We start from the raw sequence: 57,671 nt of genomic DNA on the forward strand, positions 1-57,671 counted from the left end.
AGTTCAACGGAAAAACTTTGGGGTTCCCACTTTTCACAACTGATAAAAAAATTCCACCCACATCTGCGGAATGTGGGTTAAAACTTTTCTAGCCCGTTGTTGTAACGCCGCCAGAAAAGTTAAATTTAAATGCAGTACAGCTTATGGTTGTGGCGTAGTTGGAACGATCGGCTCTTTGGCAATTTTGCCCAATGTCACTGACTCTAGCAAGCTTTCCCAATCAGCAGCTAATTCTGCATCGTTAGGATTGGCTTGGCGAGCCGCAGCTAGGGTGCTGAGGGCATCTAGCCAAATCCCATTTTCAGCATAAATAACGGTTTTCTGGCGCGGATCTGCCTGATCTAATTGACGGCGGATATCTGCACTGATTTCAACTCGCCGTACAGTACCGCTTTCGATCTGATCGCTCGATCTGTCTTGAGAGTCGCAAATCACTGTAAAATTCCAAGTGTAACTTTTGCCTACTTCCAAGGGCGGCAGATTTTGGTTAGCGGGGATACTAACCCCGATCACCCCTGATAAATTGCTAATTGTGACATCCTGTTTATAAATCTGGTTGCCGCTTTCATCGTTTAGGGTAAATTCGGCTAATTCTGCCTCTGTTTGAGGCAAGTAGAAAAAGAAAGTTGGATAGTCGGAAACAGTCCGTCCGATCTTATTTTTAGGCACTAAGGCTGTGAGACTTAGCTGACTAATGCTCGCGCAGCCACCGCGTATAGGCCGTCTCGGTTGAGTGGGGGGGCGCTCATCTATATCTTCACGGGGCTGAATGAAGCGCGGCCCTCCCGGTTCAGTGCCTGGCTTGCCATCTGTGCTTGGAGTCGGCGGACCGAAGCGCGGCCCTCCCGATTCAGTGCCTGGCTTGCCCGACTCCCTTGGTATTGGCTGTCCCAGACCTGCCAATGGGCAACCGTTAAATGCTCCTATTAAGAATATGGAACCAAATGCGAGCAAATTTAGCCAAAAATTAGTCATTTTTTTCATAGTAGTTCCCTGAATTTTTAAAGTTATTTTGTCTCTTTTTACTTTCCCGATCTTGCTTCTCCCAAGACGCGGTAGACATTAACTTTTTGTTCCCTGCCTTTTAGTGGTAAAGCTCCCCAAGATTCTACTTCAAATTTGTCTGCCAGATGCAGAAAGGTTTCTTCTGCAATCAATATCCGGCAAGTGTCCTCTTGCCGATCCTTTTCGCAGCTTTCGAGCCGAGAGGCAATATTTACGCTGTCGCCGATCACTCCATATTCTAAACGGGTTGAGCCTCCCAGACTACCCACCATCACAGGCCCTGTAAAGATGCCTACTCGCATTTTTGCGGACGGCAAACCCCGATCGAGCCAATTTTGATTCATTTGTGGCAAGCGGGAACTGATGGCTAGAGCGCAAGATACGGCGCAGCGAGCATCTTCTGCTATTTCTTCGGGAGTTGTGCGGGGAATGGGTACGCCAAATACTGCCAGCATTCCATCTCCGGTAAATTTATTAATCACGCCTTGATGTCCTTGGACTTCTTGGGCCATTGCTGATAAATACTCATTTAACCAACTCATTACTACTTCTGGCGGTAGTTTTTCGCAGATTGTACTAAAACCCTGCAAGTCGGTGAGGACGATAGTAGCAGTAACTTTTTGCCCTGGCAATAACCCTGATTCGAGCAGATGGACGCGCTCTTTCCACAGGGCATTTGCGATCGCGGGTGAAGTTTGTTGTCCTAATAATTTCATCACAATCCCTTCCTGTTGCCTCGACTGCTCGTACTTATAGGTGACTGCGACTCCTGCGGTGATTAAAAGGGCCAGGGCTGGAGTGATTACAGGTATCCACCCCTGTTGCATGAAAAGGAAAAAGGTGAATCCGAATAATGAGCCGCAAGCTGCGATCGCACTTCCCATCAAATTCAGGGATTTTTCTAGCCGCCAAGCTAAACAGCCGCCCACTGCACTCCAAACAGCGATCCAGAGAATTTCTTGCCATTCGTCCCAATACCAAAATAGCCCTTTGCCGTCTAAAGCTGCACTGAGAATTTGGCTGGTGGCAGTGGCGTGAATTAATACCCCAGGCATCAGGCGGTTTCCGCTGGCAGTAGCGCTGTAAGGGCTGGAGAATAAATCTTTGACAGTTCGGGCTGTAACGCCTATTAGCACTATTTTACCCTTCACCAATTTAGGATCAACTTTTTGCTCCAAAACTTGAGTTAGTGTCACGCTCTTTGCTATATTTTCAGCAGAGCGGTAATTGAGTAAGACTTGATAGCCTTGGGCATTAATGTTTTGATAACCTCCTGAGTCCGATTGCAATTTTGCAAATACTGTTTTATTAGCCTGAATCTCTTGTTTTTTTGTCAATTGAGAATCTATTTTTTGGCTATCCAAATATGCAAAAGCTAGCCGCATTGAAAATGAAGTAAGTGTGGTTTTACCATCGCCAGCAAACATCAAATTTCGACGCACTCTACCATCAGGATCGAGGACTAAATCGTTAAATCCTATCCGTTCTTTTTGTATATTGGGAGGTGGGGGAGCTCGATCGTACTCTGAGTTGCCGATAAAGGTAATGGGAAATACTTTGGGGTTTTTAAGTTGAGTTGCTAATTCTGCATTTCCCGGTTCGTAGGGAGTCGTGCGAATTATATCTATGCCAATAGCTATGGGTTCAAGACGAGCTATTTCTGCGATCGCTTTTGCTAAAGTGCGATCGGAAATTGGCCATTTTTCAAAATTATTAATATCCTGCTCTGTGACTTCAACTATCAGCAACCTGGGGTCAGGGTCCTGATCGGGTCGCAACTGCACCATGAGGTCGTAAGCATTTAATTCTAGTGGCTGCAATCCGCCTAAATGCCGCACTCCCAATAAAGTTCCGGTCACGACAATCCAGATAATAGCAAGAGGTTGCAAGTCAGCGAAGGGGAAGGAATGAGTTAAGTTTTTCCAGCTCCACCCTCTCTCCTTCAACTGACGATGAAATTGATGAAATAATTTGGGCATATTAATAATTGTTGGTTTCAACAATCTAACATTGGCGCGCTCGTAAATGCCCCTTACTGATGCCAAAATTTTAGTTTTCTTGTGCGGTTTTGGCGATCGCACTTAATTTCAATCCCTGCGGATAGCTGTTTTCTTCTTTGCTGCGTTTGATGTCGGCTTCGGAAATCTGGGGTTTGAGGTATTTTGCTAAAACTTTAACCACGTCACCCCGATCAATCGTCCCCGCTACTGAACCAATAGGCGAGAGGACGATGATTCGGGGGAGTTGACGGGCTTCCATGCTGTTAATTACTTCTGCGATGGATGCTTTTTCGGAGACTGTGGGGGTTTTTCCCAGGGGTTTCAAAATGTTGTGCAAAGTCTGAACTTGCCATTGACTGCGTTCTGTGAAGCGGATATCGTCGATCGACACTAAGCCCAAATCCCGGCCGTTGGTCGCAGCAATATAAAATGGAAACGGATTGACTTCTAACAAATATCGATCGGCAAATTCTCGCAGAGTCAAATCTGCATCTACAACTCGAAACTCGCGGCTCATCGCATCGCTGGCTTTAATTTTGAGCAGGGCTTCTTGCAGTGAAGTCAATCTGCTATAAGCAGTGGCATTGCGAATGCCAAACCAGCCGATCAGCGCAATCCACAAGCCGCCGTACTCGCGCGCTAACAAGCATAAACTTAGACCCAAAGCAACACCCAGCCAACCTAAAACTTGTCCTGTTTTTGCCGCCCAGCGAACGCCGGCAAATCGAGAGCCGGTGATTTTCCAAATTGCTGCTTTTAAAACTTGTCCTCCATCCAAAGGCAGACCGGGAATTAAGTTAAATAATCCCAAAACGAGATTGATTAGTGCTACCCTTTCGGTGACAATTGCTAGCAAACTTTGAGGGGGAAGAACTTGAGCACCCAAACCGAGGATTAAAAACAGCGCAAAGCTGACTAAAGGGCCGGCAATGGCTACTTGAAAAGCTTGACCGGGAGTTTTTGATTCCGAGTCGATCGAAGCTACTCCGCCAAATAAGAATAAGGTAATAGAATTAACTTTAATGCCTTGCGATATCGCCGCCAAGCTGTGTCCGAGTTCGTGCAAGAGCACGGAAGCAAACAGCAGCAGAGCTATTGCCAACCCCGCACTCCAGGAGAGCGCAGGCCCCCACACGCGGTAACTGGTGGCGTATTCGCGGGTTGCTAAGGCTAAAATTATAAACCACGAATAATCTATAACTAGGGGGATGCCAAATAAAGAGCCGATTCGCCAACCTGTCTGCATGAAGTTTCCTGGGAAAGGAGAGGAAGAAAGAGTTTCTATTATATCTTTTCTACCCCTTGCCTTTGCCTTTCCCCTGATTTTTACAGAACTCCGGCGTTACCCAAGCCCAAGATTACTCCGGCTCCGAGCAAGTGGCCGAAGCTGGCTGTTGCCAGCAATTCTGGTACGCCAAAGCCTTTGAACATTCCAGGGAGTGCAACGGGTAAAGCTGGGCCCTTGCCTCGGTTTCGCTTGTCTATGCCGTAGTAGCCGATCGTGATCGCCAGCAAATTACATAAAATCATTGTCAGTCCTACCAGTGGAGACCACTCCGGTGTTGAGGGAGCGGTAGATTGTACGGCTAACAGCAAAGATGAGTTGATCACGTTCTTATCTCCTGATTTCACAGATCAATTGATTTCCAAGATTATAAAAAGCGTTTTGCATTAAACTAAGATTTGTTTTAATAGTTAACAATTCGTTTATATTTTGATACAAATTCGGAAGCGAGGAGTCGGAGTGCGGGTTAAAATTTGCGGAATCACTAAATTAGACCAAGGAATTGCGATCGCCCGCTTGGGAGCCCAAGCTTTGGGGTTTATCTGTGTGCCTGCTTCCCCGCGCTATGTCAGCCCAGAAACAATTCGCCTGATTGTCGAGCAGTTGCCGGAAAATGTCGATCGCATCGGCGTTTTTGCAAACACCACAATAGAAAATATCTGTCAAGTAGCGGCAGAGTCAAATTTAAGCGGGGTGCAGTTGCATGGAGATGAAACAGCGGAATATTGCGATCGACTGCGGCAGTTTTTGCCGGGAATTGAAATTATCAAAGCCCTGAGAGTTAAGACTCCTGAAACTCTAGAGACGGCGGCTATTTATGCTGTTCGTGTCGATACTTTACTGCTGGATGCTTACCATCCAGAGCAATTGGGCGGTACTGGTAAAACGATCGACTGGATGATGTTATCAGAGTTTAGACCGCAGTGTCCTTGGCTGCTGGCGGGCGGTTTAACACCCGATAATATTTTAAATGCAATTGATAGCGCGATCGGCAATAACTTCAGCGGTGTTGACCTTTCTAGCGGCGTAGAAATAGCGCCGGGAGATAAAGATTTGACCAAAGTTGCTCAGTTGTTTGCTAATTTAAGTCAACTTGCTCATCATTGATAAATTGGCAATACCAAATTGGCGTTTTGTATGCGATTCATTCTTTAGTCAGCGTGAGCGAAGCCTGCCTTATACAAGGCAGACCTCGTTTCTACAGTAGCAATTTCAACCGCAGATTATTCCCTTTATTGTTTTATCGGCGGATCTCAAAAGTACGCGCGGCGGAGCTATCTTGAAGGGAATCACCCTCCGGGTCTTCGTATTCCAAAACCAACTCACTCACCCTAGCACCCGTGGGGCCGCGGCGGCACCAACTAATCATTCCTTCAACAGCTTTTTTAGATCCTTCAAAGACAGCCTCGACGCGCCCATCGGGGAGATTTCTTACCCAGCCGCTGAGGCCGAAATACTTTGCTTGATTCCTCGTTGAATATCGGTATCCTACTCCTTGAACTAATCCCGAAACAAAAACGCGGACTCTGACGGACGGCAATGATTGGTTTTGCATAATAAACGGCTCAGCTTACTGCTAACATCTGTTTGAAAATTTTAAGGATCAGTTTGATTATGTTAAATTTTAGTGCGATTCCCTTCGGGATAGCTCCGCTTCACGCGCTGCCGGGATTCCTGATACGTCGCGTCACCCTGGCTTTTTCAACTATTCCCGATTTCACTGATTGGCTGGTTGCAGCTATGCTCGCGCTGGTTTACACTTTGATCGCTCTTTCCGTGGGTTTCTGGTCGGGATTTCTAAAAGTAGACGTGCAAACCTCTCGGCGTACAATTGTGGGAGTGCTCATTGGCTGTTTGTTAAGTCCGGGCATCACCGAGGAATTATTGTTCCGGGTGTTAATGCTGCCACACCCGTTCGAGAACGCTTCTGGGTTAATCCTGTGGTTTTGGGGATGCGCGAGTTTGGCGATTTTTGTAGTTTACCACCCGCTGAACGCACTGACTTTTTACCCGGTTGGTCGAGCGACCTTTATGAATCCAGTGTTTTTGCTACTGGCGGCAATTTTGGGAGTTGCGTGTTCCCTCGCATACCTGCAAAGCGGTTCTATCTGGCCTGCGGTGGCGGTTCACTGGCTCGCAGTGACAGCCTGGCTGTTGCTACTGGGCGGTTACAGGAGGCTATATGGTTAAATGTAAAAAGTCCAGCATCACTATTTTGTCGGGAGGATCTCAGTTGTGGGTATCATAGGAGCGATCGTAGGTTTTTTGGCAGGGGTAGCAGTTGCTTACTGGTTGTATGAAAAGCGCTTAAACAAGCAAAAACAAGAATACTTACAGCAAACTCGCAGAATTAGTGAGGAAATAGAATTAGCTCAGATGTCTCGGGTGCAACAAGCTGTCGAATCTCAGCAAGGAGAACGGGAAAATCAGCTTAGAAAAGCTACTATCGAACATGAAAATTTACTCAGACAAGTTACTACCCAATACGAAAACCAGCTCAAACAAGTTGCGGCTCAATATGAAAATCAGCTCCAACAACTTCAGGCCGAACGCGACAGTCAGATCCCACAAGTTGCCAGCGTAGACGAGCATGAGCTGCGGCGACAAATCAGCGAGGAATTAGAAGCCGCTAACAATGCTAGGATGCAGCAAAATATCCAATCTTTGCAAGCAGAACACGAACATCATTTACTCAGAGTTGCTGACGAATTGCATCTAAATTATCAAGCTCAGATGGAGCAACATTTGCAAAACTTGCAAAATGAACACGAAATTCGCTTGAGGCAAACTGCTGAAGAATATGAGAACCGCGAGGTTGAGATGCAGTTAAATATGGAGGCTTTGCAAGAGCAATACGAGAGTCAGTTGCAAGCGGCTCACGAGCAGTTGAGAGCTCACGAAGCTCAGATGCAAGCTACTATCAGATCTTTGCAAGAGCAGTACGAGAGTAATGTACAACAACAAGAAGTCCCGGAGCAGCAGTTCAGTCAGTTAAATTCAACAGAATTTGCCGAAGGTTTATCACAAGAAGAAGTTTGGCAGGAACTCTCAAGTGAGTTAAATCAAACAGAAGTTGAAGAAGAGTTAAATTACACAGATTTTTCGGAACCACAACCAATTGATTTACCTCAACCCGAAGTCGAACAACAGCCTCCAATTACCAGACAAGCACCTAGCTATTCCCTACCGCAGTTGATGGGATGTGTTCAAAGTCAGGACAAAGAAACCCGCAAGTTTGCCGCGTCTGCTTTAGGTAAAATGGCTGCTGCTAATGCTCTGAGAGCCGAAGGTCAGCGAGCAATAGAAACCTTGGGAAAATTAGCTCAAGATATTCACCCGGAGGTGCGCGAAGCTGCTGTGGAAGCACTAGCAATGATTAAGTCTGAAAAAGTGATTCCGCTGCTACAAAAAGCTTTGCGAGATATAGATAGCGGTGTGGCTAAATCGGCAAGTGCTGCACTCAATAAGTTTAAGTTTTATCCGCGCACTCCGCCGGCTAAGCCGAAAATTATTGATGTGAAGAAACCAAAGCGTTAAGCATTTACGAGCATAAATAAATATAGCAATTGTCAATTGCCTACAACAAAGTAGGGATACAACATTGTTGTGTCCTTACCGAGGTGCTATATTTCACTCGATTTCGATTACTACCGCAAACTGTGGAGGTTGGGTTTAGGAAAGAAATCAAACTCAATTATTCGATCGACAACTCGCCCAATCAGACGCAGCAATCACCGACACCCCGCCAGCCGAGGCCGATAGGTTTGATGATGCCCTGCTAAAGGCTTTGGCGGCAATTGAGTCGCGCAAAATCTGTTTAAGATTGTGGTTTAACTGATCTGTTGCACTATTCTTAAAATCGCTGCTTTGTACCGAGTACAAATTTGATGTCGCCGGAGTCGCTAACACCCATATCTAAGCGAATTAATCCAAAGGACGATCGCACCCTCACACCCACCCCAACACCCGCCCCAGTCCCCGGTTTATCCCTGACTACCGCCGGTTTTCCGAGTACACTATCTCCCGTTCCCAAATCCGACGCAAAATCAACAAATATCACGCCGCCGACATCCTGACCGACAGGAAACCGATATTCACCCGAAGCCAAAAAATAACTCCGGCCACTGCCAATATCCCCGCTATCGTAAGTCCGCACAGAATTGCGGCCGCCGAGGCGAAAAGCTTCCGTTGGTGGCAAATCCCCGATTACCGTGCCCGCTTGCAAGTTAAAAGCCAGCATTTCGGGTAAAGCTTCGGACTTGCTGATGCCCAACAAAGTTAATGGCACATACTGTATATAATTCGCTAACAGCCTGTTACTCACAATGTTACCTCGCCCCAGAGGTATCGACTGCTCGGTGCTGAGGCTGAGAATCGAGCCGATCGTGGGGTTGAAGGGATTGTCCCGCCGATCGAGGATCGCACCAAAAGAAACAGTGTATAACTCGTCAACGCCGCTGCCGCTGAATGTGAGAGGATTGCCGAGTTCGTCGCGGCGGGCGATATTTAAGTTGCGATCGCGCGTACTGATGTTTGTATAATTCAGTCCCAAAGTCGATTGCCAATCGCCCAAAGGTCTGGTAAACCTCAGATTTCCCCCCATCCGAATTTCCCGAACTCGGTCCCCGTTGGGCAAATCAATATCTTTGTTGAAAATTTCCGATATTCTGCGATCGCCAAAAGCTCTCACACTGTATCCCAAACGGTCTTCGGCGGCAAGGTAAGGGCTGACAAACTGGACATCGTACTGGATACCTCGGAGGCTGGGCTGAAGTTCCACCGCCAGTCGCTGTGGGTTTGTGCCGAAAGTTCGATCGGTATATGAAAGAGGAACAGCAACGCCAATATCATCACTAAGACTGGCACTCACGCTAAAAGAGCGAGCCGATCGCTCTTGAACGTTGTAGATTACATTAACATCCGTGCCAACTTCTTCAATGGAAACCGTCACTTTGTCAAACAATCCCAATTGCTGCAACTGCTGCAAATCCGATCGTACAACTTGCCGGCTGTAGTTATCCCCCGCCTTGAGTTTGAGCTCACCTCGGATAAAATCTTCCGAAATTCTGCCCTCAACCGGATTCCCTTTTTTATCAACAGCTTCACCTCTGGAATTGACAAAGCGAATTTTCACCTCAGCAACGTAAACGCCTTCAGCATTGCTTGCTTGAGTGATTTGTAGAGTACCGTCTAGCTGTCGGGCGTTGAGGTTGACTGCTTCGGGGATTTTGGCTTGTGCCGCGATCGTCGCCGGAGTTTTTAACAGAGATGTAAAATCTTTATTGTGGCTGGACTTAAGTGATATCAATTCCGGTTGCACCGTCAGGTGATTGTTGACTGTTGACTGTTGACTGTTGACTGTTGAAGGAGGGGTGGAAAAACTCAATGGTTGAGTGTTAACTGTTGACTCGATTTTATTATTTTGATGCAACCGGAAACGATATGAGGGCGATTCCCTAGGGGATAGCTGCGTCGCGCGTACTTCTGGAGAAGCTGCGAGCTCATCGGATGTCGGCAAATCCTGCACAGTTGGACTCACCTCATCCGATTGGTAACTATTTAAGACTGGAACCGATAACAAATGTCGCTTGTCATCTAGTCTAGATCCCCCTAAATCCCCCTTAAGAAGACCCAATTTGAGCATATTTTTTGTCCCCCCCTTATTAAGGGGGGTTAGGGGGGATCTAGACTTCGCTACAAACAAGAGAGACGGTGGGTTTAACGTTAAGTTATCACCAATGACCTCATCCTCCCTCTGCGCCCTCTGTGCCTGTGCAGTTCCCTCTCTAAACTCTGCCTCAGTCGGTGCGGCACTCGGATCGATCGCCCGCGCTGCCAATTCGCCGCCAGCCAGCGCAGCCAAAGTCAAAAATGCAATTATCGGAATTCGCATAGAGATTAAATTTAAAGCACACCCAACGCATATTACCCAAAACCGGGCCCCCTGCATAATTAGCCGAAAAGAAACCCGGTATTTTTGAGGCTACCGGGTTTCTGGGATGCTGAAATGTGGGAAAGTTCGATCGCGGGCGATCGTAATGACCCCGAAAAATTTGTTTAAATAGCTTGGCGAGAAACTCGTTTCTCAAAATGAGCCTGAGTCTGCTGCAACAGTTGTTCGCGACTATCCTTAGCGGTGGTAATGGTAGGGAGCAAGTTGCGAGCTTGTAAAGTCATGTGAAGCTGTAGGTGTGCTACGTACTCACTGACATCTTCGCGAAGAGAGCAAGCCGGGTACTGTTTTAAAGTAGAGTTCAAAGTGTTCTCCTGCTTTGGGTTTGTAGTATTTTCTAATAATCATAGAGAATATCATGGTCTATTTCTAACTGTGTACTCCGTAATGAAGTTTAACCTTTGGACTGCTTTTTTGTTACAATTATTTACAAAGATTTCTTACCTATCAGGAGTCGATCCCTATGCAGTCTCAAGCACTTGTAGGACAAAAGCACACATTAAGTACATTTGTCAATAGCACCACCCAAATAGCCGCCTACCTCGACATCGGGTGCGGCAGACCCTTATTGATGCTGCACGGTTTCTTAGGGGAAAAGACTTGCTGGCTGCCATTAATTGAGTTATTGAAATCTCAGTTTCGGTGCATCAGTTTAGATATGTTAGGTTTTGGAGAATCCAGCAAACCAGAAATCCGCTACGACGTAGCTGTAGAAGTTGCTTTTGTCCGGCAAGTTGTAGAACAACTAAATATCGAACCCTGCTGCATCATCGGACATTCTTTTGGCGGTTGGGTAGCATCTGCATATTCCCTCAAATATCCTAATTCTGTTAGCAGTTTAGTGTTAGCAGCACCAGCCGGAATTCGGGACGACAGTTTTTGCGGTCAATACGATGCTTTTCGGCCGCTGCTGTGGGAAACCCCAGCCGTTGATTGGGCCTTGCAGTTGGCAAAACCTTTTGCGAGTTTAGCGGGAAAAAGTGAGAAATTGCAACAAATTTCCGCGTGGCGCAGGGAGTTAATGTCTCAACCAGTAGCAAGGTCATTTTTAATGAGCCGGATGCGGCCAGAAGATGCAGTTGATACAGTAGAAAAAGAAATTCACAAATTGCAAATTCCTACCTTAGTCATCGCAGCAGAGAGTGACGAAACAATTCCTCTATGGCACTGTGAAACCTACGCTAATGAGATACCGGGGGCAGAGTTAGCAATTATTCCCAATGCTGCTCATGGGTTGCCGCAAACTCAAGCTCAAATTATGGCGAAGTTGACTTGTAAATTTTTGAATAGTTAAGAAAAACTGTGCAAGAAGCCGAATCCTAAAAATTGTGATATGCGACCAATTGCAAATAATTGTGTTTTAGTATACTACTTTATTAGGAAATACAGAATATATTGATTAGTGTATTGTACACTTATTTTTATGGCTCTTAAATCTTGTGTCAGCAGGAGCTACAGACATTTAGTTGAGTCGGGAGTATTACCAATGGCAGCACTGAGCAACTACTTTAATCTGGAACAAATTACGACAGCCAGAAAAATTAGTGCTGCGGTAATTAATATCAGCGGCCGCCAGCGAATGCTTTCCCAACGAACGGCTTTTTTTTGCATGAGGTTAGTTTGCTCTCAGAATGGGGTAGAAAGAGGCAAACTGCGGGGAAATTTGTTAGAGGCGATCGAGCTTATGGAAAAATCGCACCGCGACTTAATTAATATTGGCAGCAGCGTCAACTTAGTGAGTCCCCCTTCAGCAACCCTCAAGGCAATGTATTTTGAGCCGCCACTGTACTTAGACAAACAAGTGCGCGCATATATCGATCGCATAAAAGCATTGCTGCAAGTTCCCGATGCGGAACTCATGCTGGAAAATCCCCATTTGCTGTACATTATCGAAGCAGCGGGCGGCGACTTGCTAGAAGCTTTCGATGCCGTGGTGAGTCAATACCAGCAAGAAAGCGAAATAGAACAATTTGAAATCGACCTCAAACAGGTTGAACTTTATCAAGAAAGTTGTGCTGCTACCGCGAAAGCAGAAGCTCAAGCTGCCGAGCTCGATCGCGCACTTTGCGAACTAAAACAAACTCAAGCTCAACTCCTCCACAGCGAAAAAATGTCTTCGCTGGGGGCGCTAATGGCTAGTATCGTCCACGAAATTAATAACCCAGTTAGTTTTATTTACGGCAACTTGAGCCATGCCGCAATTTATACTCAAGATTTGTTGCACCTGTTGTGTCTCTATCAAGAATGCTATCCCAATCCCTGTCCCGAAATCACAGCTAAAATCGAAGAGATAGATCTTGATTTTCTAGTTGAAGACTTGCCTAAAGTTATCTCTTCCATGCAAATGGGTTCCAATCGCATTCGCGAAATCGTCAAATCTATGGGCAACTTTTCGCGAACCGATAACAGTAACATGACCATGTGCGATTTGCATGACAGCATTGACAGCACCGTGTTAATTTTGCGAAACCGTCTCAATTCTCAAATAGACCGTCGCGACATTCAAGTAGTTAAAAATTATGGAAAATTGCCTCCTGTAGAGTGTTATTCAGGACAGCTAAATCAAGTATTTATGAATCTAATTACCAACGCGATCGATGCTTTGGACGAGGTATCACAAAATCAGCCCTATGCTGCGCTAAAAATTTCGATCACCACAGAATTAGCTGGGCCAGATCACGTGAGAGTGCGGATTGCTGACACGGGAACCGGAATGACACCACAGATAAAAGAGCGAATGTTCGAGCAGTTTTTCACCACTAAGGAAATTGGTAAAGGTACCGGTTTAGGATTGTCTATTGTCTACAAAATCTTAGTAGAAAATCACCGAGGATCGCTTCGGTGCGAGTCGGAGCCCTGCAAGGGAACCGAGTTTATCATTGAACTGCCGATCCAGCAAGCTTAAGCAATTTACTAATCATCCAAATTTATCTCTGTTAACTGTGGCATCGGCGTCCCGCCTGTATTAACTGTGTGTGGCACGGGCGTCTCGCCTGTGTTAACTGGAGTTAAAATTTACACATATCCTACGCTAATTCGAGCTTCAAAGTTGGCAACAGCTTTTCTAAATTTCTGAGAGATTTCTGTTGCCAAGGAATATCATTTGAACCCAATACGAAAAGTTGAATCGTTTTCTTTTTCCGGACGCTAATGACAAATTTAGACAGCATACTGATACCAGAACTGTTAACAAATTCCAATTCTTTTAGGTTCAAGGTAATAGTAGGGGGTCCGGGATTGGCGACCTCATCTAACAATTCGACTATTGGTGCATACTCTGCCGGGCCGCTCAGGCTGAGTTCGCCATGGAAAGTGACTGTGACTGATTCTGGATCGTACAGAATGCTGTAATCTTCACCTTTAATTTCTTGAATGCCCATTGTGATTTTGTTTCCTGAATAAAATATTGCGATCGCACAAGAGAGTAAATATTGAAAGGCTAGAAACTAGACCCTAATTTGAACCACAGTCGTAACAATGATGGTATCACTATCTGGTCTGCGATCGAATTTCCAACCTATCTTAGCTGAATAGTCATTAATCATCGTCAGCAATCCCAATCCCGAGGTATCGCTTTCCGATTCCGCATTCTTTTCAAGCTGCTGCAAATAAAGTTCATTGGGATCGGAATCCAGAATTTCTTCAATAAACTCCTTCAACTTCTTCGCCCCTTGTGAATTGACACTATTACTGGCAAAAATTACCGCAGTCACCTCTATTTCCCCAATAAAATGTATGCCAAACCTGACCTTGTAAATGGTATCATCGTTATTAAATTTTATCGCATTTTCTAACAGTTCGTTTGCTACGTAGCTCACAGCTCCCTTGCTTTCTTTTATCCGTTTCTCGCTGCTAGCATCCTCCTCATCCACCGGTAGAAAGCTAGACAAATAATCGGCTACAAAATGAGCTGAAAGCCTGTTGTTGCGCCAGCGCTGTTTGATGGGGCGAGAGCTGGGTGTAAATGTAAGTTCTAGGGAGTCGTGTTCAGGAGGAAATTCTTCAATGAATTCTCCAAAGATTTGTGTCATTGTTTTTAAGCTTCCAGATGTCATGATTTTTCTGCCTCTAATTGATGTATTAATGTCACTTCTGGGTGAATTTCCACACGCCATTCCAGTTAGCAGGAATACTATTTTCTAACAGCGATTGGATGCGTTTTATGTAAAGTTGGCTGGGCTTGTCATCTGGATTTAGCGCTACTATCTGTTCAAAACAAACTATGGCCTTAGCAAAATTTCCCTGACAATATTCTTGGAGTCCCTCCTCAAATATAGGCAAAGTTTGAATTTTGAGCGATCGCACTGGTTCTACTTCAACATCTAACACCTCACAAACTGTAATGGCTTCTTGTCTACCTTTGACAATAGCCCGATCCAAAAAACGGATATGATACTTTTCGGGTTGACTCAAACGTTGTACCACATCTCCAGAAATTAATAAAGATACGCCATAATACTTAGTCAAACCTTCCAGACGAGCGGTGAGATTGACATGATCTGAGAGCGCATCTGCTTGCATCCGATTCGCATCTCCAATAATCCCAACCATCGTATCACCCACATGGATACCAATGCCAATCTTCAGCGGTCTCTCCCCATTTATTTTACGGCTTTGATTGTATTTCTGCAACTGCTGCAACTTCACAATTCCTGCCTGAATAGCATCATCAACGCCATCAGGAAAAACTGCCATCACTCCATCTCCTATATACTTGACAATAAAACCGTTGTGCTTACGAATTTCGGGACTAATTCGCTGTAAATAGTTATTGATGAAGTCAAAGTTTTCTTGAGGAGTCATTTGCTCCGCCATCGTGGTGAACGAACGCATATCGGAAAACATAATTGCCATCTCTTTGCTCACGTGATCTCCAAGCTGGAAATCAACCATGCTCTGCTTGCCGAGAAATTGGAGAAATTCATCGGGAACGAAACGTCCGTAAGCCTGCAAAAGTTTCTCTAATTCTTGTTCGCGCGCTTTCACCGTTTGCACCATATGAGAAAATACCTGTGCCAGTTCTCCCAGTGCATCACTGCGCGCTGCCACATCTGACAATATCTGGGGTTGAAAGCTGTTGTTTTTTACAGCAATAGCTGCATCTATAACCTTTTTTACCTGCTCGATGTAAGTCTGCATCTCTCGGTTTTTATGACGGATCTGGTTTTCCAGATCCGTGGAGTGTTGCGTGATAATTTCTACTAAGGTTTCATAGCTATTTTTTTCATCCTCGACTTCCGCAAGTTTTTCGCTCAACTCCTGTAGCTGGGTATAGAGTTCTTCGGGAGATTTAGATGGTGCTAAATTTATTTGTGGTTTCATAATTTAAACTCCCGAATCGGGAAGCGCAAAATTGTTTTACTCGCTCGCTGTAAAATATTAGAACTTACACACGTGGAACTCGAAATCCTGTTTCTGCTTCGATGCTTGACAATTAAATCCAAGATTCGTCGTAGCAACTGGGTTGACGACCGTCACTCATAAATTATGCACAATATTTCCCTGTTGCTTCAATACTAGCAAAGTAATGTCATCAAATACCTTTTGTTTTCCAATAAATTTTCGCAAATCATCGATGGTGGCTTCCTTGATTTGTTCGGCGCTCAAATGCCAGTTTTGAGAAACCACTTCACAGAGTCTTTCGATACCGTAGAATTTTTTGTGCATATTTCTAGCTTCGGGGATGCCGTCAGTATAAAGCACCACGCCGTCCCCCGGCTCTAAGTCTACTAAAACATGGCTAATCCAATCGGAAATATCCTCATCTAAGCCGATAGGGAATCCTAAATCCATCATATTAATACGCTCAATTTTACCGCCTTTTCTGACTACAAGAGTTTCCTCGTGTTGACCGCTAATACTAACTTTACTGTCTGCGTAATTAAGGAGGGCTAGACTCAGGTTTTTGTCCGAGTTCATCCGCTGGATATTTTTATAAATAGTGCGATTGAGGGTATCTAAAAAGCGAACCGGGTCTATTTCTTGAACTTCTTTCAAAGCGCGAACAGCAGCTTGAGTCATTACCATCAAAATCCCGCTTTCTAGTCCGTGTCCGGTGACATCACCAATGCAGAGCGTAACCACCCCGTCAGTACAAAGTACGTCGTAGTAATCGCCACCAACTTCATCTGCTGGTTCCATAAACCCAGCGATATCTAACTCTGCAATTGCAGCTAATTCCGCAGGTTTGGGCAGAATTAACTGCTGCATTTGTTTGAGGATATCGAGTTCGGCACTCATCCGCAGATTTTCGGTTTTGAGGCGTTGGTTGAGGGCAGAAATTGCCTGATTCGCTTGGGCTAGTTGGGCTGTACGTTCTTCAACTTTATCTTCTAGAGTTTGATATAGCAGAGCATTCTCCAGCGAAATAGCTGCTTGGGAAGAGAGAATTTTTAAGACTTCCAATCTGTCAGGAGTAAATGCACCTGGGGCGAGACTATTTTCTAAGTACAAAATGCCGATCCCTTTACCTTGGTTAACTATGGGAGTACACAATACAGATTTAGGTTGGTGCTGAATAATGTAGGGGTCGGCCGCAAAGATATTTTCAGTAGCAATATCATTAATTACCAAGGTTTCTCTGGTACGCCAGACGTAGTTAATGGCAGTGAGGGGAAGATTTTGACTTTGAGAAAGGGGAATATTGGGCAAATAGCATCGCTCGTCTAAGCATTTAGCAACAATCGATAATTTGCCAGCTCGTTCTAAGATGATAGAACCTTTTGAGGCTCCCGCATTTTGGCTCAAAATTCGGATCAAAGTTGATAACAATTCCTCGACGTTTATTTCTCCAGATATGGCTTGAGAAGCTTTAATAACTGTTGCCAAATCGAGCATCTTGCCCATATTATTGCCAGTAGAGGTGAGGGTCCCGACTATAGTTTGATCGATGGTATCTCCCGCATACAAACTTGTTTTTTGTTCGAGAATCTGGCTGAGTAATTGGGGGTATTTTTGTTCTAAATCATGAATTTTTGCTTGAGTTCCCCAGCGAGCATAAGCGTAGTAAGCGTCGGTTAGATAGACGCGGGCAATTTTATCTTTGCCTAATGCAAGGTAGAATTTAGCTGCCAATTCGCCTGCTAGTGCTTCTTCTTGGAGGTATTGGTTTTCTTTTGCCGTAGCAATGGCGCGATCGTACAAATCCATTGCTTCCAGCCTGTGTCCCAATACTCGTGCTATTTCTGCGGCTACTAAGTCATACTTGTGCTGATAATTCATCGGTGCATGGAATGCCCAAGTTTGCATTTTTTCCTGATTAGCTGCAACTTGGTTCAAGTATTGTTCTTGAGCGATCGAATCAGCATCGGGATACAGTGCCACGAGGGCGAGGGAATGGTAAAAATTGTACTGGGGAACCATCATCAACGAGCCGACACCCGCGACATATTGCTCTGCTAGCTGGGCATTTTCCACAGCCCCATCGCGAGCGCCAAACAAATAATTCACAACCAATTTAGCAAAATAAACCCCAAAGATGGAAGAGACATTATTTGCTGCCAGCAAAACTGGTAACATTTCATCTTCATTAAAACTATCGCCAACTAACCGACAATTGTCCTCAGCTAATCCTTGTAAATTTAATGTAAGTTGTCGCCAGATTTTAGTATAATAAGTTTGATATTCTTGTTTGGAATTCAGCATTAGCTCTAGATACTGCTCGTATTTTTGATCTACAGAGCTTAAGTCTTCACCGCTAAAAAAGCTGTAGATGCAAAGATACATAGCCGAATAGCAAGCATACTCGATATCGCCAGTTTCTAAACCGCTTTGGACTGCTGATACCAAAGACGGTAGGCTCGATCGACTGGGTTCTTTCCAATGTCTCACGCAAGCATTGTACACCATCACAACTTTCGAGTGAAATTCTTGGGATGGGAATTTATCTAATACCTGCAAAGAGAGTTGACCGTATTGATACCCTAATTCAATTTCTCCGATTACTTCACAGATTAAACTGCAACAAGCATAGGCATAACTAGCCGGTGCAGAATTCCCATATTTGCTACAAATATGTGCCATTGTAAACACAACGGCTGGGTAAAGTTCTGGACTAGCTAGATAAGCGGCAGAAGCGATCGCACATAAAATCCTCAAAGCAGCAATTTTATAAGGATCATTGATTTCGGGCAAATTAGCTAAGGCAGAGATCTCTACTGTAGCGGGAAGTTCTGTTTCCAAAGAAACACCCAACATTCCCAAAGCTTGCAATCCAGTATCTACTGCCGATTTCATCTGATTTTGAGCAATATAAGACTGAATTTGCGCTTCGTAAACTCTGAATTGATCGAGGAGATTGTGCGCTCTTGATAGAACTATTTCCGCCAGTTGGTGCGACAAATCGAAATTGGTATTCAAATATTCGGCTTCAACCGCTTCTACATAAAGATCGATCGTCAAGTCGTATAAATTTGTCCAGCTATCCTCTGCTAGCAGGTTTCTGCCGATAGTTAAATAATCCACAGCAGCAGCATAAGCTGTAGAAGTTTTAGCTTTACGTCCCGCAATTAAATTCAAGGAAGCTAGTTTATTTTTTTCTGTGCGATCAACAATTAATTCCACTCCAATATTCAAGTGGTTGACAATATCAAATATCCGATCTTCTTTTTCATCTTCTGGGGTATTACTCAACAACAATCTGCCAATTTTTAGGTGAGTTGACTGTTTTGCCTCATCGGGAATCAAAGAATAAGAAGCTTGTTGAACGCGATCGTGCAAAAATTTGTAACTTGGTAATTGACAATCGGCAACAGCTAAGGGTGCAGACTCCCCATCATCTGCAAAAAATTTGTAAACTTCACTTTGCGGTAAAATTAGACCTTCTTGCAATGCTTTCCATAAATCAGCCGCAGTGTCTATTTGAGATTTTTCACAAACAACTGCTAAGGTTTCTAAATCAAATTGACTGCCAATACAAGCAGCTAGTTTTAAAATGTTTTGAGTAGTTAGCGGCAATTTTTGCAATTGATTCGCCATAAATTCGACGACATCATCGCTGACTGCCAATTCTCTAACTTTAGTAATATCGCACTGCCAACCACCCATTTCTCCCGCATCCAACGGGGTAATATCAAAATAAATTAACTTATCTTCCTGCAGCTTTTTGAGAAATTGATTGCTAAAAAAGGGATTGCCTTTAGTTTTTTGAAAGATCAATTCTGTTAAAGAAAGCGAGCGATACGGCGGACAACTTAAAGCATCAGCAACTAGACGATTTAAATCAATTTTTGAAAGTGGCGCGAGAGTAATTTGATTAATTATAGGGGCTGGGCGATCGATACTGCGATTTGGTAGATTGCGAATCTCTGATAAAGTCAGCATTAATGGATGAACGCTGGAAACTTCATTATCTCGATAAGCGCCAATTAGCAGCAAATGTTGACCTTCTGATTCGCCAAGCAACAATTGCATTAATTTCAGAGATGCGGAATCGGCCCATTGCAAATCATCTAAGAAGATCACTAAGGGGTGATTTTTGGTAGCAAAGACACGAATGAACTTTTGAAATAACAGATTGAAGCGATTTTGTGCAGGACTGGGTTCTAATTCCTCGACAGCAGGTTGCTTGCCAATCAGCAGTTCTAATTCTGGGATAACATCAATAATTACCTGAGCATTATCGCCTAAAGCGGACAAGATTTGGGCTTGCCACTGCTGAACTTGAGTAACACTTTCTGTCAGTAATTGCTGCAGGAAACCTTGCAAAGCTTGCACCCATGCTGAGAAGGGAATATCGCGCCTGAATTGGTCGAATTTCCCTTTGATAAAGTATCCCCGCTGCTGGACAATTGGCTTGTGAACTTCGTTAACCACAGCGGTTTTGCCAATCCCGGAAAAGCCTGCTACCAACATGATTTCGGTAGTAGCTGTACGGGGGACTTTCTGAGGCTCTCGGCTGCTACTAGGGGAAACCTCCAAATCGGCGGCTGCGGAATTTTCTTGGGGACAGGCGACGCGGTGGAAGGCTGCTAATAGGGCCAAAACTTCGGTTTCTCTGCCGTAAAGTTTTTCGGGAATGACAAAGCGTTCGGAAATGTCTCTGCTGCCTAATTCAAACAGTTGAATAGTGCCATGTTCTGAGTATTCTTTTAAGCATTTTTCTAAATCGTGTTTGATGCCACCAACTGTTTGATAGCGTGCTTCGGCTGTTTTTGCCATCAGTTTGAGCACTATGTCATTCAATACTTGGGGGATGGCAGGATTGAGGGCTATGGGGTGAATTGGCTGGCGAGCAATGTGAGAGTGAACCAATTCCATCGGCTCGTTAGATTGGAATGGCAATTGTCCTGTCAACAGTTCGTAAAAAGTTACTCCTAGCGAGTAAAAATCCGTGCGGTAGTCAATCCCACGATTCATTCTTCCAGTTTGTTCGGGAGACATATAAGCTAATGTCCCTTCTAAGATGTTGGGAGTTTTAATTTCTGGATTTTCTCTAGGTAAAAGCGAGGAAATACTAAAGTCTATTATTTTAACTTCTTGAGTTTTAGGGTTAATGATAATGTTCTGGGGTTTGATATCTTTGTGAATAACTTGGCTGTTATATATTGCTTCTAAACAAGAACAAATTTTAATAGCAATCTGTAAAAATTCTTCTAGGTTATTGGTAATTTTGTCCTTGAGGTAGCCAGCATCATTGCTGATGTATTCTGCTAGAGAAATTCCGCCAAAATCCTCCATCACTAAGGCAAAACCGTTCCGGTATACTTCCAGACTTAAGTGTTTGACAATACCGGAATTTTCAATATTTTTGGCAATGGTGTACTGATTGCGAAACTGCACAAGTTCGCTGAAAGTGGGATACTCAGATTTGAGCAGTTTGATGACGACTGGTTGATTGTCTGATTCAGAAAAACCTCGGTAAACGAAGGTTCTAGGGCCTGAGTAGAGTTGTTCGGTCGCCCGGTAGCCGGGAATTGAGATTAGGGTCATAGTTACTATAGTAGATGTTGAAGGAAGAGGGCAAAAATCGATGGCTCGATGCAATTGGGGGAAATGGTTTCAGCGATTCAGAACGTACTTACCACCGCTCAGGTTGCTAAATCCTAGTCAGCTTTTAGTTCAACGAATATAAAAAATTTTTCGGTCATTAGTGATTAGTTTACTACAGCCCGCAAGGTTTAGGGAAGATTTTACCAAAAAACAATGATCGAGCGCTAACCGATCGCGAATCACATCAATTTTGTTAAAAACCTTTGAAGCGCTTGCTTCGTAGGATCGATCGCCTGTTAAAGTCACATTTAGGATATTCCGGTTCCTGTTGATTAAATTCCGTACAAATTTCTTGGTAGATCGCTATTTTTTTATTGTCGGAAATAGAGTTAGGGAAATTTGCATTTGGGTTCTTGACTACTGGTGCGAATTGCGGATATAGTTCGTCTTGCTTGACTCGCGGCTGGTCGTAGAAAGCTTTGATGGCTGGTAGCGATCGCCGGGGTGGCGTACCGTTATCTAAATCTTCGCTAAACGCAATCCACAGTTTGGTATCAACGCTGCTCATGTAGTCGATAAACTTGACAGCATTAGCCTGACAATCTTGATTGTTACATCGAGAATAATTCACAGCTAAAGTATCAGCAAAAACCAATGGTTTAAGTTCCTTACCATAGGGAGCTGGTGTTGCAAAAAGAGGTAGCTTTTGCTTTTGGGTATCGGACAAGCGGATATAAAAAGAATTTTCCGAAAAGCCAATAAAGCTGCTGGCCCCTGCTAAAAAGTCCTGGTATCCCGCGTTGGGATCTTGATTATAGTAGTTGTTGACACAGCCATTTGTACCATTGACTGCACATTCAGCAGATATTTCTACTAAATTCTTCATTACCTGCGGATCGATCGGTTTCTCCAAAGCTTCTGTCACGTGATCAAACCCAAACAAGTCTGTATAGCCATCCAAATAAAAGCTGATCGCATTCCAGTCACTGTTAAAGTTGGCAATTAATCGCGGTTTTACGGGTGGTTTGTGAGATAAATAATTAATCAACTCCGGCAATGATTTAACTTGCAAAATATCGCGGTCTCGCCCGAATAAAAAATATGAGCACAGCCAAGTCGGAAAACCGTAGAGTTTATTCTTGTAAGTTGATGCTTCTAGACCTACTTGCCAAAACTTGGAAATTGATATTGCTTGGGAAGCTGGAAGAATCAAATGGTTATCGACTGCATCACCTAACATTAAGGTATCAAGTTCAACTAAATCAAATCCATTTTTACCCAGAATATACGGCAAATTGCTGTAGGTATAGGTGTCATATTCTAAAGCTTGAGTCATTACTGCATTGAGCAAAATCTGGGGATTTTTTTGTTGAAACTCATTGACAATCCGCTGTACCATCGGCTGAAAATTTGCTTCTGGTGTTGTCGGTAAATAGGGGTACAACAATACCGATAAAGTCTGCTGGGCTTGACCGGTGAAAGATAAATAGCGATCGGGACTATTGGGGGTAACGTTCAGATTGTCAACATTGTATCCCGTACACTCCACGCGAGCGATCGTTTGCGTCGAGAAATCCTGTGGGTTGAGTGCAATAGTTTTGCCGGGTGAGAGCAATATCCTCTGCATATTTTGCTTAACTGTGTTGCGAATACCACCCGAAGCATCACAAGTAATTGGCTGGTTAGTAGAATTGTGAACGGAAATCTGACCTGCATTAGCAACTCCGGGAAACAGAGTTATTACTGCGATAGTTAAGAAGATTGACAGTAGTCGAAAGATGCTGTTTGTCATTAATTTATAGAGCAGAATAGAGGTTTAATCACTAAGGCGGTAGAGCGAGCGTTTTATAAAATTTTATTCATACATCTTTTTAGATCAAACACAGCCGATAATACTAAATATCTTTTTTTAGAATAGCAGTGATGGGTGAATTAAGCAAGAAGGAAAACAGACAGGACTTAATTTTTTTTCTTTATAACCAGCAAAGTAAGGTCATCAAAAACCTTTTGTTCTCCAATAAACTCTCGCAAATTATCAATAGTAACTTCCTTAATTTGTTCAGCGCTCAAATGCCAGTTTTGAGAAACCACTTCACAGAGTCTTTCGATACCGTAAAATTTTTTGTGTATATTTCTAGCTTCGGGGATGCCGTCAGTATAAAGCACCACCCCGTCCCCAGGTTCTAAGTCTACTAAAACATGGCTAACCCAATCGGAAATATCCTCATCTAAGCCGATCGGAAATCCTAAATTCATGGTTTCTATCCGCTGGATTTGACCACCTTTTCTGACCACAATAGTTTCCTCATGCTGACCGCTGATACTAATTGTACAATCCGCATAGTTGAGCAAAGCTAGTGTCATATTTTTGTCGGAGTTCATGCGCTGGACATTTTTATAAATAGTGCGGTTGAGGGTATCTAAAAAACGCACCGGGTTGGATTCTTGCATTTCCTGAAGAGTGCGGACAGCAGCTTGAGTCATCACCATCAAAATGCCGCTTTCTAATCCGTGTCCGGTGACATCACCAATACAAATCGTGACAACCCCGTTAGTACAAAGTACGTCGTAGTAATCACCGCCTACTTCCGAGGCTGGCTCCATAAATCCGGCAATATCTAAATCTTCAAGCGCTGCGAGTTCTGCGGGTTTTGGCAGAATCAACTGCTGCATTTGTTTGAGCATATCGAGCTCGGAGCTCATGCGGAGGTTTTCCGCTTTCAGGCGCTGGTTGAGAGCGGCAATTTGTTTAGTGGCTGTGGCGAGTTCAGAGGTGCGTTCTTTGACTTTATCTTCTAGAGTTTCAAAGGATTCTTGCTGTTGTCTCGCCATGCTGTTAAAAGAATTTCTTAAGGTTTCAATTTCCCAAATCCGACTGGAATCAACATTCTGGTTAAGAGCACCACCTGCTAGATATTCTGAAGCTTGAGCAATTTGGTTCAGGGGACGAGTAATCCAGCTAGCGGTGAAAATACCCACTCCAACAGAGACAATGAGAGCCACAATACACAGCCAAATGGTCTGCCGAGTGTTAGCATAAATTTGCGCCATAAAGTCGGCTTCAGGAACTACTACTACAATCAGCCAATTGAGACCGTACTTGTCAGTTAGCGGAGAAACTTGGATAAATTGCCGCTCACCGTTTAGCTTAAAGTCAAGTTGAACAGTTTGATGGATGTCTTCCAAACGCTTGAAGCGATCGAGCAGATAAACCACACTTTGACGCATCAATAGGTTGCTGCTTTCCTGTGCTTTTATCCGCTTTGTATCTTTGCCTGTTCCCACCGAAAGAGGCTGTTCTTTAAGCGAAGTGGCTATTAACTCACCCTGGGGTTCAATGATAAATACTTGACCGGAATTACCCACGCGTAAGGTTTGCAGGAAGTGGCGAATTTGATCTAGTCCCATCTGGCAAGTCAGCACGCCAATTAGTTTCCCTTCGGCATCGTAATAGGGTAGACTCGCATTAATTTGCAGCGTACCGTAGCCAAAATTAATATAAACTTTACTCCAAGCTGCCTGTTTCTTCTCAACAGCTACTCTGTAAAAAGGGCGCGTGCGAACGTCATAATTGGGCGTGTTTTTTTCGATTGTTGTCGGGTTTCCATTCTCGTCAAGGTTGTAATATATCAAGTCGCCGCCCCCGGGAATCAGTTGCTGGGCAAGCTGAGGTTGTTCCAGTCCAACCATCCGATTTACCCAACCCACACGCAGGTACTGACCTTTTTCGTTGGCAATTCCCGCGTGACCGATCGACTTAAATTGCAGAACTTGTTTCCAAAAATATGGTCTAGCTTGCTCCAAATCGTCAAAGTTCAACACCCCCAAAGGTACAGCATCCTGATTGATCTGATTCACCAGTGGCGGAGCTTCCAAATAGGTTTGGACACGTTCGTAAACTCTCGCACTCACTTCCTGCCGCAACTGACTAACAATATCGTTGACTATCTGCTCTCCGTTTCTGTAAGAGAGATAGCCAACGCAGCCAACAGCAGCCAAAATTTGGAGAACAAAGGGAACTACCAAGACATTGCGGAGACGGAATTTGCCCGATCTGGAGACGATCGCACTTTTTTGAGAAACCATTGTTAAAAACACTCCCAGCGGGCAGTTTTTTGTTACAAGACTTGATAGTGGATATATTAAGAGCGACGGACAATGTTATCATATCAAAAACTCAACCAACATCAAAAAATCTGCCTTCATCAGCACTCATCTGCCTCCACCAGCGCTTAAAATAAAACAATAAATCCCAACTCAAATGCAAATTACTCAATCCCTCCACAGCGCCATACTCATCTCCAGCCTGGAAAAATCCCAACACTTTTACAGCACCGTACTAAAACTGCAAAAAATCGATCGAAACTTAAAATTTCCCGGAATCTGGTATCAAATCGGCGACTTCCAGATCCACCTAATTTTAGGTGCAACAATTATCCCAGATGCCGTAGACCATGCCAAATGGGGACGCAACCGACATCTAGCATTTTCTGTTGCTAACTTAGAGGCAGCCAAACAACAGTTAATAGCTCACAATTGCCCGTTCCAAATGAGCGCGTCAGGTCGATCGGCATTATTTACCCAAGATCCCGACGGCAACATCATCGAACTCAGCGAGTAACAGATGAAAATCATCGCTTATTCTTACACCGAACCGCTACTCGAAGCAGCACCCGCACCGGAAATTTGGGGTCAAGAAGTCGATCGCACCTATCAAGACTTAGGAGGGCGACAACAACTGCAACAACTCCTAAAAGACTGCGAAACAGAACCAGTCAAATACCTGTTAATTCAGCGCTTTGAAGAACTCGGCGACACCGTACAGCAAGTGTGTTCGCACCTCTCCCACCTCGAAAACCTCGGCGTCGAAATCATTGTACAAGCAGAAACAGAACCGCGAAACCGCAAAAACTTGCTGCAAATCCTCGCAGAAATCCAGCGCACCCAACACAGCCGGAGTATTCGCAAAGGACACGCGCGCAACCGCATCAAATCCCGGATGCCACCGGGTAAGGCTCCTTACGGCTACCGGCGTGGCAAAGATTGTTATACGATCGATAAAACCACCGCCCCCACCGTCAAAGACTTTTTTGAACACTTTTTAATTTACGGTTCCTTGCGAGGTTCCGTGCGGTATTTAGCCAGGAAATATAACAAAAAAATCTCTGTAAGTACCGGCCGCCGCTGGCTGACAAATCCCGCCTACCGAGGCGATTTGGAATATCAAAACAGCCAAGTAATTTCTAATACCCACGTCCCGATTATTTCCCGAGAAGAAGCAGCCCAAATAGACAGGTTGCTGCGCCGCAACCGCTGCCTTTCTCCTCGCAGCGCTAGCGCCCCACGTTCCCTCGCAGGTTTAGCAATTTGTGCAGAATGCAAATCGCCCATGACAGTTGCCAAAGTCACCTCCTACCGCAAAGAAAAAGAATACCTTTATTTGCGACCGATTAACTGTCCAAAACAGCCTAAATGTAGCGGCATTTCCTACGATGAAGTATTGCAATTAACCATCGCCGGTATTTGTCGGGATTTACCCGATGCTGTTGCTGGGTTGCAAATGCCGAATATGAGTGGGATTAAAGCAGGAATGGTCAGGGCGATCGAATCGAAACAAGAAATCATAGAGCAACTTTCCGCCCTGATTGACAGCGGCATATTAGACACCGAAACAGCAGAGTTTAGAGCCTACAAAATCCGCACCGAAATTGCCGAACTGCAAAACAAATTATCGCAACTACCCCCTGTAAATTTGCGAGAAATTGCCCAAACAGTTTCCCTGCCGCAATTTTGGCTCGATTTATCAGAATCAGAACGCAGGTTTTACTTTCGAGAATTTATCGATCGCATTGAAATCGTCCGGGAAAATACAAATTGGAAACTGCAAATTATTTTCATTTTTTAAGGATTAACTCGACGTTCATCCAGAGTTCCTAGGTGAGATGCCCGACTTCTTAAAGAAGTGGGGTATTTGGGTACTCTCTTAGTTCGCTAGGAGTGGACTTCTTTTGACAAACATCGGTTTCTACCGCTGAATTATCTTTTTTAGCCTTTAGCCAATAGACGCTCATCTCTCCTTTTCCTTTAATCGTGATCGCACCTCTTTCCTCAAATAAATACCCATCTTTTAACAGTTCGTGAATAGCCGTAGTAACTTGAATATATCCCGGTAATCCTTGACATTCCATCCGAGAAGCAACATTAACAGTATCTCCCCACAAGTCATAGATAAATTTTTTAGTGCCAATTACGCCAGCAACTACGGGTCCTGTATGAATGCCAATCCGAATTTGAAATGGTTCGCCTTTGTCAGTTTGAAAATCAGTGATCGCTTCCTGCATATCCAAGGCCATATTTGCGATCGCTTCTACATGATCTGCCCTCGGCACCGGCAACCCCCCCGCTACCATATAAGCATCTCCAATTGTTTTAATTTTTTCCAAACCATGTTTTTCAGTTAGTTGGTCAAACCTTGAAAAAATCTGGTTCAATACATTTACCAATTCTAGAGGTAACATTCTAGCAGCAATAGACGTAAAATCCACAATATCGGCAAAAAGAACTGTTGCAGAATCAAACCTCTGGGCAGGAGAACCCTGGCCCTTTTTCAAACTTTCAACAATCGCTGCGGGTAAAACATTCAGCAATAAATGATCCGACTTTGTTTGAGCAAGCCGTAAAGCTAGCTCCACCCCCTGCCGCTCTTTAATTTCGTTTTGCAAACGTTCGACAAGTTCTTGGGATTGCTTCGTGTGCTCTTGAAGTAACTGTTGTTGACTTTGAATTGTTAACTGATTTGCCACTCGTGCCAATACTTCTTTACCGTGAAAAGGTTTAGTAATATAGTCAACTCCTCCCACCTCAAAAGCTTTCACCTTATCTAAAACGTCATCTAAGGCGCTTAAGAAAATCACGGGAATGGAACTGGTTTTTGGTGAAGCTTTCAATTTTGCACATACCTCATATCCATTCATGTCTGGCATCATCACGTCCAGCAAAATTAGAGTCGGCAGAAACTCTTGCACTGTAGCGATCGCCCTTTGCCCGTTCAGCGCTTTACGAACCTGATACCCTTGTTCGGTCAAGATTGTAGATAAAAGCCGCACGTTATCGGGCTTATCATCAACTACTAAAATGTTGGCTTGAATTGTAGGATATTGATTGCTGTCCATGCGATCGCTCACGGTAATTTGTTAAGATAAAAGATATTAACACTTAAGAAGTTTTCCTAAAAAAAAACGAAACAGTAGAAATTCCGATTTTCTTTACTAAAAAAAGATGGCAAGGAGACGCTATTTGGGCTTAATTTTAGGTATTTTTTAAATAGAATAGCCTCCTACGTTGAGATTCAGGGCTTTTTCATTCTCCTGTAGGGGCAATCCCCCCGTGGTTGCCCCGAGATCTGAAACCCCGACTCGCTCGTCTATAGGCTGGGCGGTCACGGGGGCACCGCCCTACAAAACCCTGGTTTTTCTGAGAATGAAACAGCCCTAAGTTGAGATTAGTTTAAAATTGGTATTTTCACCTCGCCGTAACTGCTGATTGTGCTATATCGATAATATCGTCAAAGAGGAAATCCTGCACCAAAGTAGTTAAATATTCTGCTGCCAAAGCAAACTCGCTCGGCATTTCCTCAATCAACTTGACAATTTTATCGTCGCAACATTCATTAGCAGCATGAGATATCTTTTCTACCCACTCAAGAGGCATTTCAGCGAGTTGTGACTCGACAGATTGATTGCTAGTCACTCCGCTAATTTCGCTTTCATTTTCTAGTGGTGCATCCACAGATTCCTCGTAAATGTAACGGACTCCTAAAAGTTCTTCCATTTTCGCAAATAATATCTTTGCCTCGAAGGGTTTACGCATGAAATCATCGCAGCCTGCTCCTAAAATAGTTTGTCGTTCCTCTTCAAAAGCGCTAGCAGTAAGAGCAACTATTACAGTTTGTTTTCCGAGAGGGTGAGTTTTAATTTTTCTGGTGGCTTCATAGCCATCCATGACAGGCATCTGCATATCCATCCAGATCAGGTGCGGTTGCCAATCCTCCCATACAGCAATAGCTTCTTCACCATCTCTAGCTTCTCGCACGAGGATGCCTAGTGGTGACAATAATCTCTCTATGACTAGGCAGTTATCGGCGCGATCGTCAACAACCAAAATCCGGTATTGTGGTTGATTCGGTGCTAAACTAATTACTTTTTTCTGCGGTTTAAGGATTTTAATTTCGCTGGGAGGGGCAAGGCTGATTTGAATATCAAATGCAAACTTACTTCCCAACTCAGGTGTACTGCTGACAGTAATATCTCCTCCCATCATTTGTACAAATTTGCGACTGATTGGTAAACCTAATCCAGTCCCCTGTTGAGATTTTTGACCTGTTTTTGTTTGCTCAAAGGGTTCAAATAACTTATTCATTTCTTCTGCGGCAATGCCAAGGCCAGTATCTTCAATTTCAAACTGAAGGCGTAACAATTCCGGGTGAAGGTCATTCGCGTCTACACAATTACAGTCTGCCAAGCTTACGGACTGATTAAAACCAGTGCACCATCCGGGTTTTTTTGGTATAGCTGTGGTTTCAACCGCTAAGCTTTCGGAATGTTCAGAACCCGCGTCGGCAAGTTTTGTTTGTGTGTCCGAAAACTCTGCCGTTTTAGCCCCCAAACTTTCTTGGACTTTCTTTTTCACTCGTAAAGTAACGCTACCCCTCTCTGTAAACTTGATCGCATTTCCTACAAGATTAATCAAAATTTGCCGCAATTTACCTTCATCTCCAGTAACAAAGTGTGGTACGCCGTCACCCACTTCCAAATTTAGCTGCAATTTCTTAGATTTAGCTTTTAATCGAAACATTTCTTCTAAGGTTTTTAGCAAGCGCATTAAATTAAAACTGCTTTCATTAAGCTGACTTCTGCCGGCTTCTATTTTGGACATTTCCAAAATGTCATTAATCAGGGCAAGCAAGTGTTCACCCGCGCGATTAATAATTTCTAGGTGCTGTTGGTGTTGATTGTTGAGAGATGTATCGCGCACCATCACTTGACTAAATCCGAGAATGGCATTCAGAGGAGTCCGCAGTTCGTGGCTCATAGAAGAAAGGAATTCGCTCTTGGCGCGGTTAGCTGTATCAGCAGCTACGACAGCTTTTTGTAATGCTGTTTCTGCTAATTTGCGTTCGGCAATTTCTGTTTTGGCTTGTTCAAAAAGCGTGCATTGCTGGATAGCAATTGCTAGCTGCACGGAAATTTGCTTGAGAGATTCTATCTCAGAAGAGTTCCAATGCCTGTGACTGCGGCAGTGATGAGCAATTAGTAGCCCCCATAGTTTTTCACCTTGCAAAAGGGGAACCACAAGGTTAGCTTTAATTTCCAACTCGCTCAGTAAATTAACGTGGCACTCTGAAATACCTGCCGTATAAATATTGTCGATCGCGCGAAGGTGTCCCTGCTCGTATACAGAGACGTAGTGTTCTCGAAAACAAGGGTCATTAATGTCAATTCCCAAAATCGGCATCGTACCGACAGATACCGACTCGACGGCTATAAATCCACTCCAATCGGGGTTAAAGCGGTAAATCACTGTTCTATCAGTTGACAAAAACTGGCGGACTTCTTCCACAGCCATTGTCAGCACTTCTTCTAGGTTAAGAGAGGAACGAATTCGCTCTTGAATGGAATTCACCAGCCGCTCCCTTTTTACTTGTTGCTGCAAAGCTGCTTCCGCCTGTTTGCGAGCAGTAATATCTACTCCATAACCCACGCACTCCACAGGTATGCCAGCAGCATTTTTGACTAACTTGATCTCATCGTAAATCCAGCGATAACTGCCGTCTTTGTGTCGTTCGCGGTATTCGTAAGAAATCGCTTCTTTTTCTAAAATTTTAGCGAATGAAGTAGCAACAATTTCGCGATCTTCTGGGTGAATTAGGCTATGCCAATCAAGGGAACCATCAAGAAATTCTCGCGCTTCGTAACCAATCATTGAAACAATATTATCGCTGACAAATGTTACGTCATAATTTCCCCCTAATTTGCAGCTAAAAATCACCGCCGGGGTAGTCGCCAGCAAATATTGCAAGCGTTCGGTGACAGAACGCAAGTTTAACTCCGCTTGCTTGCGATCGCGAGCTTCCATTGCTAAAGCTGCGATCTGCGCCACATAGCTAGCGAAGCTTTGTTCGTCGAGCGTCCAATTCCTCGTCCTTCCCAGATTTTCTAAACAAATTACACCCGCAATTTGTCCTTTATGGGTAATAGGAACATCTAGCATCGACGAGATGTTTAAAGGAATCAAATAAGATTTGGTAAATTCTCGGGTGCGCGGATCGGTTTTGGCATCAACCGCTGCGATCGCTTGTTCTGTCTTCAAAGCTTGGAAATAGCTAGGATAGTCAGCAACTTTCAGTTCTGCACCGGCGCTGTGTTGATTGGGAGTCAGTTCGTAAATGTCCGCACAGCAGATTGCGGATTTATCTTCCTGATAAAACCAAACGCTTGCCCGATCGACATTCAGGGTACGAGTTGCCATTTCCGTAATCTCTCTCAACGCCTCGCCGATATTTCCCTCGTAGATACTAGAATTTTTGGCTAATTCTAGCAAGCCTGTTTGTTGTTCTGTTAACCTAGTTTCTCGTTCGCGTAAAGCCGATTCAGCAGCTATTCTTTCTCTAATTTCTGCTTCTAAATAACCATTAATTTCTGTCAACTGTGCGGTGCGCTCTTGGACTTTAATTTCTAAATCATCATAAGCGTGGCGCAACGCTAATTCAGCCTCTTCACGCACCGCAATCTCAGTCTGCAACTTGCGATTTATGGCCTCTAATTCTTGGGGGGTTTTTAAAGACAAAAACTGGGGCAATAGTGTTACCATCGAGGCGGCGGTGTAGCAGGAAACCAGTGCAGTAATTCCTTTTTCAATCCCCGACAGCCAATAAGCGGAATGCCACAACGTCCAAATGTCTAGCAAGTGACCCGTGCCGCACAGAATAATAAATGCACCAAATAAAGCAAATATTCCTAAAAAAGGAACATCGCGCCGCTTGAAGATAAAATAAATTAGCATCGCCGGAATTGAATAGTAGGCGATCGCGATTAAAAAGTCCCCAGTTACGTGCAGCCACACTAAAGGCGTTTGCCAAAGATAGCAATGACCGTGAGGCATATACTGAGTTGGGGAAAAGATATTTTTGAGTGCTTCCCACATAATACTTGTTATTGGCAGATAATATGGATTTGATGATGCCTAAGTTAGGCAAAAAATAAAAGAAACCGAAAGTTGTAGCTGGAGTCAGCATTATTTATTAACGCCTAAACCCTGGTTGTTCATAACAGCTTGCTTTTGGAGTAGGTGGCGATCGCCCAATTGCGCTCGCAAAGGAATTTCAATAATAAACTCCGTACCTCTCCCAACCTCGGAAGTGCAGCGCAAATAACCTTCATGGGCTTGAATGATCTGATAAGAAATTGCCAAACCCAGCCCGGTACCAGCACCGATAGGTTTCGTCGTATAAAATGGATCGTAAATTTTAGCGATCGCATCATAATCTATGCCAGTGCCATTATCAGCAATGTGAATCTGCACCCACTTGTCATCAACTAAAAGGGTGCGGATGCGAATTTTTAACAGTGGGCAATGGGCGTTTTGTAAGTAGTCACAGAAATTATTTTCCCAATAGCCGTTGGTCGAATATCCCTGCTGTACAATCTGTTCTAAAGCATCAATAGCATTAGAACAAATATTCATAAATACTTGGTTAAGCTGCCCAGCGTAGCATTCCAATGCTGGCACATCTCCATACTCTTTAATAACTTGGATAGGCGGACGGTTTGGTTGTTCTTTCAAGCGGTGCTGCAAAATCATTAAAGTGCTATCGAGACCTTCATGGATATTTACCTTTTTCATGTCGGCTTCGTCTAACCGGGAGAAAGTCCGTAATGATTTAACAATCTCCCTAATTCGCTCGGCTCCTATTTTGATCGAAGCAAAAAGTTTTTGCAGGTCTTTTAAAATAAAATCGAGTTCGATAGTGTGAATCTTGTCTGCAATTTCCGGCGCAGGAGTGGGGTAATAAACTTGATAAGCCTTAATCAATCCCAAAATATCTTTAATGTATTCCTCCGCCGGAATCAGATTGCCATAAATGAAGTTAACAGGGTTATTGATTTCGTGAGCAACCCCAGCTACCATTTGCCCCAAAGACGACATTTTTTCAGTTTGCACGAGTTGAGTTTGAGCGCCTTTAAGCTGTTGCAGAGTGTTCTCTAGCTGCTGAGTTTGTTCTCGCAGCTTAGCTTCCGATCGCCGCAATGAATTTTCAGCCAAGGAGCGATCGCGATTTTCCTGTTGCAAACGTTCATTAGCCACTTCTAAAGCGATTGTCCTCTCCATCACCCGTTTTTCCAATTCTAGCATTAATTCCGAGAGTGCTTCTTGAGCTTGTTTGCGATCGCCAATCTCATTTTGTAAAGCTAAATTTGCCACCGCCAATTGATCAGGACTGGGAATAGCCAAGATTTTTGGGATTAGTTCCACCAGCACTGCTGCTGTAGATAGCGAAATCAGCGCTGTAATCCCTTTCAGAAAACCAGATAACCAATAATTAGGATGCCACAACGTCCATATTTCCATAATATGGGTAATCCCGCAGCAGATAATAAAAGAGCCAAACAGCATGAAAACCCAGTCAAAAGGCACGTCTTGCCGCTTTTTGACAATATAAATCAGCGTGATCGGTATCAAAAAATAAGCCACGGCAATCAAACCATCTGACAAAATGTGCAGCCCCACTAATCCAGGCTTCCACAAGTAGCAATGACCGTGAGGAATAAAATAATTAGGAAAGATTTTATGAACCATTTGCATTAAATCAACTAGGTTATTTGCTAAATTTTTTATGACAGGATTACAGGGAAATCAAAAAATCTGCTAGCACAAAAAAAGAATTATGCTTTTGGACTTAACCCTTGTGATGAGTAAATGCAGCGATCTGAAACTAATGTTAATTAACTTAACATCAATCGACTCAGCTTTAACAAAGTCAACTGTCACATTTTTAATTTTGCCTTTACTACCAACTGTGACACCGGCATGACATTTTGGCCAAGGATCAAGAAAAACTGAGCGCAGATTCGTTTCCAGTAGGATCCCCAGCGCCCATTGAAATTCGGTTATAGCACTCACTGATCAGTCAGGCAACGGGGAAATCACCAGATTTAACGGATCTCACGGATTTAACTTAACGAAGAGAACCATTCTCAAAAGCCTGTAGAGGTGGGTTCACTCTTGTACCCTTGGAGAGTGCAGACGGGTTAAATACACCCGCCCCCACCCCGCGAGGGAATTCTTTATTGATAGTGATACTCTTCGGGGGAGAATTAACCGATGTGACCAATTACCCCCTGAGAAATGTCGCGACAGGATCGTGTCGCAATCCAATCGGCGATCGCTCTCAGCTTTAGAGTCAATCATAAGTGATAATATCAACGATACACTTATATGGTTATTGCCAGTTATGACGATAGATGAGGTATTACAGCTAACTCGTGTCCGATTACAAAAAGATTTATATCCAGTACAAGAAATCATACTCCGCCAAGTTTGGGAAGGAAAGACTTATACAAGTATCGCATCGGGATCTCATTACGGAGAGCATTACCTGAGAAACATCGCTTCGTCTTTGTGGCAATCTCTCTCTCAAATCTTGCAGACATCTATTAGCAAATCAAATTTTCGCTCTTGTGTAGAATCACGTTCCCTGACTGCAGAGGAACGAGAATTAATTGAAGCATTCACCCGCAGCCAATGCCTAGCAACACCTTTAGAATTTCCCGGCTCTCCCGTGCCCCTCGATTCGCCATTTTATATCCCTCACCCGCTAATTGAAGAACTCGCCTATAGAGAGATTGCCAAACCAGGAAGTGTGCTGCGGATTAAAGCTCCCAGGAAGATGGGAAAAAGTTCCCTTCTGCTACGGATTTTAGATCGCGCAACTTCTCTTGACTATCGAACTGTAAGTTTAGATTTTCAGCAAGCCGAGGAAGCTGTTTTTGTCAACATCGATAAATTTTTACGGTGGTTTGGTGCCAACATCAGCCGTCACCTAGAATTACCACCTCTATTAGATGATTATTGGGATGAAGACATGGGTAGCAAAGTAAGCTGCACCATCTATTTGCAACAATATGTATTAGCAAAAATAAGTACCCCTCTTGTGTTAGCTTTAAATGAAGTAAATAGAATTTTTGAATATCCAAAAATTGCCAGAGAATTTTTGCCACTGCTCCGAAGCTGGCATGAAGAAGCAAAGCGAATTGAAACTTTGGGAAAACTGCGGTTAATCGTTCTTCATTCCACAGAAATTTATATTCCTTTAAAGCTCACTGAATCGCCTTTTAATGTCGGTTTACCGCTGCAATTGCCCTATTTTACAGAAGAGCAGATACTTGCTTTAGCGCAGCGTCACGGAATGGATTGGACAGATAGCCCCGATGCCGAGCGACTGATGGCAATGGTGGGGGGACATCCTTATCTGGTGCGGCTAGCTCTTTACCACCTCTGTCAAAACAGTGTAAGGCTAGATCAGCTACTACAAGAAGCTCCGACAATAGCGGGAATTTATAAAGATTACTTGCGGAGTTTTTGGGCAACCTTGCAAGAGTATCCCGAACTGGCGGTTGCACTTAAACAAGTGGTAAAATCTGAGTGTGGAGTGGAATTAGATCCGATAGTGGCTTCTAAATTATTTAGTATGGGGCTGATTCATATCGATAACAACCGCTGTACGCTAAGCTGCGAGTTGTACCGCCTCTATTTTGGTTCGCACAACTTTATTTAGAGCGGGGCTTTACAGTTTCTTTGCCTCATACAAAATTCTTCTTGATAACTCGACTTTTCCGGGCGATGATAAATCGCTGCTCTACAAACAAAGTCCCTCTACGCGCACTAAAAAACAAGGGAGTAATAAACCCGGATTTGGCATAATTTATATTATAATTAAGCTACCGCACCACATCCTCACCTCTAAATAAATTCACTAGATACTCACCTTTAAATCCACCCATAAACGGCATGACCAAGGTTACATACCAAATTGGGGGCAGTCTCGCCAGTGATGCGCCTACATACGTAGTGCGACAAGCCGATTCCCAACTTTATGAAGCCTTAAAAGCTGGCGAATTTTGTTATGTTCTTAACTCCCGGCAAATGGGCAAATCTTCTCTCTTAGTCCGCACCCTACACCGACTGCAAGCAGAAGGTTTTCAATGCAGCACGATCGACATGACCCGCATCGGCAGCGAAAATATCACTCCCTTACAATGGTATAAAGGAATTGTTGGGGATTTGTGGCGCAGCTTCAATTTGTTAGGAAAAGTTAATTTAAAAACTTGGTGGCGCGACGAAGAAGAGGTCTCATTTTCGCAAAGATTGAGTCATTTTATTGAAGATATCGTGCTGGTCAATTTTCCTCACGAGCGGATATTTATATTCATCGATGAAATCGATAGCATTCTCAGTTTGGATTTCGATGTCGATGATTTTTTTGCCTTAATTCGGTTTTGCTACAATCAGCGAGCGATTAATCCAGAGTATAACCGCATTACTTTTGCAATTTTTGGAGTTGCCACGCCAAGCGATTTAATTGCGGACAAAAAGCGAACTCCTTTTAATATCGGTCATCCTATAGATTTGCAGGGTTTTGAACTGCACGAAGCCCAACTATTAGTTAAGGGGTTAGAGAGTGTCGTCAGTAATCCTCATGCCCTTCTCAAACAAATATTAGCTTGGACTTCAGGACAGCCATTTCTCACCCATAAAATTTGCTATTTGGCGTATAGAGCCAGCCTAGAAACGGCGGGAGGATTAGTAAATATTCCCCCTGGAGCAGAGGCATTTTGGGTGGATAGTTTGGTGCGATCGCAAATCATCGATAAATGGGAATCCCTAGACGAACCGGAGCATTTAAAAACGATAGGCGATCGCATCCTGAGAAACGAACAACGCGCCGGAAGATTGCTCAGCATTTACCAGCAAATCTTGCAAAGTGTGGAAGTGCCAACCGATGACAGCCGAGACCAAATCGAACTATTACTATCCGGTTTAGTGGTAAAAAATGAAGGCTATTTGCAGGTAAAAAACAGAATTTATCAAGAAGTATTTAATATAGAATGGGTAGAAAAAAAATTAGGGCAACTGCGTCCTTACTCCCAATCTTTCGATGCTTGGATCGCTGCCAAACAAACAGATGATTCGCGCCTTTTGAGAGGACAAGCCTTAAAAGATGCTCAAATCTGGATGCAGGGAAAAAGTTTGAGCGATTTAGACTATCAGTTTTTAGCAGCTAGCGCCGAACTCGACAAGCAAGAAATGCAACTAACCTTAGAAGCAGAAAGGTTAAAAGAAGTCGAAAAAAATGCCAGACGGCAAAAGTGGTTTATTGCTGCACTCTCTTTAGCATTAGCGATCGCCCTCTTTCTCGGAACAGCAGCTTTTTGGCAATATCGTCGAGCTACATTGAGCGAAATCGAAGCGATCGCCACTTCCTCCGAAGCCCTCTTCACCTTAGAGCAAAAATTAGACAGCCTGATTGCTGCCATCAAAGCCAAGCGCAAACTGCAACAACTGGGTGGAGCAAATCCCGAACTAGAAAAGCGCGTGCAATTATTACTAGAGCAGGCAGTTTATGGAGCTTCCGAGTTCAACCGCTTATCAGGACATCAGGCGACACTGTATAGATTAGCAATCAGTCCCGACGCTCAGACCATTGCCTCTGCAAGTACAGATAACGAGGTCAAACTCTGGCAGCGAGATGGAACCCTGATTACGACTCTTCCCCACAACGGTATAGTGTGGAGGATGGCTTTTAGCCCCGACAGCAAACTCCTCGCTTGCGCCAGTGGAGATGGCACAGTTAAAGTTTGGCAGCAAAAGGGAACGTCTTGGCCGGGTCCCAAACTCCTACACAGCCTTGAGGGACACAGTAAGGAGTTTAACGGTGTGGCGTTCAGCCCAGATGGCGAGACTTTAGCTGCATCCGGTGAGAATAACACCGTTAAACTCTGGGACAAAAACGGCAATTTATTAACCATTCTCGATCGCACCGATGCGGTGAGGAGCCTGAGCTTTAGCCTCGACGGGGAAATGCTCGTTAGCGGAAGCGCGGAGGGCACGATTCGATTGTGGAAAAAAGACGGCCGAGAATGGGCCTCCGTAAAGTTACTGCGAGCGTTTCAAGGGCATAGCGCTGCAATTTGGGAGGTCGAGTTCAGTCCTGACGGCGAGATATTTGCCTCTGCGAGCATGGATAAGACTGTTAAACTTTGGCGCTCCCATACCCCGTCAGACGAAGAGTTACAGCCTATACGAACCCTTAAGGGTCACGCATCTGGGGTTGAGAGTCTAGATTTCAGTCCTGACGGTCAGATTATTGCCTCAGCCAGCGGCGATCGCACAATCAAATTTTGGAGCAAAGACGGCAAGGCAGGCACGGAGGCACTGCCCCTACGAACTTTTGCAGGACATCGCGGTGCGGTATGGAATATCGCTTTCAGTCGTGACGGCAGTTTCATTGCTTCCCTGGGTATAGGAAATGCTGTCAAACTTTGGCAGCCGAAAAACATTTTTTTCTTGCCCCTGCTAGGTCACGACGCTGCTGTTTATAGAGCTGCTTTCGCTCCTGACGGTAAAATCGTCGCCACTGCCAGTACAGACGGCACGGTGAAACTTTGGCGCGTCGATGGCACGTTGCACAAGACGCTTAAGGAGGGTACAGGGGGGCTTTGGGATGTGGCATTCAGTCCTGACGGTAAACTCATTGCTTCAGGGGGTGAAAAAACAGTTAAACTCTGGCACAAGGATGGCAGATTTCTGAGAGAAATCAACGCCCACAAAGGTGTAGTTTACGGAATTACTTGGAGTCCGGACGGTAAAATTATTGCCTCCGCAAGTACAGACGGCACGGTAAAACTCTGGCAGCCAGACGGCATTTTGCTGAGAACTCTGAAGCTAGATGGCAGCGCCTTCTGGAGTGTGGCCTTTAGCCCTGATGGAAAAGCTTTAGCCGCCGTCGGTAGCAGCGGTACTCTCGCTATCTGGAAGCCCGATGGCACTTTGTTGCAGGCGATTGATGCCCATCCGGCTATGATTATGGGGGTCAGTTTCAGTCCCGATGGCAAGACTCTAGCCTCAGCCAGTACAGATGGCACCGCCAAACTCTGGAAATTAGAGTCCTCAGACACCTCAGTTCCTCACAAAACACAGCTCCTGCGAACGCTTAAAGGTCACGCACACGGAGTGCAGGGAGTTTCCTTTAGCCCGGATGGTGAAATCATCGCTACGGCAAGTCTGGATAACACGGTGAAACTCTGGAACAAAAACGGCCTCTTGCTGAGGACGCTCACGGGACATAGAGGTTTGGTGACAAAAGTTTCCTTTAGTCCCGACGGCACTTTCCTTGTCTCCGCCAGCCATGACCAAACGGCGATTTTGTGGGATGTGAAGCGAATTCTCAATACAGATCCACTGGCTTTTGGTTGCGACTGGGTGCGGGATTATTTGCGAATAAATGCCGATGTGAAGGAGGAGGATAGACATTTGTGCGATGCCGTGGGCGATCGTGACATTATCCGAAACAATTAACTATCAATTATGAAAGATTACTCTTACCACATTGGTGGCAGTCTCACAACTGATGCGCCTACCTATGTCGAACGACAAGCAGATATCGAACTTTATCAAGCCTTAAAACGAGGCGAGTTTTGCTACATTCTCAATTCGCGGCAAATGGGCAAATCTTCCCTTCTCGTTCGCACCTTCCATCGATTGCAAGCAGAAGGATTTCAATGCAGCACGATCGACATGACCCGCATCGGTAGCGAAAACATTACTCCCTTACAGTGGTACAAAGGAATCGTTGGGGATTTATGGCGTGGCTTCCATCTTTTAGGGCAACTTAACTTAAAAACCTGGTGGAAAGAACAAGAAGAAGTTTCTCTCCTGCAAAGATTGAGTCAATTTATTGAAGATATTTTATTGGTCAAATTCCCGAATGAGCGAATTTTTATATTTGTCGATGAGATTGATACTATTTTAAGCTTAGATTTTCCCGTCGATGACTTTTTCGCCTTGATTCGTTATTGTTACAACCAACGAGCTATTAATCCAGAATACAATCGGATTACCTTCGCGATTTTCGGAGTAGCTACACCCAGCGATTTAATCGCTGATAAAAATCGGACACCTTTTAATATCGGACAAGCAGTAGATTTGCCCGGTTTTTCCTGGGAAGAAGCCTCTCCTTTAACTCAAGGGTTAGAGAGTGTAGTTAGTAATGCCGACGCAATTATCAAATCAATATTAGCTTGGACTTCTGGGCAACCATTTCTGAGCCAAAAGCTGTGTCAGTTGATAGTAAGAGCGACGCGAGAATCTCACAGTGACGTGCTGATAGTTCCACCGGGAACAGAAGGATTTTTTGTGGAATCAATCGTGCGATCGCACATTATCCAGAACTGGGAATCTCAAGATGAACCAGAGCATTTAAAGACGATCCGCGATCGCATCCTGAGAAATGAGCAACGTGCTGGCAGACTACTAGGCATCTATCAAAAAATCTTACAAGGAGTTGAAGTAGCCACCGATGACTCGCGAGAACAAGTAGAACTATTGCTGTCTGGTTTGGTAGTAAAATACCAGGGTTTTTTACAGGTAAGAAACCAGATTTATCAAGAAGTATTTAACACAAAATGGGTAGAAAAAAATCTCGCTTCCTTGCGTCCATACTCTCAAGCCTTTGATGCTTGGATAACTTCCAAGCAGACCGATAAATCCCGACTATTGCGCGGAGAGGCATTGAAAAATGCTCAAGCTTGGGCCCAGGGTAAAAGTTTGAGTGACTTAGATTATCAGTTTTTAGGCGCTTCTGAAGAATTAGACCGCAGAGAAATGCAGGTAGGATTGGAAGCAGAACGGGCTAAAGAAATTGAAGCTAGACTAACAGAAGAACAAAAAAGATTAGCTGTAGAGAAAAAAAGTTCAAGGCGACAAAGATTTTTGCTCTTTGTAGTAACAATAGCATTAATTATCGCCTGTGCATTGGGGGTAGCGGTGTATTTTCAGTATCGGCAAACGGCTGTCAGCGAAATCAAAGCGATCGCCAAATCTTCCGAAGCCTTATTCGCCTCAAATCAAAAATTAGACTCATTAATACAAGCCATCAGAGGAAAGCGACAACTGCAAAAATTAGGTGGTGTAGACCCAGAACTCGAACGCTCAGTTAAAGAAGCTCTCCATCAAGCTGTTTATCGAGCAGTTGACTATAATCATTTATCGGGGCATGACAATGTGGTTAATGATGTAACTTTCAGCCCTGATGGGGAACTCATAGCCTCAGCTTCTGCCGATAAAACGATCGATCTTTGGGAAAAAAACGGTACAAAACTAGGAATACTTCAAGGGCACAACAATGCAGTTTGGGGAGTCGTATTTAACCCCAGAGGGGATTTAATTGCTTCGGGTTCGGCGGATAAAACAGTTAAAATTTGGCGTAAAAACAGTACAAAATCAACCAAGGTCAAGCCGAATTATACCTTATGGCAGACCTTAAAAGGACATACCGATAACGTTACACAAGTCGCGATCGCTCCTGACGGTAAAACTATTGCTTCGGCTTCTAAAGATAAAACAATTAAACTTTGGAGTACAGACGGTAAACTGCACAGAACTCTCACCGGACATACAGATGAAGTTACCAGCGTTGCCTTTAGCCCGGACAGTCAAACTATTGCATCTGCTTCTAAAGATCAAACTATCAAACTCTGGAATGCAGACGGTAAACTGATCAGAACCCTTACCGGACATACGGATAGAGTTATGAATGTTGCCTATGCGCCAAGCGCCGGCTACGCCAACAGCCCTTCAGAATATCTCATTGCCTCGGCGAGTGCGGATAAAACGGTCAAACTTTGGCACCTTGATGGAACTTTAGTCAAAACCCTAACTGGACACAGCGATGCCGTGACAAAAATCGCTTTTAACCCTCAAGGTGGTTTGCTTGCCTCGGCAAGTCTAGACAGAACAGTCAAACTTTGGCAGCTTGATGGGACTCTGGTAAAAACCTTGCTAGTCGCTAAGGATGTCGTCTCTGGATTGGCTTGGAGTCCTGACGGGCAAATCTTTGCCTCATCGAGTTGGGATGGCCCGATCGCACTCTGGAAGCTTGATGATAGTTTGCTCAAGACTCTTAACGGACATCAAGCATCGATTTACACCATAAAATTTAGTCCTGATGGTAAGACAATTGCCACCGCTAGTCGTGATAATACCGTTAAACTTTGGCGACTTGATGGTAGTTTAATTCGCACTTTCCCCAAACAAGCTGATAAAGTTTTCGGAGTTGATTTTAGCCCAAAGGGAGACACGATTGCTACAGGCGGTTATGACAGCACTGTTCGATTGTGGCGACTAGATGGAACTTTACTCGAAACTTTTACTGGACATCAAGGTAGAGTTTTCGCAGTTGATTTCCATCCAGATGGGCAGTCACTCGCCTCGGCGGGTGAGGACAAAACGGTTAAAGTTTGGAGGATTGACGGCACTCAATTGGCAACTCTCAAAGGACATACCGATTACATTAACGGAGTGGCATTTAGTCCCGATGGAAAGCTCATTGCTTCTGGTAGTGTGGACGGCACTGTCAAACTTTGGCAGTGGGATAATGCGATCGCCTCTGGAAAGACCAGCTACAAGCTTCTACACACTTTAACAAGCCATCGCCGTCAGGTAGCGGGAGTGGCATTTAGCCCTGACGGCAAGACTCTGGCTTCAGCAGGTATGGATAGCATGGTGAGACTTTGGCGGTTGGATGGTACAGAAATTAGAGCCTTAAAGGGGCACAAAAATGGGGTGTTCGGAGTGGCATTTAGCCCTGATGGCAAGACAATCGCTTCAGCAAGTTTTGACGGCACTGTTAAACTTTGGAGGTACGATGGTCAAGAGCTTGAAACCTTAAAAGGACATAGCGATGGGGTGTTCGGAGTTACCTATAGCCCTGATGGAAAGTTCATCGCCTCAGCAAGTCAGGATACCACAGCAATTGTGTGGAATTTAGAGCGAATTTTCCAGCTCGATTTTCTCCAGTATGGATGCGACTGGGTGCGGGATTATCTGCGGACGAATCCCGATGTGAAGGAGGAGGATAGGCATTTGTGCGATCGTATTAAAACGGAATAATATCAAGTCCGCTTTATTAGGAATTATAGATTAATAGGTGTGGCTATAGCATCAGAATATTAGAGGATATTTATCATGCGGGGCTACTTTTTATTGAAATATGCTATAATAATAAATCCGACTTAACTACTCCCTTTATCTCTCATTCTGCAGAGGTGGACTTCGTTTTTGTAGGGACAATCCCCCCGTGGTTGCCCTGGTTTAAACCGCCGAAGGATACGCAGAATAATTGAGGGTATAGCCAAACCGGATTTAATTATAATAACTACAGAGTAATGAAATCGCTAGCGGTAAGAATACCGGGGGTAATATTGTTAAGCTTCGCCAACAATTGATTGGTATCCGTCACAGTAATCAAAGTCTGATTGTTGCTGGAAGTAATACTGAGTTGATTAAAACTCAAACCAGAATTCAACCCAATTAAATCCTCTCCCTTGCGGAAATCATTAATGATGTCGCTACCCACACTTTGATTGAGGAAAAACACATCATTTCCCGAACCTCCCGTCAATGTATCGTCCCCAACATCCCCGGAAAGGAAATCGGAACCGCTGCCACCGCTGAGAATATCATTACCTTTGCCGCCGTACAGGCTATCGTTACCGATGTCGCCGCAGAGCACATCGTTTTCATTGCCACCGAAGAGTAAGTCGTTGCCCTCACCGCCATCGAGACTGTCGTTGTCTTTGCCGCCGTAGAGGGTATCGTTACCGATGTCGCCAAAAATCAGGTCTGCACCTTCATTGCCAAAGGCAATATCGTTGCCGTTTCCAGCATTAATTGTGTCATTTCCTAAGTTGCCTAAAATGTAGTCGTCACCATCTTCGCCCAGCAAGATATCGTCATCTTTACCGCCGAAAATGCTGTCGTTGCCAACGCCGCCGGCAACTGTATCATTGCCGAGATCTCCCCTCAACAAGTCCTCGCCCTCGCCCCCAACAACAGTGTCAGGATCTTTGCCAGCGTAGATGGTATCGTTGCCAGCGCCGCCAGAGATGAAATCGCTGCCTTCATTGCCAAAAATTGAGTCGTTATCTGCGCCGCCGTCAATGTTGTCATTGCCGCCCATGCCGTAGAGAGTATCGTTGCCTACTTGTCCGTTAATTGACTCGTTGATGCTACCGCCCATGATGAAGTCGGTAGTGTCGCCGCCGTTGATAGTTTGTTGGACGGGGTTGGGGGTGATGGTGGCAGGATCTAGTTGCGGGGGGTTGAGGCTATTGAGTAGGCAATCATCTGCCACCGGAGTTGGCGTGGGAGTTGGTGTCGGTTCGGGTGTGGGCGTGGGAGTTGGAGTCGGTGTGGGAGTCGGAGTCGGTTCCGGTGTGGGAGTCGGAGTCGGAGTCGGAGCCGGAGTTGGCGTCGGAGTCGGAGTTGGAGTCGGAGTCGGCGCGGGCGTCGGAGTTGGCGTCGGAGTTGGAGTCGGCGTGACTGTAGGGTTAAATTCATAAGCGCCAATATCAACGATCGCACTTCCGTTATTATCACCATCTTGAGGGCGACTCACACCGCGCTGATCTGTCGCCGGCGCGCCCGCACCAGTACCCGTATCAATTGCCGGACTTCCTGTTAGCAGCGGCAGCACGAAAGCGCCGTTAATATTTTGCAAAGGGCCGAGTAAGGGGTCTGCGATCGTCACATTTGCCGTAACATTACTATCATTAGGATCGCCCGTCGTCAGTTTAGCGGGAAATTGAAGATTGTTTCCCCCATCGATTAGCTCCCGTCCAGTGTGCTGCCTAGTTTTAAAAGAGTTACTTGCCGTATTCCTATCAAAAATCGAATTTTTGACAGTAATTGGCGATTTCACAGGATCGTTAAAAGTAGCAATAGCTCCAGAAAATTCAGCAGTATTCTTAGCAAAACTTGAATTGACGATGTTAGTCGAAAAGGAATCTTTGTTAGCGACAACCATTGCTCCGCCCTGCTTAGCAGCGCTGTTGCCGGAAAATGTACTGTTGACAATGCTGATATTTCCATTCCCTCCTGACCACAAACCGCCCCCATTATCTTCAGCTTGGTTATTAGCAAAAGTGGAGTTTGTTACAGTAATATCCACATTTCCGTGACGAATTGCGCCTCCGGAACCTCCAACTCCGGCTAGATCCTTAACAGCTTTATTGTTAACAAAAGTGCTATTTTCCAAAACTATCTTATCTTGAAGATAGCCAAATAAAAATCCCGCTCCTCCTTCTCTCGCTCCGATATTGCCATCAAAAACACTGTTGCGGATAGCAATAGTTCCGGCAACGGGGCCGGGGGTTGCATTCGGCCCTGAAGCATTAGCGCCATCGACGTAAACTGCCCCGCCAACGCCTTTATCTGTGCGGTTGCCGGTGAATTTAGAGTTTTCGATCGTCATGCTACCCAACAGGTTATTAACAGCACCGCCGTAGCTGCCTTTGTTGTTGGTAAATTCGCTATCTCTGATAGTCAGAACACCGCCGCTTTTAGTGGCGATCGCGCCGCCACCACGTTCGGTATTATCTGCTAGCGAACCGTCATTGCCGCTAAACTTGCTGTTAATTACAGTCGTCGTGCTGCGAAAACCTGTGTAAATGCCGCCACCAAAACCGGCAACATTATTATTGACTTGGCAATTTTCTAAAGTTAAAGTGCTGCTACCTCCTGTTTGAATGCCACCACCGGCGCTAGTTGTCTCATTATTCGGATCGGTTCCAGAAACTTTGCCGTTGGCAACAATCAGGTTTTTTAGAGTAACATTTGTTGCACCTTCTGTGCGGATTACCCGCGAAGTATTGTTGCCGCTGATGGTTAAATTGGCTGCACCAACCGCATCAATTGTCAAGTTTTTGTTGATGACAAGTTGACCGTTCGTTAGAGTAATTGTTTGGCTGGCAAGAGAGGAGGCAAATTCAATGGTATCGCCGGCTGCTGCGGAGGCGATCGCATCTCTCAATGAACCCGATCCGCTATCATTATTGTTGGTAACGGTAATAGTCTTTAAAGTCCCTTGATAATCGGCCATTGCTTCTGGAGTCAAGGCTAGCGGTGCTTCAATATCACCCTTGGCAAACTCCAAATTCCAGTTACCACCGCGGCCAGTGCGATCTGTAGATGCTGCAATATCAGCCCCGGTTAACTCGCCCAGGCGATCGACAAAATCGCTGCCCGAACCAGCAGCAACATTACAACCGTAAAGCACAATATCTGCTTTCTCGCTTAGCGCATTTCGCCACCCTTGCAACTGGCTTTCATATTGTGATAAATTATCCGAAGTCAGCGTTGCAGAACCTAGCTGCAAGCTGCCAGAATTGCCGTGAGAAAAAATGTGAACTTGGTCTACAGTTTCCCCCGCAGCAGAAATTGTTTGCAGTTTCGCAGTAATTTGCTCGACTCCGTTACCATTTTTATCTAAAATGATGATCTCTGCACCGGGAAGCACGCCACCGGCAAGAGTTTGATAGTCATCTAAGTCGGAATCAATAAAGACAATAGATTTAGAACCAGCTTTGCGGAGAACAGATTGTGAATCCATGTTGGTGGCAAAAGTTGAACTCATTTCGCATACCCATGAGAATGTTTACTATTTGCTGGTAGATTAACCTTGAAAGCCGAAGGCTAAAGATGCAGAATGCAGTAGGCTGAATTAAAACCTCGGTGATCCATCGGGGAGATTAAAATTTAGGGGAAAACTTTAATTTTATCCCTAAGTGAAATCTGACACTTGTCTCCCTAATCAGCTTAACTTGTGTGAAAATTGCGATTTTCTTAGCAATTAACAGCAGAGGATGTAATGTAAATAGTCCGGCACGGGGAACCTCTCTATGTAGATTGGCAATGCACACTCTTAGCGAGATAAGTAGTGCATCAAACCATTGGTAAACCTTGGTCATAGCCTATTCAGAAAAAATTTTATGGGGTTCCGAATTCCTGACAATTGCTCTAGCTAGTACCTAATACATTCACATTAGAAAAAACCAGGAAATTTGCCGAAAAATTTGATCAATTTAACTTTTTTGCCTCGCAAAAACTTTCCAAAAATCTGAAATTTAGTGGTTGAGAAAGCTGGCTTTATTCGGGCGCTACTTATGGCTAGCTAGCTCAGGATTGCAATAGACGGATGTGCCTCATTCTAGGTTTGGGCGATCGGCAATAAACAAGATTTATTACCGATCGCTGTTAAAAAGAATCTGATCGAGTGATCCTCTTCGAGGGCTGCGCTAACTTCATCCACCAAATTTCAGGAGTTTGAGAGCCTTCTTCACCACTTCTAAGCGGGCTGGCTGCTTATAGCCCACCCTACCCGAGGCAGTTAGATTGTTACCTGAGTGAAATCGCTAGCGGTAAGAATACCGGGGGTAATATTGTTAAGCTTCGCCAACAATTGATTGGTATCCGTCACAGTAATCAAAGTCTGATTGTTGCTGGAAGTAATACTGAGTTGATTAAAACTCAAACCAGAATTCAACCCAATTAAATCCTCTCCCTTGCGGAAATCATTAATGATGTCGCTACCCACACTTTGATTGAGGAAAAACACATCATTTCCCGAACCTCCCGTCAATGTATCGTCCCCAACATCCCCGGAAAGGAAATCGTCCCCAGCACCACCACTGAGAATATCATTACCTTTGCCTCCGTACAGGCTATCGTTACCGATGTCGCCACAGAGCACATCGTTTTCATTGCCGCCGAAGAGTAAGTCGTTGCCCTCACCGCCATCGAGACTGTCGTTGTCTTTGCCGCCGTAGAGGGTATCGTTACCGATGTCGCCAAAAATCAGGTCTGCACCTTCATTGCCAAAGGCAATATCGTTGCCGTTTCCAGCATTAATTGTGTCATTTCCTAAGTTGCCTAAAATGTAGTCGTCACCATCTTCGCCCAGCAAGATATCGTCATCTTTACCGCCGAAAATGCTGTCGTTGCCAACGCCGCCGGCAACTGTATCATTGCCTAAATCTCCTCTCAACAAGTCGTCGCCCTCACCACCGACAACAGTGTCAGGATCTTTGCCAGCGTAGATGGTATCGTTGCCAGCGCCGCCAGAGATGAAATCGCTGCCTCCATTGCCGAAGATTGAGTCGTTATCTGCACCGCCGTCAATGTTGTCATTGCCACCCATGCCGTAGAGAGTATCGTTGCCGGCTTGTCCGTTAATTGACTCGTTGATGCCACCGCCCATGATGAAATCGCTACCCTCGCCGCCGTTGATAGTTTGTTGGACGGGGTTGGGGGTGATGGTGGCAGGATCTAGTTGCGGGGGGTTGAGGCTATTGAGTAGGCAATCATCTGCCGCCGGAGTTGGCGTGGGTGCGGGAGTTGGTGTCGGCACCTGAGGCGGTGTCGGAGTTGGAGTAGACGCGGGCGTTGGTGTCGGCGCGGGCGTCGGTGTCGGCGCGGGCGTCGGCGCGGGCGTCGGAGTTGGAGTTGGAGTCGGCGCGGGCGTTGGTGTCGGCGCGGGCGTCGGAGTTGGAGTCGGAGTCGGCGCGGGCGTCGGAGTCGGTGTTGGTGGAGTCGGAGTTGGCGCCGGAGTTGGTGTGGGAGTTTCAGTTGGAATTGGCGCCGGAGTTGGTGTGGGAGTTGGGGGTGGCGCGGGCGTTGGAGTTGGCGCGGGCGTCGGAGTTGGCGCGGGCGTCGGTGTGGGAGTTGGAGTTGGCGCGGGCGTCGGAATTGGCGCGGGCGTCGGTGTGGGAGTTGGAGTTGGCGCGGGCGTCGGAGTTGGCGCGGGCGTCGGTGTGGGAGTTGGAGTTGGCGCGGGCGTCGGAGTTGGCGCGGGCGTCGGTGTGGGAGTTGGGGTTGGCGCGGGCGTCGGAGTTGGCGCGGGCGTCGGAGTTGGCACCGGGACGACACTACCTCCCAATTCAAAAGAGCCGCTGTCCACGATCGCACCTGGAATGCTGTCGCCATCCTGAGGGCGAGTCACGCCGCGCTGATCCGTAGCGGGTGCGCCGGTGGCAATCCCTTTATCAATTGCCGGACTTCCTATCAGCAGCGGCCTGACTAAAGCGCCGTTGAGGTTTTGCAAAGGGCCAAGTAAGGGGTCTGCGATCGTCACACTTGCCGTCGCATTGAAATCGCTTCCGTCATTGGGGTTTTTGGCCGGCCACTGAAAATTCCCTCCTTGATCGCTATATTGGGCGGTGACGTGTTGCTGAATGCCCCAAGGGTTTCCTCCGTTAGCCGCTGTATTGTTGGAAAGAATCGTGTTTTTGAGGGTGACATTATTGGCATCGGCGAAGATACCTCCACCAACCCAGCCGGCAGAATTATCGGCGATCGTCGTGTTGAGAATGGTTGTGGGTGCACCAAGAGTCATTGCACCGCCGAGTTTGTTGTAATCACCAGCAGCAAACGCCGTGGAGTTGCCAGAAAACGTACTGTTAGTAATCGTAGTAGGGGCATTTCGCATCCACAGGCCGCCACCTTGATTGCCGGCTTTGTTGCCCGCAAAGGTGGTGTTGGTAATGGTCAATCCCTGGTTGGTGCTGTCGCTCAAAATCGTTACCCCACCACCGTTTCCAGCATTTCCACCGTTGGGTAGCGCCAGAATTTCGTTATTTTGGAAGGTGCTCTTTTCCAAAATAACCTTGTCTTGGCTGCCGGTGAACAGATAAGCTGCTCCGCCTTCACCTCGACCTTTATTGTCTTGAAATACGCTATTGGTAATCTTAATTGTGCCGGAAGCTTCGCTCGGATTGCTGGCTCTGTCTGTGTAAACTGCGCCGCCAAAACCCCTTAAAAACGGATTATCTTGGCCTGTTGCGTAAACGGCTGCGGTGGTGTCGTTGCCGATGAATCGCGAGTTGTCAATGGTTAACTTACCTTGAAGGCTGTTAATCGCCCCGCCGTTAATTCCTTTGTTGTTGGTGAAGTCGCTGTTGGTGACTGTAAAAGTTTTGAAACTCAAAAAGCCGATCGCACCTGCACCACGTTCATCGTTAGCTGCGGTGGCTACGTTGCCGTTGAATTTACTGTTGGTAACAGTCAGAGTATTGTTGAAATTACCGAAAATTGCGCCACCACCTTTATCGGCGACGTTGTTGTTGAACTGAACATTGTCTACTGTGAGGTTTACTTCGTCGGTTGTGCCGATCGCGCCACCTCTATCGGTAGTTTTGCCGTTAGTAATAATGAGGTTTTTGACCACAAAATTAGTAGCAGTCGCAACGTTGGCATTGACAAAAAAGGCGCGGGATGCGTTGTTGCCACTGATGGTTAAACCTGGTGCGGCGGCGCCGTCAATGGTGATGTTTTTGCCAACTGGAATATCGAGTTGACCGCTGGTGAGAGTAATGGTTTGGCTGGCTAAACCTGGAGCGAAGGTAATTGTATCACCGGCAACAGCGGTGGCGATCGCAGCCCTTAATGAACCGGGCCCGCTATCGCTATTGTTGGCTACTACGATCGTAGCTAAATTACCTTGGTAACTTGCCATAGCCTCTGGCTGCAAGGCTAAGGGAGATTCAATTGGGCCCTTAGCAAATTCTAAATTCCAGTCGCCGCCACGGCCAGTTGTGTTGGTGGATGCCGCAACGTCAGCCCCGGTTAATTGACTGAATCGATCGACGAAATTAGCACCTGTACCGCCTGCTACATCGCAGCCGTACAGCATGATGTCTGCTTGTGGGGCTAGTGAAGTTTGCCACTTTTCCAACTGGCTTTTGTATTGCTCTATGTTATCTGAACCCAGAGCGGTATTGCCTAATTGTAGGCTGCCAGAACTGCCGTGAGAAATAATGTGAACCGAGTCTATTGCCCCGTTAGTAGAGGCATATTTTTCAATTTCAGAGGTGATTTGTTCGATGCCGTTTTTGGTGCGATCGAGTATTACTACCTGCTGTCCCGGCAGCACTGCCGCTGTAAGTGACTCGTAATCTTCCACGCCGGAGTCAATGAAGACTAACGAGCGCAGGGGCAGTTTTTCAAAAGAAGATTGTGAGTTAACTTGAGCGAATGTAGAACTCATATTGGAGACTCCATTAAGGGCATTATTAGTAGATACACCCCGAAGTTATCTCATCAGGCTTATTTCATTAAATCTTAACACCTAATTGAGACATGGTGCACTTTTTTAAATATTTTTATTGATTTATTTTGAGCCACATTTACCTGTTCCATATTGACCACAAGGGAAATTTTTGCCTCTACCAATGGGAATATATTACAACTTTTATCGCGCCTATTCAAATAAATTAATCTAGGTTGTACAATCAAAATTTTTCGACCTTATTGGGCTAGGAGTAGCCTGATTTCAGGTAGTCGGAAATGGTGGAGGTAATTTCCCCCAGAATAACTCCTCTTAATTATATTTAGTAGTTTTTCTGTGAGTGTGAGATTTTACGTATAGGCACAATGCACTAGAGTTTCCCTAGCTGTATTTCATCCAAGGGAAAACTGCATTATGTAGATTTTGAATAATTCTATATGCTTTGAATTTGGTAGTTTGCGATACACCCAAATACTGATTACCAGGAGGTTTGGTCGCATTTACTAACAGTCAAAACAATCTAATATTAAGTGGAACGCATCGCTAGAAATCAATTTGCTTATGGGGTGCTACCGACACTGTGAGGACGGCCCACCTCACTACAAACGTGATTCAAATTATTCAGCGGGAGTTGATCTGATTGCAGATTGAGTCAGATCGAAATCCTTGATTGCGATCGCGCCTGCGTCACTAATTACAATTGCATTCGATCCAGTCGCCCTCGGTACGTTCCACACTCTCCATGAAATCACTCTCCTTAATTAGCAAACTGTCGATCGCGCCCACCGCCGTTGCTGAGTGTATCACTATATCGATCGGCATAACACGAACCAAGTCTCCTGTTTTGAGTCAGGGAACTGTGCGATTTTGGCAATTGACTTTTGTATGGTTCTAGGTAATCTGAACTGAGGATAACAAAGCCTAATTGCAGTTGACCCGATCGGCCGTCAGAAGTCGAGCCAACTTTGTCAATCTCTCTAAGGATAGAGGCAGATTTTTGAAGTACCGAGGTAATTTTCTCGATGCAGTCAGATGCCCCAATCAAAATTCTGGAAACAAAATATCCACCTTCATTGATGCTGGAGTCCTTGAATACAAAGCTTTTGGATGGGGGATTTGCGTATTCCGAGGCGCGAGTCGTTTCCCTTAAAGAAGTCAACATATTCCGTCCTCCAAAAGTGTGTTTAGCGGTAGATACAGCCTTGGAGTCAGAGCTTCTGAAACTGCCAGCGACCTTATTTGTTTCGCCCATTCTTCTGTAACCTATCTATTAGTTTGCCCTATTTCTGCAGCACTGCCATCCGCGATCGCACGGAATTTATATTCTGCGTATTTTCCCTTACTTCCGGCAAACGCGAAATTACCGATCGATCCGATATCCTATCCGTGATACCACTTTCAAAAAAGACTCCAACTGTCAGCCCATGCTTCAAACCTTGATAGTCTTCAGTCATTTCCCCATCTAAAATCTAAAAGGGTATGACAGTTAGTTAATTGGCCTCGCAACTGCACCATTCAAGATTCTGTGGAAGATGGCGGTTTTTTCCCTGCATTGCGAATATTAATAATCTTGTTGAGCGCCTCAAACCAAAAAGCAGCCCCCATAGAAATAGCTAGGCCGCTCAATATCCAACCAAACAATTTCGCAATCAAAGCCGACCACAATAAATTCCCCTGCCTATCTCGTTCTAACCTGTTCTGTTCGCTCCATCCAAAAGGCAGAGCTACCTGATCCAAAGCTCGATCGACATCCTGTTGAACTTTTGTCAGACTGGTTAAATTATTTGATTTAGTCTTAGCATTGTTTGCCACCAACTGCTCAGCGTACAAATTAACAGTCGATCGCAACATCGAATCCTTCGACAACCGATTAATAATATTAATGGTATCAGCATTAGCAGCGACCGCGATCGCAGTTCCGAGCAAAATCGCTACCCCTCTGGCATTCCGCTTGTAAACACCAGAAGCACGCTCCATCGATTGGTCAAACCAAATTTCAATTTCTTTCTGAAACCGCTGCAACTGCTCTTGAGTATCTCCGCCGCCTTTTTCAGCGCGCTGCGCTAAAATATAAAGGCTGCGTTTCAAAGATTCTGGCATACTGTCCAAGGTTTCTTGAATTTGTTGATAAATTGGAGTCTCCTCTTTGAGATCTATAATTTCTGCTACCGTATCTTGACTTTTTTTAACCGTATTTAACAGATTGCTGAAACTCGGTTGCAGTTGCCCCAGTAGCGCCACCCGCTCAGTTTTGCTGTCAAAACGAGCCTTGACAAATGCCATCTGCCTCTGAAATTCTCTCCCTGCTAGCTCGGTTTCTGGTAGATAAACCTGAGAATCCTTAATATAAAATCCTAGCTTTTCCGACATTCGATCTAAGCTGTTGTTCAAACTTGCTAAATTGTTGTGATAATCTTCAACAACTCGATTTAATTCCGCAGTCAGCCACCTAAATTCTTGCTTAATAATCGGTTTAGTAGCATCCGGCAAACTCAGATTTTCTCCAATCTGTTGAATTTGTGCTAATTGTAAATCTTTAAATCTTTCCAATCGGGTTTTAGAGATAGAGCTGAGCAAACTAGAAACCTTTAAAGTCTCCAAAAGGCTAGCCGAAAAACACTCGGCTGGAATATAAGAAGGCCCACTGGATTTATTGCCGAAAACATTTTTAGTACCCGTAACTCCGTGGTAAAAATGTCCCATGCGGTGCGTAACAGAACGGAATCCCTCTGATAAAAGCCCTTTCGCGCCCTGATTCAAATCTTTGATAATCGGATTGGCGTAAATCGAATGAGCCAACTGTCCGACTCGCTTAAATTGCAGGGGATCTTTCGCGCCTTCGCTGCCGCCCGAAATCAGCACTTCGATCGACTTCTTTAAATGTTCCGCCCGCCACTGCAAAACAGTAGCAATCAGTTCCTGAATTTCCGAAGCTAGCAAGCTTAACGTCAGGTAGATAAAGACTAAGCCAATGATAATATCTATAATTACAGGCAAGTTCATGGTATTTTCCTAGTCGCAAATAACTGCTTTCTAAGTTTACCTTCAGTTTGGGACGCTCAAAACTCTCTTAAGTTATGTCAGAAATCTTTCCATTCCTAAGCCGCAAACCGAAAAATCGCTGGAATGACAGCTTTACAGACAAAGTGTGGATGCTGGCTTTTCTGTTGGCTGCAGTGCTGATTTTCGGGCTGAATCTGGGCGGCGTGGCTTTGCGGGATTGGGATGAAGGCATTGCAGCGCAGGTAAGTCGCGAAATTTGGCGTGGCAACTTAAATTGGCTGTATCCGACGATCGACTCAATGCCTTATTTCAACAAACCGCCGCTGGTACACTGGCTAATCGGGCTGTGTTTTGCAGCAGGCGGTGTCAGCGAATTGACGGCGAGGTTGGTACCGGCGATGCTGACAGCCACGTCAGTGCCGTTGCTTTACGCCATTGGCAGGGAGTTGTTTCCTCCGCGTTTGATCGCCATTTTTTCTGCCCTCGTTTATCTGACGTTGTTACCGGTGGTGCGGCATGGACGTTTGGCGATGTTGGATGGGGCGGTTTTGTGTTTTTTGCTGGCGGCGATGTGGTGTTTGCTGCGATCGCGCCGGGATTTGCGCTACGCTTTGGGCGCGGGGATTGGGTTCGGACTCATTTGCCTGACTAAGGGCGTGATGTTGGGGCTGCTGTTGGCTGCTGTTGGCTGTATTTTTTTGGTTTGGGATACCCCGCGACTCCTCTCTTCTGGGTATCTTTGGGGCGGATTGGCGATCGGAACATTGCCAGTGGCTGCTTGGTATTTTGCCCAATGGCTGCACTATGGCCAATATTTCATCCACGCTAATTTAGTTAACGAATCTTTCCGGCGCATTTCGGAACCTGTGAGCAGTCACAGAGGCCCGCCTTGGTATTATCTTTTAGAAATTTTTAAATTAGCTTGGCCGTGGCAGTTATTTTGGCTACAAGGGCTGCGTCTGAGTTGGGAAAATCGCAGTTTTCCTGGGTCTAAATTAGTATTGGTTTGGACTGGAGTATATCTGCTGGCTATTTCTGTGATGACTACTAAATTGCCGTGGTATGTTTTGCCAATTTATCCAGCTTTTGCTCTTGCTGTTGGCAGTTATATCGCTGAAGTTTGGGAGCAACTGTGGCTGCCGCCAGAGCCGCTCACAGAGGAAGCAGAAGAACGTTTTGATGCTATTTCTTTGTTGCCTCATCCCGCGATTTTCGCAATACTGGCTGTAGTTGGTGTTGTCGGCTGCATTTACTTCAGTGGCTTAGTGCAAATTGGAAAATATATTGTGCCTCCCCAGCGAGATTTGCAGTTAATGCTGATGTTTCTAGCTTTGACAATGACAATGGCGGCCGTTTTGCTGCACCGCAAAGACCGGCAGTTTATATTAGTTTTAATTTGGGGAACTTACCTGACGCTGTTGGTATTGGTGGCTTCAGATAACTGGGTTTGGGAACTGGCAGAGGATTATCCTGTTAAGCCGATCGCCGAAATTGTCCGCACAGGAACTCCGGCCGGTCAACAGGTGTTTACTTCTCACCGCTTGGGCCGTCCATCGCTGAATTTTTATAGTCAACGCCAAGTTATTGTCGCGGACGCGCCGACGCTCAAACAGAAATGGCAAACTCTTCCTCAACCTTATTTTTTGTTAGAAAAACCTGTTTTAAAACATTTAGGTTTGCAGAATGCTGAGATTGTCAAAACAGCGGACGATTGGGTTTTGGTAACTAAAAAGTAAGTTAATAGTTAACAGTCCCCTCCTTGGGGTGAGAGAGATAACTTTCGATTGTCTACTGTTGCTTCAGATGGGCAGCCTTACCCGAAGCGGACTTGAATTTATGAGAAATCAATCGGACAGGATCTAACCGCTAACAATCCACAGACTGCATTTCTATTTTTAACGCCACTTCAACTCTTTGATACTCCGCCTCAACCTGTTCTAAAAGCGCGCAGGCCGGATCAGGTAAAGGCTGGTTAGCATTCGTTCCCATGCGGCCCATGATTTCGAGTTCCTCGCACAGCTCAAACAAGCGAAAAGCACCGAGAGTACCGCTAATCGACTTTAAAGAATGAGCCGATCGCCGCAAAGCCAGCGGATCGGCGTTGCTCAGAGCCATAGAGATGCCTCGCAGCAGTTCGGGAGCTGTTTCGAGGTAAATCTCGATCACCTCGTCCAAAGCTTCCACTTCTCGCAGTCCCTCTATAATGTTGGCACTCAGGGAATCGTGCCTCTCTGACAAAGCCCGATCGAGATTTGATGCACCACAATCGACCACTGCCGGCGAATTGGAAATTGTCAGTTGTGGATTTCCCCCAACAGCCACATTTGATGGCACTTGTAATTCACTCGTTTCTTCGATCTGTTCCGCCGGGGTATCCAAACAAACAATAGGCTGCAGACGATCGAATGCAGAGTTCGATCGAGATTTACACGCGATCAAAGCTCGCACCAACTGGTCAATTGCGATCGGCTTGCTCAAATAGTCGTCCATCCCCGCAGCCATACACTCTTCGCGATCACCCTGCATCGCATTTGCTGTCATCGCCACAATCCAAGGCCTCGTCGATTTTCGATTTTCGATTTTCGATTTTCGATTGTTAGATTCCTCGTCAGTCGATTTTCGATTTTCGATTCGGGATTTTCCATTATTAGATTGCTCATCTGTTGCGGAAACTTCTGATTCTCCCGTGGGATTTTCTAAAGTTAAATCTGCTGAAAATTGCTCCCGGATGCGGCGGGTAGTTTCCAGTCCGTCCATTTCCGGCATTTGCACATCCATCAGCACCACATCGTAAGGCTGGCGGCGCAAAGCTTCGAGCACTTCGATACCGTTTCCCGCGACATCCGCGCGATACCCCATCCGCTGTAAAATTTGCAAAGCCACCTTCTGATTCACCAAATGATCGTCAGCCAACAGAATCCGCAGGGGTAAGTTCTCAGCCAGCATGGGTATGCTTTGCAAGAAAGCCCCGCTGGTGCGCTGCCCTCTAAATTCCGTTGTCTGTTCTCCAAAAATATTGATTAAAACATTGTAAAGCTGAGATTGTTTGATGGGTTTATTCAAAAAAGCCGCAAAATCCATCTCCCTAGCAGGGGGGTTAATTTCTTGCCTGCCGATCGAAGTTAGCATCACTAACGGCAACTTTTCGCAATCAGGATACCGGCGAATTTGCGCTGCTAAAGCCAACCCGTCCATTTCCGGCATTTGCATATCCAAAACTGCCAAGTCAAACATCTCATTAGCAGCCAGCCAATCTAAAGCCAAACGAGCCGAATCTGAAGCCCTAGCCACCATTCCCCAAGACTGAGCTTGGAGAGTCAA

At 45.1% G+C, this 57,671-nt stretch carries 33 protein-coding genes (1 of these 33 running past the window's edge); 11 read left to right on the forward strand and 22 right to left on the reverse strand.

From position 1 onward, the window contains the following. Window positions 1-141: 141 nt before the first annotated feature. From QUA04_RS09495 to psaK, 4 genes are all read right to left on the reverse strand, one after another. Window positions 142-984 (reverse strand): DUF928 domain-containing protein, encoded by an 843-nt coding sequence (locus QUA04_RS09495; RefSeq protein ID WP_333255988.1) that lies wholly within the window; start codon window positions 982-984, stop codon window positions 142-144. 38 nt (window positions 985-1,022) lie between these two features. Beyond that, window positions 1,023-3,050 carry an adenylate/guanylate cyclase domain-containing protein gene (locus tag QUA04_RS09500; RefSeq protein WP_333255991.1) on the reverse strand — a complete coding sequence of 676 codons (2,028 nt, stop codon included), beginning with the start codon at window positions 3,048-3,050 and terminating at the stop codon, window positions 1,023-1,025. 4 nt (window positions 3,051-3,054) lie between these two features. Beyond that, window positions 3,055-4,251, reverse strand: coding sequence for a site-2 protease family protein (locus QUA04_RS09505; RefSeq protein ID WP_333255993.1), 1,197 nt, complete (start codon window positions 4,249-4,251; stop codon window positions 3,055-3,057). A gap of 80 nt (window positions 4,252-4,331) precedes the next feature. Continuing rightward, complete coding sequence (gene psaK, locus QUA04_RS09510; RefSeq protein WP_333255995.1) at window positions 4,332-4,616, reverse strand: photosystem I reaction center subunit PsaK; 285 nt, start codon at window positions 4,614-4,616, stop codon at window positions 4,332-4,334. 133 nt (window positions 4,617-4,749) lie between these two features. On the opposite strand from psaK, the gene QUA04_RS09515 reads away from it, so the two are divergent. After that, the gene (locus QUA04_RS09515) at window positions 4,750-5,397 is read left to right on the forward strand and encodes a phosphoribosylanthranilate isomerase (protein ID WP_333255997.1); all 648 of its coding nucleotides are present in this window, start codon (window positions 4,750-4,752) and stop codon (window positions 5,395-5,397) included. A 133-nt stretch (window positions 5,398-5,530) separates the two neighbouring features. On the opposite strand, the gene QUA04_RS09520 is transcribed toward QUA04_RS09515, so the two are convergent. Further along, window positions 5,531-5,845, reverse strand: coding sequence for an acylphosphatase (locus QUA04_RS09520; protein WP_333255999.1), 315 nt, complete (start codon window positions 5,843-5,845; stop codon window positions 5,531-5,533). A 59-nt stretch (window positions 5,846-5,904) separates the two neighbouring features. Between QUA04_RS09520 and QUA04_RS09525 the strand changes: the two genes are divergently transcribed. Then, window positions 5,905-6,480, forward strand: a complete 576-nt coding sequence (locus tag QUA04_RS09525) for a CPBP family glutamic-type intramembrane protease (RefSeq protein ID WP_333256001.1) — start codon at window positions 5,905-5,907, stop codon at window positions 6,478-6,480. A 45-nt stretch (window positions 6,481-6,525) separates the two neighbouring features. Continuing rightward, complete coding sequence (locus QUA04_RS09530; RefSeq protein ID WP_333256003.1) at window positions 6,526-7,827, forward strand: HEAT repeat domain-containing protein; 1,302 nt, start codon at window positions 6,526-6,528, stop codon at window positions 7,825-7,827. A 316-nt stretch (window positions 7,828-8,143) separates the two neighbouring features. Here QUA04_RS09530 and QUA04_RS09535 read toward each other — a convergent pair whose 3' ends face one another. Continuing rightward, a complete protein-coding gene (locus QUA04_RS09535; protein WP_445242306.1) occupies window positions 8,144-10,240 on the reverse strand; it encodes a BamA/TamA family outer membrane protein in 2,097 nt (698 codons plus the stop codon). Between the two features lie 107 nt (window positions 10,241-10,347). Next, the gene (locus tag QUA04_RS09540) at window positions 10,348-10,548 is read right to left on the reverse strand and encodes a hypothetical protein (RefSeq protein ID WP_006634481.1); all 201 of its coding nucleotides are present in this window, start codon (window positions 10,546-10,548) and stop codon (window positions 10,348-10,350) included. 158 nt (window positions 10,549-10,706) lie between these two features. Here QUA04_RS09540 and QUA04_RS09545 point away from each other — a divergent pair, with 158 nt between their 5' ends. Continuing rightward, a complete protein-coding gene (locus tag QUA04_RS09545; RefSeq protein WP_333256007.1) occupies window positions 10,707-11,537 on the forward strand; it encodes an alpha/beta hydrolase in 831 nt (276 codons plus the stop codon). A gap of 129 nt (window positions 11,538-11,666) precedes the next feature. Further along, a complete protein-coding gene (locus QUA04_RS09550) occupies window positions 11,667-13,148 on the forward strand; it encodes an ATP-binding protein (RefSeq protein WP_445242307.1) in 1,482 nt (493 codons plus the stop codon). A 121-nt stretch (window positions 13,149-13,269) separates the two neighbouring features. Here QUA04_RS09550 and QUA04_RS09555 read toward each other — a convergent pair whose 3' ends face one another. The 6 genes from QUA04_RS09555 to QUA04_RS09580 form a co-directional block, all read right to left on the reverse strand. After that, the gene (locus QUA04_RS09555; RefSeq protein WP_333256012.1) at window positions 13,270-13,623 is read right to left on the reverse strand and encodes a slr1659 superfamily regulator; all 354 of its coding nucleotides are present in this window, start codon (window positions 13,621-13,623) and stop codon (window positions 13,270-13,272) included. 66 nt (window positions 13,624-13,689) lie between these two features. After that, the gene (locus QUA04_RS09560) at window positions 13,690-14,298 is read right to left on the reverse strand and encodes a DUF6272 family protein (RefSeq protein WP_333256014.1); all 609 of its coding nucleotides are present in this window, start codon (window positions 14,296-14,298) and stop codon (window positions 13,690-13,692) included. Window positions 14,299-14,329: 31 nt separating this feature from the next. Then, the gene (locus QUA04_RS09565) at window positions 14,330-15,565 is read right to left on the reverse strand and encodes an adenylate/guanylate cyclase domain-containing protein (RefSeq protein WP_333256016.1); all 1,236 of its coding nucleotides are present in this window, start codon (window positions 15,563-15,565) and stop codon (window positions 14,330-14,332) included. A 156-nt stretch (window positions 15,566-15,721) separates the two neighbouring features. Beyond that, complete coding sequence (locus tag QUA04_RS09570) at window positions 15,722-21,172, reverse strand: AAA family ATPase (protein ID WP_333256018.1); 5,451 nt, start codon at window positions 21,170-21,172, stop codon at window positions 15,722-15,724. A 253-nt stretch (window positions 21,173-21,425) separates the two neighbouring features. Next, a complete protein-coding gene (locus QUA04_RS09575) occupies window positions 21,426-22,964 on the reverse strand; it encodes a hypothetical protein (RefSeq protein WP_333256020.1) in 1,539 nt (512 codons plus the stop codon). Window positions 22,965-23,131: 167 nt separating this feature from the next. Further along, a complete protein-coding gene (locus tag QUA04_RS09580) occupies window positions 23,132-25,258 on the reverse strand; it encodes a SpoIIE family protein phosphatase (protein ID WP_333256022.1) in 2,127 nt (708 codons plus the stop codon). Window positions 25,259-25,433: 175 nt separating this feature from the next. On the opposite strand from QUA04_RS09580, the gene QUA04_RS09585 reads away from it, so the two are divergent. Next, a complete protein-coding gene (locus tag QUA04_RS09585; RefSeq protein ID WP_333256025.1) occupies window positions 25,434-25,793 on the forward strand; it encodes a VOC family protein in 360 nt (119 codons plus the stop codon). A gap of 3 nt (window positions 25,794-25,796) precedes the next feature. Next, window positions 25,797-27,077, forward strand: coding sequence for a recombinase family protein (locus QUA04_RS09590; RefSeq protein WP_333256027.1), 1,281 nt, complete (start codon window positions 25,797-25,799; stop codon window positions 27,075-27,077). 49 nt (window positions 27,078-27,126) lie between these two features. On the opposite strand, the gene QUA04_RS09595 is transcribed toward QUA04_RS09590, so the two are convergent. From QUA04_RS09595 to QUA04_RS09605, 3 genes are all read right to left on the reverse strand, one after another. Further along, window positions 27,127-28,344, reverse strand: coding sequence for an adenylate/guanylate cyclase domain-containing protein (locus QUA04_RS09595; protein ID WP_333256060.1), 1,218 nt, complete (start codon window positions 28,342-28,344; stop codon window positions 27,127-27,129). Between the two features lie 349 nt (window positions 28,345-28,693). Beyond that, a complete protein-coding gene (locus QUA04_RS09600) occupies window positions 28,694-32,374 on the reverse strand; it encodes a GAF domain-containing protein (RefSeq protein WP_333256029.1) in 3,681 nt (1,226 codons plus the stop codon). A 90-nt stretch (window positions 32,375-32,464) separates the two neighbouring features. Beyond that, on the reverse strand, window positions 32,465-34,033 hold the full coding sequence (locus tag QUA04_RS09605) for an ATP-binding protein (protein ID WP_333256031.1): 1,569 nt from the start codon (window positions 34,031-34,033) through the stop codon (window positions 32,465-32,467). A gap of 559 nt (window positions 34,034-34,592) precedes the next feature. Between QUA04_RS09605 and QUA04_RS09610 the strand changes: the two genes are divergently transcribed. The 3 genes from QUA04_RS09610 (at window position 34,593) to QUA04_RS09620 (ending at window position 43,396) form a co-directional block, all read left to right on the forward strand. Next, window positions 34,593-36,005: an AAA-like domain-containing protein gene (locus QUA04_RS09610; protein ID WP_333256033.1), complete on the forward strand. Its 1,413-nt coding sequence runs from the start codon at window positions 34,593-34,595 to the stop codon at window positions 36,003-36,005. 233 nt (window positions 36,006-36,238) lie between these two features. Next, window positions 36,239-39,805, forward strand: coding sequence for an AAA-like domain-containing protein (locus QUA04_RS09615; protein WP_333256035.1), 3,567 nt, complete (start codon window positions 36,239-36,241; stop codon window positions 39,803-39,805). A gap of 9 nt (window positions 39,806-39,814) precedes the next feature. Continuing rightward, window positions 39,815-43,396: a WD40 domain-containing protein gene (locus tag QUA04_RS09620; RefSeq protein ID WP_333256037.1), complete on the forward strand. Its 3,582-nt coding sequence runs from the start codon at window positions 39,815-39,817 to the stop codon at window positions 43,394-43,396. A 265-nt stretch (window positions 43,397-43,661) separates the two neighbouring features. On the opposite strand, the gene QUA04_RS09625 is transcribed toward QUA04_RS09620, so the two are convergent. From QUA04_RS09625 to QUA04_RS09645, 5 genes are all read right to left on the reverse strand, one after another. Then, window positions 43,662-46,919 carry a DUF4347 domain-containing protein gene (locus tag QUA04_RS09625; protein WP_333256039.1) on the reverse strand — a complete coding sequence of 1,086 codons (3,258 nt, stop codon included), beginning with the start codon at window positions 46,917-46,919 and terminating at the stop codon, window positions 43,662-43,664. Between the two features lie 753 nt (window positions 46,920-47,672). Further along, on the reverse strand, window positions 47,673-51,326 hold the full coding sequence (locus QUA04_RS09630; RefSeq protein ID WP_333256041.1) for a DUF4347 domain-containing protein: 3,654 nt from the start codon (window positions 51,324-51,326) through the stop codon (window positions 47,673-47,675). A 778-nt stretch (window positions 51,327-52,104) separates the two neighbouring features. Then, complete coding sequence (locus QUA04_RS09635) at window positions 52,105-52,509, reverse strand: DUF4347 domain-containing protein (RefSeq protein ID WP_333256043.1); 405 nt, start codon at window positions 52,507-52,509, stop codon at window positions 52,105-52,107. Between the two features lie 118 nt (window positions 52,510-52,627). Then, window positions 52,628-52,801 (reverse strand): hypothetical protein, encoded by a 174-nt coding sequence (locus QUA04_RS09640; protein WP_333256044.1) that lies wholly within the window; start codon window positions 52,799-52,801, stop codon window positions 52,628-52,630. A gap of 61 nt (window positions 52,802-52,862) precedes the next feature. After that, the gene (locus tag QUA04_RS09645) at window positions 52,863-54,350 is read right to left on the reverse strand and encodes a hypothetical protein (RefSeq protein WP_333256045.1); all 1,488 of its coding nucleotides are present in this window, start codon (window positions 54,348-54,350) and stop codon (window positions 52,863-52,865) included. A gap of 74 nt (window positions 54,351-54,424) precedes the next feature. Between QUA04_RS09645 and QUA04_RS09650 the strand changes: the two genes are divergently transcribed. Further along, complete coding sequence (locus QUA04_RS09650) at window positions 54,425-56,086, forward strand: glycosyltransferase family 39 protein (RefSeq protein WP_333256048.1); 1,662 nt, start codon at window positions 54,425-54,427, stop codon at window positions 56,084-56,086. A 130-nt stretch (window positions 56,087-56,216) separates the two neighbouring features. On the opposite strand, the gene QUA04_RS09655 is transcribed toward QUA04_RS09650, so the two are convergent. After that, window positions 56,217-57,671, reverse strand: the 3' portion of a protein-coding gene (locus QUA04_RS09655; RefSeq protein ID WP_333256050.1) for a response regulator. Its footprint extends 3,039 nt past the window's final position; 1,455 of the gene's 4,494 nt are visible here — the last part of the coding sequence; the start codon falls outside the window, past its right edge — the gene reads right to left on this strand; the stop codon is at window positions 56,217-56,219.

The sequence above is a fragment of the Microcoleus sp. S13_C5 genome (assembly GCF_036700845.1).
Taxonomy (GTDB): Bacteria; Cyanobacteriota; Cyanobacteriia; order Cyanobacteriales; family Microcoleaceae; genus Microcoleus.

What these genes read in the sequence shown, in the direction of transcription:
- QUA04_RS09495 (WP_333255988.1), bottom strand. Translation starts at nt 984, where the DNA reads ATGAAAAAAATGACTAATTTTTGGCTAAATTTGCTCGCATTTGGTTCC.
- QUA04_RS09505 (WP_333255993.1), bottom strand. Translation starts at nt 4,251, where the DNA reads ATGCAGACAGGTTGGCGAATCGGCTCTTTATTTGGCATCCCCCTAGTT.
- QUA04_RS09520 (WP_333255999.1), bottom strand. Translation starts at nt 5,845, where the DNA reads ATGCAAAACCAATCATTGCCGTCCGTCAGAGTCCGCGTTTTTGTTTCG.
- QUA04_RS09525 (WP_333256001.1), top strand. Translation starts at nt 5,905, where the DNA reads ATGTTAAATTTTAGTGCGATTCCCTTCGGGATAGCTCCGCTTCACGCG.
- QUA04_RS09535 (WP_445242306.1), bottom strand. Translation starts at nt 10,240, where the DNA reads ATGCAGGGGGCCCGGTTTTGGGTAATATGCGTTGGGTGTGCTTTAAAT.
- QUA04_RS09545 (WP_333256007.1), top strand. Translation starts at nt 10,707, where the DNA reads ATGCAGTCTCAAGCACTTGTAGGACAAAAGCACACATTAAGTACATTT.
- QUA04_RS09550 (WP_445242307.1), top strand. Translation starts at nt 11,667, where the DNA reads ATGGCTCTTAAATCTTGTGTCAGCAGGAGCTACAGACATTTAGTTGAG.
- QUA04_RS09555 (WP_333256012.1), bottom strand. Translation starts at nt 13,623, where the DNA reads ATGGGCATTCAAGAAATTAAAGGTGAAGATTACAGCATTCTGTACGAT.
- QUA04_RS09560 (WP_333256014.1), bottom strand. Translation starts at nt 14,298, where the DNA reads ATGACATCTGGAAGCTTAAAAACAATGACACAAATCTTTGGAGAATTC.
- QUA04_RS09565 (WP_333256016.1), bottom strand. Translation starts at nt 15,565, where the DNA reads ATGAAACCACAAATAAATTTAGCACCATCTAAATCTCCCGAAGAACTC.
- QUA04_RS09570 (WP_333256018.1), bottom strand. Translation starts at nt 21,172, where the DNA reads ATGACCCTAATCTCAATTCCCGGCTACCGGGCGACCGAACAACTCTAC.
- QUA04_RS09575 (WP_333256020.1), bottom strand. Translation starts at nt 22,964, where the DNA reads ATGACAAACAGCATCTTTCGACTACTGTCAATCTTCTTAACTATCGCA.
- QUA04_RS09580 (WP_333256022.1), bottom strand. Translation starts at nt 25,258, where the DNA reads ATGGTTTCTCAAAAAAGTGCGATCGTCTCCAGATCGGGCAAATTCCGT.
- QUA04_RS09585 (WP_333256025.1), top strand. Translation starts at nt 25,434, where the DNA reads ATGCAAATTACTCAATCCCTCCACAGCGCCATACTCATCTCCAGCCTG.
- QUA04_RS09590 (WP_333256027.1), top strand. Translation starts at nt 25,797, where the DNA reads ATGAAAATCATCGCTTATTCTTACACCGAACCGCTACTCGAAGCAGCA.
- QUA04_RS09595 (WP_333256060.1), bottom strand. Translation starts at nt 28,344, where the DNA reads ATGGACAGCAATCAATATCCTACAATTCAAGCCAACATTTTAGTAGTT.
- QUA04_RS09600 (WP_333256029.1), bottom strand. Translation starts at nt 32,374, where the DNA reads ATGTGGGAAGCACTCAAAAATATCTTTTCCCCAACTCAGTATATGCCT.
- QUA04_RS09605 (WP_333256031.1), bottom strand. Translation starts at nt 34,033, where the DNA reads ATGCAAATGGTTCATAAAATCTTTCCTAATTATTTTATTCCTCACGGT.
- QUA04_RS09615 (WP_333256035.1), top strand. Translation starts at nt 36,239, where the DNA reads ATGACCAAGGTTACATACCAAATTGGGGGCAGTCTCGCCAGTGATGCG.
- QUA04_RS09620 (WP_333256037.1), top strand. Translation starts at nt 39,815, where the DNA reads ATGAAAGATTACTCTTACCACATTGGTGGCAGTCTCACAACTGATGCG.
- QUA04_RS09625 (WP_333256039.1), bottom strand. Translation starts at nt 46,919, where the DNA reads ATGAGTTCAACTTTTGCCACCAACATGGATTCACAATCTGTTCTCCGC.
- QUA04_RS09630 (WP_333256041.1), bottom strand. Translation starts at nt 51,326, where the DNA reads ATGAGTTCTACATTCGCTCAAGTTAACTCACAATCTTCTTTTGAAAAA.
- QUA04_RS09635 (WP_333256043.1), bottom strand. Translation starts at nt 52,509, where the DNA reads ATGTTGACTTCTTTAAGGGAAACGACTCGCGCCTCGGAATACGCAAAT.
- QUA04_RS09640 (WP_333256044.1), bottom strand. Translation starts at nt 52,801, where the DNA reads ATGACTGAAGACTATCAAGGTTTGAAGCATGGGCTGACAGTTGGAGTC.
- QUA04_RS09645 (WP_333256045.1), bottom strand. Translation starts at nt 54,350, where the DNA reads ATGAACTTGCCTGTAATTATAGATATTATCATTGGCTTAGTCTTTATC.
- QUA04_RS09650 (WP_333256048.1), top strand. Translation starts at nt 54,425, where the DNA reads ATGTCAGAAATCTTTCCATTCCTAAGCCGCAAACCGAAAAATCGCTGG.